Origin of the sequence: Vagococcus bubulae, assembly GCF_003950315.1 — a bacterium.
Classification (GTDB): domain Bacteria; phylum Bacillota; class Bacilli; order Lactobacillales; family Vagococcaceae; genus Vagococcus; species Vagococcus bubulae.
This window is the reverse complement of the sequence record NZ_NGJT01000003.1, coordinates 1-57,671: the sequence shown is the minus strand read 5'-3', so window position 1 is coordinate 57,671 and position 57,671 is coordinate 1. Positions and strand designations below refer to the sequence as shown.

Sequence of the window (57,671 nt, the reverse complement as noted above, 5' to 3'; positions counted from 1 at the left end):
GAGAATTAAACCAGTTAACGTTAAAAAAAGTGTTACTAGTCTGTGACCCTTACATGGTTCAAAGTGGGAAATCTGATGGCTTAGTACAACGATTAGCTGAGAGTGGAATTGAATGCACTATTTTTTCTGATATTACACCTGATCCAACCATTGAGATTGTAACGAAAGGTCTTGTCTCTGCTTTATCAGTTGAACCAGATGGTATTATCGCTCTTGGTGGTGGATCAGCAATAGATGCGGCAAAAGCTATTCGCTATATTTATCAAATTGTCCATCAAGATATGGCTATCTCTCTTATTTGCATTCCAACAACTAGCGGGACAGGTAGTGAAGTAACATCATTTTCAGTTATTTCAGATCCAACATCTGATAGTAAATACGCACTAGTTGATAAGAAAATGATTCCAGATATTGCCATATTAGATCCACAATTGGTTTTAACTGTGCCTAAACATATTACGGCAGACACAGGGATAGATGTTTTCACACATTGTATTGAGGCATTAGTTTCAACAAAAGCCAATGATTTTACAGATGCTAATAGTGAAAAAGCCATCACCATTATTTGGAATAATTTAGTAACAGCTTATAATGATGGCGACAACTTAGCTATTAGAGAGAGTATTCATAATGCGTCTTGTTTAGCTGGCATCGCTTTTAATGAGGCATCGTTAGGAATTTGTCATAGTTTATCACATGCGCTAGGTGGACGTTTCCATTTACCTCATGGAAGAGTCAATGCGATGTTACTACCTCATGTTATCTCTTATAATGCAGAATTAGAAAATGATAGAGAAACAGATAATTTAGAAAAATATTGCCGTATTGCAGGTGTCTTGGGTATCCAATCAGGTACAGCTAAATCAACCGTTTATGCCTTTATTTCTAAATTAAAACGTTTGATGAAGCAATTAGAGTTACCTCAATCGATTGAGGAATTTGGAATAAACCAACAAGATTTTCTTGAAGCCATACCAGAAATGGCTGAAAAAGCAATGCAAGATAAATGTACGTTGACCAATCCTCGAAAACCTCAGCAAGCAGACTTAGAAATGATTTATCGTAAGTTGTTGAGAGGTGGGTATTAAATGTATTTTTTTACAGAAAAAGAATTAAGAATGATGTATAAAAAAAAAGCATTTAATCAGTTTGTGTTGGAGAAAAATCAAAAACTAACACCAGAAGCAAGACAATTTTTATTAGATAGAAAAATTGAAGTAACAACATGTAAATATAAGAAAACACAAGAAAAGACAATACAAAAGGAAATGCAGTCAACTGAATGGATGGGATATACAGAGATGGTGTCATCAGAAATATTGGAAGCCTATTTTTTAAGTGAAACGATTAAACATCGCGTCTCTAAGCGAATTCTTTTATTGGAATCACTTATGAGAGACACCCTGGAACAACCAAAAGAACTTAATGATGATAATTTTCCAATATTTGTAGATATCTATCCATATGTGACTGATTTAGAAGGGCCACTACTAGTAAAATTACAAAAAGTCTATGGTTTGCTTTGTTTAATGACTCATCAATTTCCTGAATTTAATCATGGGTTTAGGAAGGTAACAATGGAGTTAATAGGCATTGTGGAAACGATAGTTGGAGGTATAGATGACAAACGAGATGACGTTACACTGTAATAAGTTTATTCAAACATTTGAAACGGTTATTAAAACACCTAAAAAAAGTAAGTCTGACGTGTTTTATACAGGAGTTGATTTAGGAACAGCTTGTATTGTTTTAGTTGTTTTAGATAGCGATTATCAACCTGTTGCAGGTGCTTATCAATACGCCAATGTTGTCAGAGATGGAATGGTAGTTGACTATGTAGGGGCCGTTGATATTGTAAGAGAACTAAAAGAAGAATTAGAAAAAAAATTAGGTACCACACTTGTTTATGCAGCAGCCTCTTTACCACCAGGAACAGATGACTTGGATGGTGGGGCTATAAAAAATGTTGTACAAAGTGCAGGGTTTGAGTTGACCAATGTGTTAGATGAACCAACAGCAGCCAATCAGTTATTAGGATTAACTGATGGCGCTGTGGTTGATATTGGTGGAGGAACAACCGGAATTGCTATCTTAGAAAATGGAAAAGTAGTAAAAGTTGCAGATGAAGCAACAGGTGGAACGCACTTATCATTGGTTATTGCCGGAAATTATAAATTTAATTTTGAACAAGCAGAAAAATATAAACGCAATGAAACACATCATGATGAATTACTACTCGTTGTTAAACCAGTGATTCAAAAAATATCTTCTATTATTTCTAATCAAGTTAAAGGATATAAGGTAAATGATATTTATCTTGTTGGTGGGACAGCTTGTTTAAAAGGGATTGAAAAAATTATTGAAAAAGAAACAGGCATTAAAACAATAAAACCCATCAATCCGATGTTTGTGACACCGATAGGAATTGCTTTAAGTTGTACAGATCAAGTCATGTGAGGAGGCTAAAAAAATGGATTGTCGAATTATTAAATCACCCGGTGAAAATACGATGGCTATTTTAAACAGAAGAAAAAGTTCGAAAGAAAAATTAGATAAACCAGATGCGATTGGCTTAGTTCAAGGGAAATTAATAGAGATGATTTGTGCCACAGATGTTGCAGAAAAAGCTGTTGGTGTGACAATCGAAGACATTCGAGGGAGTTGTCCACAAAATATGATTTTACTAGCAATTTTTGGGGATACAGCCTCTGTTGTTGCAGCGATTGAAGAAATCAAACGAAGAGAGAAGAATAACGAATGGTAACTGCGACGTTAATAGATAATATTTGGGCAACACGAAAATCTGATAAATTGAATGGGTTGAAGTTAATGCTTGCCAAAATTAATGGTGGTACAAAAGATGGTGAGATTATGGTTGTCTGTGATGTGATTGGTGCAGGTATTGGTGATCGGGTCATTATTGCCACAGGTAGCGCAGCAAGACGAATGTTAGAAGATGATCTCATTCCGGTTGATGCTGCTGTAATAGGTATTATTGATGAAAGCTGTGAGTCAGTGTAAAGAGAGAGTGACAAAATGAAAAAATTAATTTGTGCTAGTGATGTGGAATCACTCCATGAAGAGAATAAACGAGTCATTTCTATCACAGAAAACACAATTATAACCCCTTCAGCAAAAGATTTAGCTGAAGAATATGATATGACGTTTAAAGTTGAAAGACCTAGGTTTGATGTGTCAGAAATGATGACACAGGATTGGAGTAAAGAGTCTTTAGTGTCGTTACTAAGAAGTTTAATAACAGATGATGCGTTATCACCTTTTATTCTTGAAAGAGATTCGAGTGGCGTGGAAATAATAAAACATCACACGATAAAGTTAAAAGATTTTCCAGAAAAAGAACACGGTGTTTTTGTTCAAGAATTAATGCATTCATCTGGTGGAGAATGTTGTTTAGAGTGTTTATCGATCAATCCAATGCATTTTATTGAACAGCAAGTCGATGATTCTTTCTTTTATATCATTGAGGGAGAATTAAAAGCAACATTAAAAGATAGTACAACCTATTTAGAAGATGGGGATATCATTCATGTTCCTCAAAATGAAGTCATTGATTGGGATGTAACCAAGCAAACAACAGTACTTAAAATCAAAATGAAAGGTGTGTTAGTTGATGAATGAATCTTTAGGAATGATTGAAACAAAAGGACTCCTTGCAACAATTGTTGCTTCAGATACTATGTTAAAGTCAGCTGACGTACACTTACTTGGCGTTACTAAAATTGGTGGTGGCTTAACATCTATTTTAATTACAGGAGATGTTTCGGCAGTAACCACAGCTGTGAGTGCTGCTGAATCAAATCTTTCATATTTATCACTTGATTCATTGGTTTCATCCCATGTGATAGCAAGACCAGAAGTTGACTCCAGTCTTTTTATAGACAAAACAGATTCTACGGAAAAGAGTAGCGACGTAATAGAAAATGTTGAGATTGAAGAAACAGTTGTTTTAGAAGAAGAGTTGATGATGCCCATAGTGGTCGAAGATGCAATAAAAATATTAGATTTACAAATGTTAGAACGAGAAAGTTTAACCTATCATGATAAAGAAGAATTGATGCAACACTTGACTCAAATGAAAGTAGTGGATTTGAGAAAAATAGCCAAACATCAAACAGGTTTTAGTATTGCTAGAAAAGACATTTATAAAACAAGTAAAGAAAAATTAGTAGAAATGTTAAGTGAGTTTTTAATAAACAATGAATAGAGGAGTTTGAATGGAAATATTTGATAAAGATTTAAAATCCATACAAGAGGCAAGAGACTTAGCTCGTAAAGGAAAAATAGCGGCTAATGAGATAGCGACTTTTTCAGAGGAGCAAATAGATCAAATCTTGAAAAAAATGGTACAAGTGATCAGTCAACAATCATCTAACTTGGCACAAAGAGCTGTTGAAGAAACAGGATTTGGAAAAGTAATGGATAAAATGTATAAGAACCATGCTGCATCAACTCTTTTATACGATGAAATAAAGAATGAAAAAACAATAGGCATTGTCTCAGAAGATGAATTAAAAGGAACATTTGATGTGGCAGAACCAGTGGGATTAGTACTAGGGATTATTCCATCAACTAACCCAACTTCTACTGTGATTTTTAAAGCAATGATTGCTATTAAATCAAGAAATGCTATTGTCTTTTCACCACATCCATCAGCTCTAGATTGTACGAAAAAAACAGCGGAAATGTTAAATCGTGCAGCCGTATCAGCAGGAGCACCTGAGGGCATTATCAGTTGTTCAACTATCCCAACTATGGCAGGAACAAACGAATTATTACATGCACCTGAAGTGAGTTTAATTATTGCAACAGGTGGACCTGGAATGGTAAAAGCAGCATATAGTTCTGGAAAACCAGCATTAGGTGTTGGGGCTGGAAATTCACCAGCTTATATTGAAAAAACAGCTGATGTTAAAACAGCAGTGGAAAAAATTATTGCGTCTAAAACATTTGATAATGGAACTATTTGTGCTTCTGAGCAATCAATTATTTGTGAAAAAGGTAATGAAGCAGAGGTTGTTCGTGAATTTAAAGCGCAAGGTGGTTATTTCATGACACCAGATGAAACGGAAAAAGTGTGTGCTTTATTATTTAAAAATGGTTATGTCATGAATGCAGGGTTTGTTGGACGAGAAGCAACAGTGATTGCGGAAGCGGCCGGAATCACGGTGCCAAGTGATACGAAAGTATTGATTGGTCGACAAGAAGGTGTTGGAAAAGGCTACCCATTATCATTTGAGAAATTAACCACTGTATTAGGTTTTTATGTGGTAAATGATTGGGAAGAGGCATGTCATTTAAGTATTGAGTTATTACAAAATGGAATTGGTCATACTATGAGCATCCATACTAATGACAAAGACATGGTAATGAAGTTTGCGGCTAAACCAGCTTCAAGAATTTTAGTTAATACTGGAGGAAGCCAAGGTGGAACAGGTATCTCAACAGGGTTACCAATTTCATTTACATTAGGCTGTGGAACATTTGGTGGAAGTTCAGTTTCTGAAAATGTTGGACCAAAACATTTATTAAACATTAAAAAAGTAGCGTATGGATTGAAAGATGTTCGAACACTGGTAAAAGATGATAAAACATTCCATCCAGATGGTGAGACTTTCTGTATTGAAGAAGAAAGAGTTTGCCAATCGAGTGAGGTATCTAAAAACGTAACGGATGTATCAGAAAATGACTTAGAGACACTAACGAAAGTTGTTCGTCAGATATTATCTACGATGAATTAATCAAGAGATGAGTTGATAGAATGGAAAATTATGAAGACCTTTTAATAGAGATATTAAAAAAAATCGCGCAAGAGTCCAAACAAACAGATCTGAGTATTCCGGTGGGGATATCAAATCGACACATTCATTTATCCAGAGAAGACGTAGACTGTTTATTTGGTAAAAATTATGAGTTAACTAAATTAAAAGATTTATCTCAACCAGGTCAATATGCTTGTAAAGAAACAGTCATGGTTTGTGGGCCTAAAGGGATGATAGAAAATGTTCGAATTTTAGGTCCTGAAAGAAATCAAACACAAGTAGAAGTATTAAAAAGTGATTGTTTTAAATTAGGTATTAAAGCACCATTACGGTTATCTGGAGAATTACAAGATTCAGGATCTGTGACACTGATTGGGCCAAAAAGCTCTAAAATGATAGCTAGCGGAGTGATTGTTGCTAAACGACATATTCATATGCCGTCAAAAGATGCGACAACATTTGATGTGATAGATGGTGAGAATGTCTCAATTGCTTTTGGTGGAGACAGAGGTGGCATACTAAATGAAGTCATCGTTCGGGTGGACGATCATGCAGGTTTAGAGTGTCATATTGACGTGGAAGAAGCCAATGCACTAGGAGTAAGTTCTAATACAAATATTGTGATTCAAAAAAATTAATATAAAGAAAATCTAGGAGGAAATTATAATGAAATCTGATGCTTTAGGAATGATCGAAACAAAAGGACTAATTGGTTCAATAGAGGCAGCTGATGCAATGGTTAAAGCGGCTAATGTATCTTTAGTAGGAAAAGAATTGGTTGGTGGCGGTATTGTCACTGTCATGGTACGTGGTGATGTTGGAGCCGTTAAGGCAGCGACAGATGCTGGAGCAGCAGCAGCTCAACGTGTGGGAGAATTATTGTCTGTTCATGTTATTCCAAGACCACACTCAGAAGTAGAAAATATTTTACCAACAGAAATCTAATCAATTAATGATGAAATAACCTATAAAGCGGTGCAAATTGTCCTTTTAAAGAGATGAGATGTTCCGCTTTTTATATTAAAGGAGAAAGCGATGAAAAAAACAGTCATTATAGGCTCTAATCATGCAGGAATAGCTGCTGCTAATGTTCTATTAAATCATTATCATCATCATGAGGTGGTGATTATAGAAAAGAATGCAGAGTTTAGTTATTTAGGTTGCGGAACAGCACTTTGGGTTGGACAACAAATTGATTCATATGAAGGATTATTTTATTTAAATGAGTCGGATTTCAAGAAGAATGGTGCTAAAATTTATACAAGCACAGAAGTTACACATGTTGATTTTCGTAAAAAAATCGTTACTTGTACGAATTTAAATCATGAAACATTTACTGAAGAATATGATGACTTAATATTAGCGACAGGTTCTAAACCTATTTTATTAAATGTTCCTGGCAAAGAATTGGATCATATTTTTTGTTTAAAAACATTTAATGACGGAAAAAAGGTCAATGAATTTACTGAAAAGGAAACCATTCAACGAGTGGCGGTAATTGGAGCAGGTTATATTGGAGTTGAAATAGCTGAAGCGTTAAAAAGAAGAGGGAAAAAAGTATTGCTTTTTGATGGAGAAAATCGTTCGCTATCGGGTTATTATGACCAGGAATTTTCAAGTAAAATGGATGAAACATTGTCCAATAATGGCATAGAGCTTCACTTTGGAGAAAAAGTGACGGAATATCAAGGCAAAGAATCAGTAGAGCGACTTATAACAGATAAGGGAAACTATGCAGTTGATATGATTATCAATGCTGTTGGTTTTTTACCAAACAATGATTTAGGCAAACAAGAGTTAGAATTGTTTCGTAATGGTGCCTATGTTGTGGATGAACACCAACAAACAAGTAACCCTTCAGTTTATGCAGTGGGAGATTGCGCGACCATATTTTCTAACGCTTTACAAAAAATGGATTACATAGCATTAGCTACAAATGCTGTTAGAAGTGGAATAGTTGCTGGTCATAGTATAGGTGGTGGAGAAGTGGCTTCTTTAGGAGTGCAAGGCTCTAATGCTATTTCAATATTTGGATTTAATATGTCATCAACTGGTTTATCTTTTGAATCAGCTACTAAAAGAGGATTAGCAGTATCTTATACGGATTATGAAGATTTACAAAAACCAGCATTTATGGCTGATAATTATAACGTTAAACTTCGTATTGTGTATGAAACTAAATCAAGACGAATTGTAGGGGCACAAATATGTTCTGAAAAAGATGTATCCATGCTGACTCACCTATTTTCTCTTGCGATTCATAAAAAATTGACAATAGATGAATTACAATTATTGGATTTATTCTTTTTACCACATTTTAATCAGCCGTATAATTATATTACAATGGCAGCTTTAAATGCCAAATAAATAAAAACCAATGCGATTTTCTATTTCAGAAAAGGCATTGGTTTTTTTATGTTTACTATTTATTCATGATTGCTTGACCAGCAGTAATGATTGATAATTTGTAAACATCTTCTTCATTACATCCACGAGACAAGTCAGAGATTGGTTTGTTTAAACCTTGTAAGATAGGTCCAATCGCTTGGAATCCACCTAAACGTTGAGCAATTTTGTAGCCAATGTTTCCAGATTGAATTTCTGGGAAGATAAACACATTCGCCTGACCAGCTACATCTGAATCTGGTGCTTTTTGTTTCGCAACAGAAGGAACGTAAGAAGCGTCAAACTGTAATTCACCATCAATAGCCATTTCAGGAGCTAATTCTTTAGCGATACGAGTTGCTTCAGCGACTTTTGTTACTTCTTCAGATTTTGCAGATCCTTTTGTTGAGAAGCTTAATAAAGCAACTTTAGGATCAATATCAAATAATTCAGCTGTTTTAGCACTTTCAACAGCGATTTCTGCTAATGCTTGAGCATCAGGATTGATGTTAATAGCGCAATCAGAGAAAATATATTTTTCTGAGTCACGGTTACCTAACATTAAGAACGCACCACTTGTACGGCTAACACCTGGTTTAGTTTTAACGATTTGTAAAGCAGGGCGAATTGTGTCACCAGTAGAGTGAACAGCACCACTTACTAAACCGTCAGCTAAGTCCATATAAACTAACATTGTTCCAAAGTAGTTTTCATCTTTTAAAATAGTACGAGCTTGCTCTTCTGTTGCTTTACCTTTACGGCGTTCAATGAAAGCAGCAACCATTTCGTCAAATTTTTCATAAGTGTCAGGATTGATAATTTCTAAGCTATCAACGCTTAAACCACGTGAAGTAGCTAAGTCCTTAATATCTTCAGGATTACCAATTAAGACAGGCTCAATTAAGTTGTCTGATTTTAAACGAACAGCCGCACCTAAAACGCGTTCATCTGTTGGCTCAGGAAAAACCATGCGTATATTTTTGTTAACAATTTTATGTTTAAGTTGGTCAAATAATTCCACGAAAACATCCTCCAATTTTCTTATACTTTTTTCACATGTCTATCATATCATGTTTATGAACAAAAAGAACAGTATTTTGTTCTGTTTTTTCGAAAAAACTTAGGTAAAACATAATACTTATAAATATTGTTTGATAAAAATAAAACAGATTTTTTATTTTATTAGTACAGACTAAGATAACAGCCAATTTATCTGTTGTTGATTTGTTTCTTTTAAGCTGTTATTTATTTTAGAAAAAGGTTTTGAGCCAAAGAATCCTCTATATGCCGATAGTGGACTAGGGTGTGGCGCTTCGATAATGATGTGTTTTGTTTGATCAATTAATTGTTTTTTTTGTTGAGCAGGCTTGCCCCAGAGAACAAAAATGATAGGGTTTTCTTTTTTGTTCAACGATTTTATTATACAGTTTGTGAAGTTTTCCCATCCCTTGTTTTTATGTGAATGAGCTTTTCCTTTTTCTACAGTTAAGACTGTATTAAGTAATAAAACACCTTGTTTTGCCCAAGGAACTAAATAACCACTACTGGGAATATCGAGTTTACAATCATCAGCTAATTCTTTAAAAATATTAATCAAAGAAGGTGGTATCTTGGTTCCTGGTAGTACAGAAAAACTAAGTCCGTGAGCTTGATTATCTCCGTGATAGGGATCTTGTCCTAAAATAACGACTTTTGTTTCACTAAATGGAGTGTAATTTAAAGCACTAAAAATATTTTTTTTATCAGGAAAAATGGTTTTTGATTGGTATTCTTTTTCTAAAAAAAGTTCTAAATTTTTCACATAGTCGGTTTGTAACTCATCATGCAATATGTCTTGCCAGTCTGTTTGAATTAAGTCATTTAACATTTTTTCACCTCTATTGTTTAGTTTATCATAATTTTTTTATTATAAATGTATCTTTCAAAAAAAAATGGTACACTAATAGTAATAAAAGAACTAGGAGGAACGTTATGATTAAATTGATCGCATCTGATATGGATGGCACGCTTTTATCATCCCATCTAGATATTTCAGAATTAAATAAACAAGCTATTAAAACAGCTGCAGAAAATGGTGTTGAGTTTATGGTAGCAACAGGCAGAGGGTACTCTGAAGCTCGACCTGTTTTGAATGAAGCGGGCATTCACTGTGCCATGATTACTGGTAATGGCGCGCAAATCTTTGATGAATTTGATAATGTCTTACATACTGTGAGTTTAGAAAAAGCGACAGTTAAAGAAGCTATGAGAATTTTAGAAGAAGAAGACCTATATTATGAGTTAATGACAACAGAAGGTGTGTATTCAAATAATGAAGCACAACGAATTGAAAAATTTGCGATTCTTTTATCTGAAAACATTCCTCATTTGACGTTTAAAATGGCGATTGCCATGGCTTCAACACAATTAAAAATGTTACCTGTTAAATATACCGAGCATTATGATATTTTAGTTGATGATCCTGAAGTCGAGATTTTAAAAGTGATTGCGTTTAATGAAGAAGGTGCTAAACGATTTGAGCCAGCTTTAGAAAAACTCCATAAATTAATGAATGTTCATGTGACATCATCTGGTGTGAATAACTTAGAAATTAATCACGTGGATGCAACAAAAGGAAATGCTGTAAAATATATCGCTGAAAAACGTGGCATTTCTATGGATGAAGTCTTTACAATTGGTGATAATTTTAACGATTTACCTATGTTGGAAGTTGCTGGTGTGAGCTTTGCCATGGGAAATGCTGAAGAAAAAGTCAAAGAAGTTGCTAAGTATCAAACAGATACAAATATTGAAGACGGTGTAGGTAAAGCAATACTACGAGCAATTGAAGAAAATCTTTAGAGCGACGATTTTGATTAAAGGAAGTTGATAGCAATGGAGACATACTATATTAAAGAACATGTCCTTTCAGCTAATGTTCGTACAGTCATTAAGGATACTCAGGATAAACCTGTGTATATTTTAGTTGGGCGTTGGGGTGTGAAGGGGGATGTGTTATCAGTATATAGCATGGAAGGGGATGTTTTAGCAACAGTGAAACAAACCACATATGCCTTTCCGTCTCATTTTGATTTGTATGATAAACGACAAAAAGTTGGTTCTCTAGGTCGATTATTTTCATTTAATCGTGATATGTATCTAGTAAAACAATTGAATTGGTTAGTCTTAGCGAATGTTGGAAAACAGTCATATCGAATTTATTCTTTAAAAGAACGAATGATGTTGATGAATAAGCATACATCATTTCAGGGAGATTACTACAAGCTATCAATTATCAATAAAGACGTTTCGCCAATTTGTATTTGTATAGGAGCAGTGATGGATTATTGGGCAAAGAATAATGAAAAAAATTGGCAAACAGTTAATACTTTTCTTAATCCAAAACCATCTTACCAATCAATTGAATTAATTAGAAAAGATTAAAAAGCACTTTAGGAAATGTTTCCTAAAGTGCTTTTTTGTTATAGTAAGTTTATTTTTCCACGACAGGCTTCAATCGTTTCATCATCCCATAATGATACTTGAACTTCACCAATGTGTGCTTTTTCAAGTAATAACATACATAGACGACTTTGCCCAATCCCTCCACCAATTGTTAAAGGTAATTCTTTTGCGAGAATTTGTTGATGATAAGGATATTGTAGTCGATCTGTTGCGTTAGCTTTTTCTAGCTGTTCTTTTAAAGAGGTCTCATCTACCCGAATTCCCATACTAGATATTTCCACAGCTGTTTGTAGTGGCTCATGCCAAAACAGCAAGTCCCCATTTAATTGCCAGTCATCATAGTCAGGTGATCTGCCATCATGAGGTTTACCACTCAATAGTTTATCTCCAATCTGCATGATAAAGGTTGTAGGATGTTCTTTAACATAAGCTTGTTCACGTTCTTTATCATTGAAGTCAGGGTATAAGTTTTCTAATTCTTGTGTTGTGATAAATGATACGTTGCTATCAAGTTCAATAGATAAAGCAGGGTATTTAGTGTGCAAACGACTAGATGTTTCAATAATGGCATTCACAATTTGTTGAACAGTTTGTTTTAAATAATCCAAATTACGTTGATCTCTAGAGATGACTCTCTCCCAATCCCATTGATCTACATAAATAGAGTGTAAATTATCTAACTCTTCATCACGTCTAATCGCATTCATGTCAGTATAGATTCCATTTCCTACATGAAAATCATACTGTTTTAACGCTGTTCGTTTCCATTTAGCTAGTGAATGAACCACTTCAGCAGGTGTCTCTAAAGCAGGAACGTCAAATTGTACCGGTCGTTCGATACCATTTAAATTATCATTTAACCCAGATGTTGCATCCACAAATAATGGTGCAGAGACTCTTTTTAATTTTAAACTTCCAGTTAACGCTTCTTCAAACCAGTGTTTTGTTAGCCCAATCGCTTTTTGTGTGTCATAAACAGACAATGAGGATTGGTAGTCTTTTGGTACAATCGTTTTTTCCTTCATATAGTTCACTTCCTAATCAATGATTTCTCACTATTTTATCATACTTGTTTAATAATTGAAAAACATAATTTAAAATTTCAGAATAATTATCAATTTCTTTAATCAATAATAGTTTTTTTAGTTAGCAGAATATAAAAACTATTAAATGAACGATATGTTCAGTAAATATTTAACCTTGGAATCAAAAGAGGACTTCATTAAATTATTGATAAAAAATCTAATGAATATAATAAGAAATTATTTACCATTCAGTTAGGTAATCAGATAGATTGTAATGTTTTAGAAATAAGGATGTCAGATGATTTAAAATTTAATGAAGAACTATTAATGAAGGAAGTTGGGTCAGAAGAGGTTGATTTTAATGAAATAGATATTAGAGATAATTTAATATTTTTTGTAATATGAAGGTATATCTTTCTAACAAGTATAGAAGACTATAATTATTGTTTATTTTTTTACAAAAAATTCATAAAAAATATATGTTATCCGGTTGACATGAAAGCGGATTTAAATTATACTCTAAAATATAGAAAGCGCTTTTTAAAAAATGTTAACCGATTGCTATAATCGGAAGAATATAAAATCATCGGGGGAAACTGATATGTCAAAATTTAAAGACTCATTTAAAAATCCATCTTATCTACAAAGTTCATTAACCTTACTACTATTCTTTGCTTCATGGGGAGTATGGTGGTCATTCTTCCAATTATGGTTGACTTCTGAGTCTAATGGTTTGGGACTAAGTGGTAGCGCTGTCGGGACAATTTTTTCAGCCAATTCATTAGTAACGTTAATTTTTATGTTTATCTACGGTACGCTGCAAGATAAATTGTACATCAAACGAACACTATTAATATTTTCAGCATGTATAGCAACGCTTGTAGGACCATTTTTCATATGGGTTTATGGACCATTATTAAAGAGTAATTTTAATTTAGGAATACTTGTTGGAGCAGTTGTTTTATCTGCTGGTTTTCTATCATCAGTTGGGATTTTTGAAGCAGTGACTGAAAGATTTAGTCGTTTATTTGATTTTGAGTATGGTCAAGCTAGAGCATGGGGATCATTTGGATATGCTGTTGTAGCATTATTAGCAGGATTTCTTTTTGTGAAAAATCCTAGTTTAAATTTCTGGGCAGGCTCATTTTTTGGTTTATTATTATTACTTAATTTACTATTGTGGAAACCCAAAGCTGAAAAAATAGCCAGTAAAGAATTTGAAGACAAACAAGCAGAATCTAGTAGTGTTCCGTCTTTGAAAGAGATGTTTGGATTACTTAAATTACCACAACTATGGGCAATTATTATTTTCATTGTGTTTACATGGACCTTTTATAATGTATTTGATCAACAAATGTTTCCAGGTTTTTACACTAGTTTGTTTTCGACATCAGCAGCAGGAGAAAAAATGTATGGAACATTGAATGCGATTCAGGTTTTTTGTGAAGCGATTATGTTAGGTGTTGTTCCGATTATCATGAAAAAAATTGGAGTACGTAATACCTTGTTATGTGGTGTTACTATCATGTGTGTACGAATAGGATTGTGTGGATTTGCTTCATCTCCAATAGTAGTATCTTGTATCAAAATGTTGCATGCTTTAGAAGTGCCAATGTTTATTCTACCAATGTTTCGTTATTTTACTTTGCATTTTGATACTAAATTATCAGCCACTCTTTATATGATTGGGTTCCAAATTGCAGCACAAGTAGGTCAAGTTATTTTATCTACGCCATTAGGGATATTAAGAGATAAAGTTGGTTACCAGTCAACATTTAGAATTATTTCAATGATTGTTTTAGTGGCAGGGGTTTATGCCTTCTTTATTCTTAAAAAAGATGACCAAGATGTGCAAGGAGACCCATTTATTAGAGGTTAATAAATCATTAATGACTATAAATAAAAACGAGAAAGTAGGAGATTTATTATGACAAAAAAAGAAACGATTGAATTAACTAACACACGCTACCGATTAGGCTATCATGTATCTGCACCATCAGGATGGATTAATGATCCAAATGGTTTTTGTTATTTTGATGGTTATTATCATGTGTTTTTCCAACACCATCCACATAGTGCTGAATGGGGACCAATGCATTGGGGACATGCTCGAAGTAAAGATTTAGTTCATTGGGAATCATTGCCAATTGCGTTAACTCCTGGAGATAAAGAAGATGAAGATGGCTGTTTCTCTGGTAGTGCAATTGAAAAGGATGGGGTACTCTATCTATTCTATACTGGACATCATTATTATGGAGATGGTGATAAAGAACATTTTTGGCAAAATCAAAATATGGCTTACAGTACAGATGGCATTCATTTTACAAAATATGAAAACAATCCTGTTATTGCTAAAGAGCCTGGAGATAATACGCATCACTTTAGAGATCCAAAAGTTTGGGAAAAAGATGGTGTTTACTATATGATTTTAGGTAGTCAAGGTGAAGACGGGTTAGGTCGAGCGATTGTTTATTCTTCTGAAGACTTACTTGAGTGGGACTATGTTGGCCCAATTTCAAAAGCAACTGGATTAAAAACAGAAGGATTTATGTGGGAATGTCCTGACTTTTTCAACTTAGATGGAAAAGATATCTTATTATTATCACCACAGGGAATGCATGCTCAAGGTAAAGATTATTTAAACCTATTTCAAACAGGATATTTTATTGGAAATCATGATTATACAACTGCAGAATTCACTCGTGGAGAATTCCATGAATTGGATAAAGGACATGATTTTTATGCGACACAAACAACATTAGCACCAGATGGTAGAAGAATTGTGATTGCTTGGATGGATATGTGGGAAAGCCCAATGCCTGAGCAAGAAGATGGCTGGGCAGGAGCTTTAACTATTCCACGTGAATTACGTTTAAAAAATAATCATTTATATATGACACCCGTTAAAGAATTAGAAACTTTACGCGTAGAAGAATTAAATCATGATACAACAACTGTAACTAAAGAATTATGTTTAGTCAAAGAAGCATTATCTAATGAATTATTAATAGATGTTCCTCTAAAACATTCAGAAGAACAAGAACTTATTATTTCATTAAAAACATCTGAAAATGATTTGGTTTTATTAACATATTCTAATAAAACGAATGAATTTATTTTAAAACGTAATGACAAAGATGACTTAAGATATGGTACAATTCAATCATGTGATGAACTGTCATTACGAGTGTTTATTGATACAAGTTCAATTGAAATTTTTATTAATGACGGAGAGCTTGTGTTCACTGAGCGTTTTTATACTGAAGAAAAACCTGAAGTATGTCTATCAGTAAGTGAAGAACAAACAATCTCTTATACAGTTTATCGTCTTGAAAACGATGCAGTTTCTTATAACTAAGGAGGTTTTATTGTGTTAATTGGTAGTATTGAAGCAGGTGGAACAAAATTTGTTTGTGCTGTAGGAGATGAGGATTACCGCATAAAAGATCAAATCACTTTTCCAACCACTACACCAGAAGAGACATTAAAAAAAGCAGTGGATTATTTTAAACAATTTGAGATTGATGCATTAGGTGTGGCATCTTTTGGACCAATTGAAATTAGAAAACATTCGCCAAAATCTGGTTATATTACAACCACACCAAAGCCAGGATGGAAAAATGTCAATGTCTTAGGGTATCTACAAGAAGAGTTAAATGTCCCAATGTCTTGGACAACGGACGTTAATGGTTCTGCTTACGGTGAATACATTATGTCTACTTTATCAAATGAAAAAATAGATTCATTGGTTTATTATACTGTTGGAACAGGTGTTGGTGGTGGAGCTGTTATTAAGGGTGAATTACTAGGCGAAGCAGGACATCCTGAAATGGGCCATACTTATGTTAAACGTCACCCAGATGATTTAGAATTTGAAGGGATTTGCCCATACCATGGTGATTGCTTGGAAGGATTAGTTGCTGGTCCAACTTTTGAAGCTCGTTTAGGCAAAAAAGGTGAAACAGTTCCTTTAACTGATCCGGTTTGGGATATTATGGCTTATTATTTAGCACAAGCCGTTATCCAAACAACTCTTATTATTCGTCCAGACAAAATTGTTTTTGGTGGAAGTGTGGCAAACGAAACATTACTTGAAAAAGTCCGTCAAAATGTTGAAGAATTATTAGATGACTATGTAGAATTACCACCTCTAGATAAATATATTACGCGTCCATTAATTAAAAATAATGGTTCAGCCACTCTAGGGAACTTTGCTTTAGGATTAAACCAATTACAAGAATAACAGTGCAAGGCTTTTATAATGAATTGTTATAAAAGCCTTTTTTATGCTATTCTATACGTATAAAAAATAAGAGGGGAAGGCATATGAGACCAAAGTTAGAAGATGTTGCCAAACATGCCAATGTATCAAAAACAACCGTGTCGCGGGTATTAAATAATCGAGGATACTTAAGCCAAAAAACGATTGATAAGGTTAACCAGGCGATTGAGGAGCTCAACTACCAACCAAACGTGGTGGCGAGGCAACTTTACAATAAAAAAACTAATATTATTGGCTTGCTATTTCCGACTGTAGCAAACCCTTTTTTTGGTGAGTTGGCTGAAGCACTAGAAAAAAAATTATATGAAAAAGGTTATAAAGTATTAATTGGTAATTCCATGAATGATTCAAAAAAAGAATCAGATTATTTAAATCAATTATTATCGGAACAGGTAGATGGTTTGATTGTTGGAACACATAATCAAGGGATACAAGAGTATAAGTATGAAAATCTGCCAATTGTGGCGATTGATCGTGTGATGAATGAAGATATTCCAGTTATTGAGTCAGATAATTATCAAGGTGGTAAATTGGCTACTAAAGTATTGATTGACCACGGAGCAAAAAATATCATTCATACGAATGGACCAATTGAACTAGAAACACCTGCAAAACGTCGTCGGTTAGCTTATGAAGAAACAATGAAAGCACATGATTTGATACCTAATACGGTAACATTAGATTTTAATATTTCTTATCAAGAAAAGAAAAAGATATTTTATGATTTATTTGAATCATATCCTGGGATAGATGGGATATTTGCATCAAATGATATGGATGCAGCCTTAATTTTACAAGTTGCAAAAGAAAAAAATATACGCGTTCCAGAAGATTTATTACTCGTAGGATACGATGGGACGCTCATGACACGGAGTATTTTGCCAGATTTGACTACTATTATTCAACCGATAGACGAGATGGCAGAGATGGCCATTACTATTTTGATGAAACGAATGGACAAAAAAGAAACTGAAAAAGAATACATTTTACCAGTAACGCTCTGGCAAGGAAATACGTCAAAAAAGACACCCGCGAATTAATTCCGGCTGTCTTTTATTTTTCATTTAAAAATCTTAGAGCTGCGTAAAGGGCAGTTGAAATAATGAAAATAGGAAGTATAAACACAACGATGAGCGGAGGATGTATTAAAGACGACGCAATATCAATTGTGGTGGAGATAAGATAAAACATAGAACCAAGCACAATAAATAGCCATGCTTCTGAGCGCAATAAAAAATTTTTTGAACGTTCGATTTTTTTAATGTCTTTAGAAGATTGACTAGTTTGTAATACTTTTTTTAATTCTTTTTTCTCTAAATAAAGTTTATAAGGAAATAACAACCACCAATGACCATCAATCATAAGACGCTTATCATGTAGATTTTCAACGTCATTTAATTCTTTTTTATAAGAACGTAATTCCATAATCGCTTGCACAGTGGTGAAAGTTAATAGCAACCAATCTGCCCCAATTGTTTAAAAAAGATATCTCAAAAGATTTTTTAGGTGAAGTTCAACGGGAGGATTCTTCACGAGTTTCTAGGATGGATTTAGTGTTAGACTATATTGAGAAACATCGTTATCAAGAAGCATTTTTTCTGATTAACGAGTTGAAATTTAAAATGAGTTATTATGATTTTCAACAAGTAACAGACTGGTTTGTTAAGCTATTAAGAACACAGGAAAAGAAGTATCCAAATAAATTAACAAGTGACATGATAGAAAACTATAAAACAAGATTGAATGCTCTTTTATAATCTAATAAATTATGTCATGATAGACAAAGTGACAGTTAGACCATAAAGGAGATTGACGATAATATGAGAAACATAAAAATGACGATTGAATATGATGGGAAAAGATATCAAGGATGGCAACGGTTAGGAGATTCTGATAAAACCATTCAAGGCAAGATAGAAAATATTATTCATCAAATGACTGGTGAAAAAATAGAAATTATAGGTTCAGGCAGAACAGATGCAGGAACTCATGCAAAAGGACAAGTAGCTAATTTTAAAACAGAATCAACTATGTCTTTAGATGAGATGTTAGACTTTTTTCATCAATACTTACCACAAGATATTGTAGTGAAACAACTTGATGATATGCCAGAACGATTTCATGCTAGATATAATGCAAAGGGAAAACAATATAGCTATAATGTCTGGAATCATCGTATTCCATCAGCTTTTTATAAAAATTATAGCATGTATGTCCCAGAGTACTTAAATATAGAAAAAATGGAAGAGGCGTGTGAAAAATTAAAAGGAACGCATGATTTTCGAGGCTTTTCTGCATTGAAAAAAACGAAAAAATCAACTACTCGAACTATATCAGATATAGCCATTCAACGTCATGGTGACATTTTGCAATTTACCTTTGTAGGAGATGGTTTTTTACATAAAATGGTTCGCATTATGATGGGAACATTACTTGATATTGGTGTAGGACGTTTATCTGTAGAAGACATCGATGGTATTTTTGAGACTGGTATTAGAAGTCAAGCAGGTGATACAGTACCATCACAAGGATTATTTTTAGATGAGGTGTTTTATAAGTAACGAAAAAGGAAGAAACGTGTTGCGACACATTTCTTCCTTTTTTTAATCTTTTTTGAAGAATCTGATACCTGTTAAAATTGTGGCAATTAAGCAAATAACAAATGAAGTGATATAAACAGCATGCATCCCATAAATGAAAACATCTGGACGTCCTGTTATGTAAGTTGTAACCTTTTGTCCATAATGATGACTCATTGCTGCATACAAGACCGTTGTTGATAGAGAAATTCCTACCACCATTCCTAAATTTCGTGCAAGAGAATTTAAACTACCTGCTACACCTAAATCCTTTTTCTCAACATTGCTCATAACTAGAGTGTTATTTGGTGCTTGAAATAAGGCATTTCCAAGGCCGACAAAAATAGAAGCAAATACAAAAAAGATAAGAGATGTTTGTTCACCTAAAGTTAAGTAGAGTAATTGAGAAATAGTGATTAAAATCAATCCTACAAAAGTTAATAATTTTGCACCAACTTTATCCGTGATATACCCACTAACAGGAGAGCCGATTATCATAGTAAAAGGAACAACCATCATTAAGATACCTGCAAAACTAGCAGAATACCCTCTTGTATTTTGTAAATAAAAAGGAATCACAACATTTGTGAAAAAATTTGTGACAAAAATCATAGAAGCTGTTAACAAACTTAACGTAAATACTTTATTTTTAAATAAAGAAAATTGAATGAGTGGATTGTTCTTTTTTGTCTCAATTCGGTAAAAAATCACCATTGTTATCAATGCAATAATAATTAATAAAACAGGCGATGTGTGTGTATAACCTAATTCTTGACCGATAAAGATGCCACCAAATAAAGTTAAAATAATTGTGGCAAATAACATAAATCCGATAAAATCAATCTTAGCACCAGATTTTGTTGAATCTTTTGGTAAAACTTTTTGTCCAAGTAAGATAGTTAATATGCCAATAGGTACATTGATTAAAAAAATATATTCCCAAGAAAATTGGGCAAGAATGACACCGCCAAGTCCAGGACCCATAATTGATCCCAGTGACACGAAAGCGCCAATCATCCCTAATGCTCGGCCACGTTCACTTAACGGAAAAACTTCTGTGATAATTCCTGTGTTTGTTGACATAGTCATACTAGCACCAATCGCCTGGATGACACGAGAAAGTAGGATGAGTTCAAATGTATGAAAGACACCACATAATAACGAACCTAAGACAAATGTTATTGTTCCGATGCGAAAAATTTTAATCTTTCCAATGCTATCACCAATTTTACCGAAAAGTGGTAAACAAGCACAAACGGTCATTAAATAAATTGATACGATCCATTCTGTTTGATTCATTGGAATATGCATGTCTTTTGACATTACTGGTAAGGCGATATTAACAATACTTCCATCTAGTGTAGACATGAAAGTAAATAATCCAATCGCAACTAAGACAAGCCATCTATTTTTGCTAGGTGATTGATTTGTTGTTTCCATTAATTTTTCCTCCATTAATCTATTGATATAGCGTTTGACATTATTCATTGGAACAAATAAGTGAAATGAATAACCAATAATAAATAAACTACTTTATCATCTTACTACAAAGTTTCATTTTTAGGGGAAATTTTTTACAGGAAACAGATGGATACAATTTGTGATAAACTAGTTTGAAAGAACAAATTAGGAGGACAAGTTGTTTATGATAGAAAACAATGAAAAAGACGTTGTTCATCAGTTAGGTGGCTATATTAGAAAAATAAGAAAAGAATCCGGATTAACAATGGAGCAATTGTCAAAAAAATCAGGTGTTAGTGTTTTATCAATTGGTAATATTGAAAATGGTCGAACCAATCCAACGATTAATATTTTATGGAAGTTATCTCAAGCATTAAATATGACACTATCTCAATTAATTGGTTATTCTAATTCATCGAATACTGTATCAAAAGTTACCACTACCTATTTTATGAGTGATTTAACAAAAGGTTGGTTAGTTCAACCAGTTTTTCAAGAAGACAATATTGAGGTGTTTCGAGTGTGTTTAAAAGCTCACTCAGTCAATACAGCAGAACATCAGCCGAAAGATTCTGTCGAAGTGTTAACAGTCATGAAAGGGAAAGTAGATATAAAAGTTGAAGGAAAAACTTATCATTTAGAGGCGTATGATACGATAAATTTTCGTTCTGGTACCATTCATGAATACATAAATGAAACAGATGATGATGCGTTATTAAGTGTTGTTGTTAAATACTGAAAAGTATATTATAATATATTTTTATATATTATAATATACTTTTTAAATTTAAGGAGATTAATATGGAAAAGAAAATAAATAGTGTGTTGTTATTAGGTATTATTTTTGTGGCGATGAATTTACGATCGCCCATTACAGCTGTGGGGCCATTAATTGGGATTATTTCAGATGATTTAATGCTTTCAGGAGGACAAGCCGGATTGATTACTACCATTCCGTTGATGTCATTTGCTATTATTTCTCCGATTGCACCGAAATTAGCCAATAAATGGACAATTGAGAAAACAATTTTTGGTGCTCTAATTGTCTTAATACTAGGCATGTTTTTACGAGCTATCCCACAACTAACTTTTTTGTTTTTAGGAACAACGTTGTTAGGTGCAGCTATTGCGATTTGTAATGTTCTTATCCCAGGACTTGTAAAAAAAGAATTTCCTTACAAAAGTGGATTGGTAACGGGTATTTATTCTGTTAGCATGAACTTAACAGGCGCTATTGCATCTGGAATTAGTATTCCTTTAGTACGAAAAATTGGATTAGATTGGAATGTTGCTTTAGGACTATGGTCTATTTTAGCACTAACAGCATTTGTTTGTTGGTTACCTCAGTTGAAACGTCAAGATAAAGAGGTTCAAGAGATGACGCCACAAGAAAATTCATCTATTTGGACGTCAACACTTGCTTGGTCAGTCACTTTATTTATGGGGATTCAGTCCTTTATTTTTTATGTATTAGTTGCGTGGTTACCAGAAATGTTGGTGGACAAAGGGCTATCGACAACACAAGCAGGCGGTATGTTGTCATTACTGCAAATGACGTTGTTGCCTATCACATTTATTGTGCCAATTATTGCTGAAAAACGACCAAATCAAAAAAGTTTTGTTTGGGTTTCTTTTTTATTATTTGCTTTTGGTATCTTAGGATTGATGGGAAATAATATGAAAATCGTGACTTTGTCGATTATGGGGATAGGTGTCGCTGGTGGGATTGCTTTTAGTTTATCGATGATGTTCTTTAATTTACGAACAACGAGTGCCAAACAAGCCGCTGAATTATCGGGAATGGCTCAATCTGTTGGGTATTTACTTGCAGCAACAGGTCCTTTTTTATTTGGTTTTTTACATGATATAACAAAAAATTGGCAGTCATCTTTGATTATTTTATTAGTGATGACAAGTATTTTATTAATCGTTGGTCTTAACTCAGCGAAAAAACGTGTTATCTAAAATTAACAAGAGGCTGACCCAAAAGTAATTTTTTAAATAAAAATCACTCAACTAACAAAATAGAAAAACTCCCATGAAATCAACGTTCTAATTAACGGATTTCATGGGAGTTTTTCTATTTTAGGACTTTTTAGTCAGCCTCTTGTTAATTTTTATTTATAGATGGAAAAGTTTAAAAAAGATAGTGATACGAGTAAATATGTGGTAAAATGAGAAAAAAATGAGAAAGATTAGAAGAAAGGAAGTGTTTTAATGACATTAGATTGGAATAATTTAGGGTTTGATTATATAAAAACACCTTATCGATACATTGTGAGCTATAAAGATGGGAAGTGGTCAGAAGGAAGGTTAACAGAGGATAATACATTACATATTAGTGAAGGATCTATGGCACTTCATTATGGTCAACAGTGTTTTGAGGGATTAAAAGCATATCGATGCAAAGATAACTCCATTAACTTATTTAGAGTGGATGAAAATGCTAAGCGAATGCAAGTTAGTGCAAAGCGTTTAATGATGCCTGAAGTACCGGTGGATATGTTTGTTGATGCTGTTAAACAAGTGGTTAAAGCAAATGAAGATTTTTGTCCACCTTATGATAGTGGAGCAACACTTTATTTAAGACCGTTACTAATTGGAGTTGGAGATGCTATTGGAGTTGGCCCTGCACCAGAATATTTATTTACAGTATTTTGTATGCCAGTAGGTCCATATTTCAAAGGAGGATTAAAACCAACTAATTTTATCGTATCTGAATATGATAGAGCGGCACCACAGGGAACAGGGGCAGTTAAAGTTGGGGGTAATTACGCTGCAAGTCTTTATCCTGGAAAAATAGCAAAAGAAAAACATTTTTCAGATTGTATCTATCTTGACCCGGCAACTCATACGAAAATCGAAGAAGTAGGATCAGCTAACTTTTTTGGTATTACAAAAGATGATGCGTTTGTCACACCATACTCTCCATCCATCTTACCAAGTATTACAAAGTATTCTTTATTGTATCTTGCAAAAGAAAGATTAGGTTTAAAGACGTGTGAGGGAGATGTTTATTTAAAAGATTTGGATGAGTTTAAAGAGGCTGGCGCATGTGGAACAGCAGCGGTTATTTCTCCAATCGGGGGTATCCAAGTAGGCGATGATTTCCATGTATTTTACTCGGAAACAGAAGTAGGGCCAGTAACTAAAAAATTATACAATGAACTAGTAGGAATTCAATTTGGTGATATTGAAGCGCCAGAGGGATGGATTACAAAAGTAGACTAATAATTAAATAAAGATTAAAAAAATGTTGACATGATGAGAGAAATCATGTAAATTATTGATAACATATAAATACAGTTCTGTTTGATTAGGAAAGTAGACTTTGATGCTTTTTAGAGAGACTCTGGTTGGTGAAAAGAGTTAAAGTGATGATAAGTTGAAAATGGCCTAAAAGGAAAGAATATCGATAGGTAGGTATTCTCGGATGATGTTTCACCGTTAAAAGAAACACCAATATTTTGATTATTGGGTATGAGGGAAGAAGAAATTCTTCTAAAAAAAGGTGGTAACACGATAAGTCGTCCTTTTACATAGTTCGCTATGTAAAAGGGCTTTTTTATTTTTATAGACATACATTGACATGGTAAGTAGATTGACTTTATTTTTTACAGAGAACCTCGTGAAGCTGAGAAGAGGAAAGGTAAACCAATTGAAAATGGCCATTGAGTAATTTATATTCGAGCATTTTGATGTAAGAGTATAACGAGAGCAACCGTTAACTTGCAAGGGTATGATAGTACCTGACAAGGACTAATTTGTGAAAATTAGTTAAACTAGAGGTGGTAACACGCATTAGCGTCCTCAAGAAGACAACTGACGAAGTTTGTTTTCTTGGGGGCGTTTTTTTATTATTTATTACTTAAAACGGAGGAATAATATGATTGAGTTAAAAGATATATCAGTAACATTTCATCAACCAGATCATGAGGTTCATGCAGTAAGAGATGTTAATTTGACGATTGAACAAGGAGATATTTATGGCATAGTTGGTTTTTCTGGAGCAGGTAAAAGTACATTAGTCAGAGTCATTAATTTATTACAGCGACCAACAACAGGAGATGTCATTATAAAAGGGGAAAATATTACACAGCTAAAAGGGAAAGAACTGAGACATAAAAGACAGTCTATCGGAATGATTTTTCAACATTTTAATTTGATGGCTAGTCGGACTATTTTTGATAATGTTGATTTTTCATTGAAATATTCAGGGAAATCCAAACAAGAGCGAAAAGAAAAAGTAACAGAATTATTAAATTTAGTTGGACTGTCTGATAAACATGATGCTTATCCTAGCCAGTTATCAGGAGGTCAAAAGCAACGTGTCGCAATCGCTAGAGCTTTAGCAAATGATCCAGAAATACTTTTATGTGACGAAGCAACCAGTGCTTTAGATCCTAAGACGACGCTACAAATTTTATCTTTATTAAAAGAGTTAAATAAACGTCTAAATTTAACGATTGTATTGATTACCCATGAAATGCAAGTAGTCAAAGAAATTTGTAATAAGGTGGCTGTAATGGAAAATGGTGAGATTGTAGAAAAAGGGGATAGCGTGACACTATTTAGTCAAGCAGAACAAGAGTTAACACAAACCTTTATTCGAACAGCTTCACATATCGATCAAGCATTAGAAACGATTTTATCAAGTCAATCGTTTATTGATTCATCAGAAGATGTTTGGTTAATTGAATTATCTTATATTGGAAGTCAAACAAATGAAGCATTAATCTCACAGTTATATAGTCGATTCCAAGTATCTGCTAACATTTTATATGGGAATGTTGAAATCATACAGGATGTGCCACTAGGTAGTTTAGTTGTTAGTTTGACTGGTGAATTAGATAAGCGTAAAGAAGCCATCCAATATTTAATCTCTGAAGGAGTCAACATTACAATTATTCAGGCAAATGAAACAATCGATGTAGAAGGAGTGAGTCATTATGCAAGAAATTATTGAAAAATATTTGCCGAACGCTAGTCAAATTCCTGATGAATTTAAACAGGCAACCATTGAAACATTATACATGTCATTTTGGACAGCTATTATTGCCGGCATATTTGGTTTGATATTTGGGATTATATTGGTTGTAACAAGACCAGGAGGATTATTGGAACAAAAATATGTGTATCAGATTTTAGATAAAATTGTGAATGTGGTCAGATCTATTCCATTTATTATTTTATTAGCTTTATTAAATGTTGTAACACGTGTAATTGCTGGAACAACAATTGGAGCGACTGCAGCACTTGTTCCACTTGTAGCAGGAGTTGTCCCATTTTTTGCTAGACAAATTGAAGTAGCTTTACTTGAAGTTGATTCAGGAGTGATTGAGGCAGCAGAGGCTATGGGAACCAGTCCTTTAGGAATTATTTTTAGAGTGTATTTAAAAGAAGGACTACCTGGTATTGTGAGAGTTTCAGCTTTAACGATTATTAACGTGATTGGTTTAACGGCCATGGCAGGAGCAGTTGGTGCAGGAGGACTAGGTAATTTAGCCATATCAAGAGGCCATAATAGGTTTCAAAGTGATGTCACTTGGGTAGCGTTAATTATTATTTTATTGATAGTCTTTATTTGTCAGGGAATTAGTAACTTTATTATAAAAAAAATTAGTCATTAAAAAGGAGAATGGAAAATGAAAAAATTAGGTGGATATATTGTAGCATTAGTAGCAGTTTTAGTATTGGTAGTAGGGTGTGGATCTGGAAGTAAAGAATCAACAAAAGAATCATCTAGTGGTAAAAATACTACAGTAAAACTTGGTGTCGTAGGGTCAGACACGGATGTATGGGATGATGTACAAAAACGATTAAAAGATGAAGGCATTGACTTAGAATATGTTAAATTTACAGATTATAGTCAACCAAACGTTGCTTTAGACAGTGGTGACATTGATTTAAATTCATTCCAACATCAAATCTTTTTAGATAATTTCAACAAAGAACATGGAACAGACTTAGTTTCTATTGGGAATACAGTGAATGCTCCTTTGGGAATTTATTCTGAAAAAATTAAAGACGTTAAAGAATTAAAAGATGGTGATACGATTTCTATTCCAAATGATGTGACAAATGGTGGTAGAGCATTATTATTACTTCAAACAGCAGGTTTAATTAAAGTTGATCCAGCAAAAAAACAATCGCCAACAGTCAGTGATATTACTGAAAATAAATTGAATTTAAAAATAGAAGAATTAGATGCGGCTCAAACACCTCGTTCACTTCAAGATGTGACAGCAGCTATTATTAACAGTGGAGTTGCCGTAGATGCCGGATACAATCCAACAAAAGATGCGATATTTTTAGAACCGGTAGATGAAACATCTAAACCTTATGTCAATATCATTGTTGCTAGAAAAGAAGATGAGAACAATGAAACTTATGCAAAAATTGTCGAAGCATATCAAACAGAAGAAACTAAAAAAGTGATAGAAGAAACATCTAAAGGGGCAAGTATTCCAGCATGGGAGACTTTTGGAAAAAAATAAATTTAATCAAAAGGAGTAACACATATGACAAGAGCAGAGCAATCAGCAATCATAACAGATTATATCGAAAAACAATTACCAGTCTACAAAGAACTAGCATTAGATATTCATAATCACCCAGAAGTAAGTAATTATGAAGTGTACTCTTCCGACGTATTAATTAATCAACTAAAAAAAGAAGGGTTTGACGTTAAGAAAAATGTTGCCGGTCACCATACGGGGTTTGATGCACGATATAAATCTGGCAAGCCTGGACCAACGTTAGCATTTTTAGCAGAATACGATGCCTTACCAGGAATCGGACACGCATGTGGGCATAACTTGTTTGGAAATTATTCTGCTTTAGCAGCAAGTTCTTTAAAACAAGTGATAGATGAAGTTGGTGGTGAAATTCGTGTTTATGGAACGCCTGGTGAAGAAGGTGGAGAAAATGGATCTGCAAAAGGAAGCTTTGTAAGAGAAGGTTTATTTGATGATGTGGATGCAGCACTGTGTGTCCATCCAGCCCATAAATACGGAAAAACATCATTAGGATTAGCGAATGATCCAGTAGACATTGAATTTTTTGGCGTGGCATCTCATGCAGCAGCAGCACCTGAAAAAGGAGTTAATGCCTTAGATGCATTAATACAAGTGTTTAATGGGATTAACGGATTACGACTACACTTGCCAAAAGATGTGAATATTCATGGCATCATTACTAATGGAGGAGTCGCAGCGAATGTTGTTCCTGAATATGCTTCAGGAAGATTTTATTTAAGAGCTGCCAATAGAAAAACATTGGATGAAGTCTATCAAAAAGTTGAAAATATTGTTAAAGGGGCGTCACTAGCCACAGGGGCAGATTATAAATTTGGTTTATTTCAAAATGGTGTGGATGATATTATTGTGACCCCAGCTTTTGATGAGGTATTTGTGGGACATCTGGAAAAATTAAACATACCTGAACAAGAAATTTATAATGGTGAACGCCAAAATTTAGGCTCATCAGATGTTGGGAATGTTAGTCAAGTTATACCAACCATTCAACCAACAGTATCTATCTCTGATGAATATATTGCAGGTCATTCAGAAGAATTTAAAGCAGCAGCTAAAAGTGACAAGGGACTAAATTCAATTGGTATTGCTGCCCAATTATTAGCAGAAACAGCTTTAGATTTATTGTTAGATGAAGAATTACTAAATAAAATAAAAGAAGAACATAAAAAACAAAAAATACAGGGGAATTAATTGAGGAAATAAAAAATATTAAGTAGTATTTTTTATAACTCTAATTTATTACATAAGACGTTAACAAGATAATAATTGTTAATGTCTTATTTTTTTATGTCGATGGTGAAAATTACGATAATTTTACATTAACCATACTTTAAATTTTACATTGAAGGGATATACTCCTCTTGTATTTAAAATATGGGGGTTAAATTTAAAATGAAAAAGAAATTATTATACGGACTTACGATATTAACATCTATTGGTTTGTTAGCAGCATGTGGTTCAGGAGCATCTGAAACAAAAAAAGAAGATGGTATGCCAGATAAAATAACAATCGTTACGATGCCAGATGAAAATAATCCAGAAGCTGGTGGTAAAAACGAAAAATTCCAAAAGGCTTTAAGCGAAGCAATCGATCTTCCTGTTGAGATAATGGAAGGAGCAGATTATGCTGTTGGGATTGAAGCGATGAAAAATAAGAAACTTGATGTGTTGCTAGTTTCACCAATGAGTTATTTCCAAGCAAAACAACGAGTAGAAATTGATCCTTTAGTAACAACTTCTTCTCCAGGTAGTGAAGCTTACCGTACAGTGTTTATTACTAAAAAAGATAATGACAAAATTAATTCATTAGAAGATTTAAAAGGGACAAACTTTGCTTTTGTTGATCCAGCTTCTTCATCAGGGTATCTGTATCCAAAGTATGAATTAGTAACAAAATTGAAGTTAGAACAAGCCAAATTAGAAGAACCTGATTATTTCTTTAAAACAGTGGCTTATTCTGGAAAACATGATTCAAGCGTTATGGGTGTATCAAAAGGTGACTATGATGCAGCAGCCGTTGCAGGACAAGTGTTACAAACAATGGATGATGCTGGTTTAGTTAAAAAAGATGATTTAAAAATAATTGATGAAACACAAGAAATTCCAAATGCTGCTTATGTTATTAGATCAGAATTACCAGAAGAATTAAAGAAAAAAATTAAAGATTTTTATTTAAACTATGATGACAAAGAATATTTTAAGGCATTTTATAAAGATGATACAGTAAGGTTTGTTGAAGCGAAAGATGATGATTATGAAGGCGTGAAAGATATTATCAAAGTATTAGGCATAGAAGGGGAGTAAAAAAATGACTTTATTAGAAATTAAACATGTTAATAAAGAATATAAAACAGGTCAAAAAGCATTAAACGATGTGTCTTTGTCTATTGATGAAGGAGAGTTTGTGGTCATTATTGGACCTTCTGGTGCAGGTAAATCAACGTTAATTCGTATTATCAATCAATTAGTAGCACCAACTTCAGGTGATGTGTTATTTGAAAATCAATCAATATCTAAAGCTAAAGGAAAAGAACTACGACAATTACGTTCACACATTGGAATGATTTTCCAACATTACAATTTGATTGAACGAACAAATGTATTAAAAAATGTTCTTCATGGAAAATTAGGACAAGTTTCTTTCTTTACGAGTGCCTTTGGTCGTTATTCTCAAGAAGACCGTAAAACAGCAATGGACTTATTAAAACAAGTTGGTTTAGAGGATCAAGCATATAAAAGAGCGGATGAATTATCTGGTGGACAGATGCAGCGTGTTGGAATTTGCCGCGCATTAATGCAAAATCCAGCTTTGATTTTAGCAGATGAGCCGATTGCATCATTAGACCCTAAATCATCAGATGTTGTGATGACTCAATTGAAGGACATCACTGAATCAAAAGGTGTAACAACAATCGTTAACTTACACCAGGTTGATGTGGCGAAAAAATTTGCTACACGAATTATTGGTGTAAGAAAAGGAGAAATTGTTTTTGATGGTAAGCCATCAGAATTGACTAATGATATGATTGAAACAATATACAATAATGACTTGCCTCAATCTGAAAAAATAACAAGTATACCAGTTGTACCAATGCCACAGGAGGGTCAGGTATATGGATAGTTTAGCCACCATCTCATTAAGTCAACAAAAAAGCATAAAAAAAAGAATAACGGCAGTGTTATTATTTGTTGTCATTGCTTATTCTTTCGTTTATTTACAAGTAAATCCTTTGACACCTTTTGTGACAATACCTAGTGTATTTAAATTTTTTGGTGAAAACTTCTTTCCACCAAATTTTACCGGATTTTCAAGTTATGTGTCATTGATTGTTGAAACATTATTATTCGCTGTAGTGGGAACCTATATTTCAGCAATCATCTCATTTGTCTTTGGGTTATTAATGGCAGAATCAATTAATCCATTTGCGCCAGTGCGTTTGATTGTACGATTTATTGTCTCGTTCATTCGTAATATTCCTGTTTTAGTATGGGCATCTTTGCTTGTGTATATTTTTGGGATAGGGAATATGGTAGGGTTATTGGCATTAATTATTGCGACATTTGGTTTTCTAACTAGATCTTATGCCGAAGAGATGAACAATATTGCCGATAGCAAACTTGAAGCACTAAAGGCAACAGGCGCTTCACCAATCCAACTGTTAGTTCATGGTATTATTCCAGCATTTTTCCCATCTTGGATTAACTGGACATTCTTCTCTTTTGAAATTAATATTCGTGCTTCGGCTATTCTAGGAATGGTTGGTGCTGGAGGGATTGGTATCATGATCCAAACCAATATTCGATTATTTAAATATAAGGAAGCTATGGCGTTGATTTTGATATTAGTAGCATTAGTTTTATTAACAGAATTTGTGGTTAATAAACTAAGAAAATGGATTTTATAGGAGGAATAATATTTTGAAAGATATTCCCTTAACACAAAAAAAAGATCGAATTAGGACAATAGTGATTACTATTGCTGCTATTGTTTTATTTGTCGTAAGTGTTAATTTATTAAATTTAGATATGGTAACATTTATTTCAAGATTTGAACAATCTGGAGAAGTAGTGAAACATTTTTTAGCATTAGATACTTCTGATGTTGGAGAAGTTTTTGCTCAATTATTGCTGTCTTTATCAATGGCAATCGCCTCACTTTTTCTTGGTGCGATTATTTCATTTATCTTAGCCTGTTTAGGTGCAGATAATATTTCTCCACTGCCTTTTTTATCAGCAGTCATTAAAGGGGTTATGTCAGTGATTCGTGCTATCCCATCGTTAGTTTGGATTTTAATGATTGTAGCTAGTCTTGGATTTGGGTCAATGGCTGGAATTATTGGGATGATGTTTCCGACAGTTGGTTATTTAACAAAGTCATTTATTAGCAGTATTGAGGAAGTTCCTATTCAAGTGATTGAAACAATGAAATCGACTGGGGCAAATTGGTTTCAATTAATTCAAGAAGGGATTTTGCCTAATGTTTCAAAATCATTTTTAAACTGGTTGGCGATTCGAGTAGAAGGAAATGTCGCAGAATCTATTTCTCTAGGAATGGTTGGTGCTGGAGGAATCGGAACATTATTAACTCGAGCAATCAGTAGTTACAATTATGGAAGAATCACATTTATCGTGTTAACGATTTTTTGTACGATGTTTGCAGTTGAAATGTTAGTGACACGAGCGAAAAAAGCAATTTAAAGGAGATAAGAAATGTATTATCAACGTTTACCATTAGAAACAACTTATAACACAAGAGATTTGGGTGGCATTCCAACAAAGAGCAGAAATATGGTTGCTTGGAAAAAACTTTTTAGAAGTGACGATGTTTGTCGCTTAACAGAAAATGATGTTGCTTTTTTGGAAGATTATGGTGTAGGAGCTGTCATTGATTTAAGAACAGAAAAAGAAAGACAAGATTCAGATTATCCTTTGGAAAGAAGTTCAATGGTTAAGAATTATCATATTCCATTTGTGGTAGATGAAAATATACAAGATATCTCACAATCAACAGTAGAGATGACTTTGTATGATTTTTACGAGCAAATGATTTTAGAGCAACAGTCGATTATTAAAGAGTTGTTTATGGCTATTTACGAATCAAAGGATACTGGGTTAATTTTCCACTGTGCAGCAGGAAAAGATAGAACAGGCGTGTTAGCACTATTATTATTAGGCTTATTAGAAGTTGATGAAAAAGATATTATTGCTAACTATGAAACATCGTATACTTATCTTTCAGCTAATGAAGATTTGATTTCTCCTGAAGGATATGAGCATTTAATGTATTCTGATAGAGAAAATATGGAAAGACTGCTCCCTTTGATTAATGAACGTTATGGTACAGTCTTTGACTACTTAAAAGAATGTGGCTTATCTGAAGAAATGTTATTAGAAATCAAAAAAGCATATACTCAAGAAGTATAAAATAGTATTATTTACAAATATTTTACCGAGTATAAATTAATAGTTTACACTAACATTGTATAGTAAATGATGTAGTCATCATGAAATTATGAAAGCTACAACCAACTTATAATTGTTATGTTAATAGTGAGACTTGTAAAGAAATAGTGATAACCTGACTATATTAATAGAAAACACTATCCCCCTAGTTGTTTTTTGTTAAAGTTTCTTCTAATCAACAAGTCGAAAAATAAACTGGATGGTGATGGCCATTCAGTTTTTTGAGTTCCTTAAGAGAAGTCTGTATAATTAAATTATCAAATAAATTAGGAGGAAAAAGCATGAAACTTAGTTATCATGGTCACTCAGTTGTCAGTATTGAAACAAATGATCAGACTCGTATTTTAATTGATCCATTTATTACAGGAAACAAGTTAACTGATCTTAAATTAGAAGATGTTAAAGCAGATTATATTTTTATTACACATGGTCATGCAGATCATGTGGGAGATATGGTTTATTTAGCAAAAAAAACAAATGCTCAAGTAGTTGCTATTCCAGAAATTTGTCATTTCGCTACAAGTCAAGGAGTTGAGAATGTTCATCATATGAATATAGGTGGAAAGTTCGATTTTCCATTTGGGCAAGTCAAAATGATTTTTGCTCAACATAGTTCAGGATATGAGTTAGATGGTCAGATGATTTATATGGGAGAACCTGCAGGATTTATATTTACTATTGATAATCAATCAATTTACCATGCAGGTGATACAGCATTTTACAGTGATTTATCCTTATTAGCTGAAGAGTTTGATTTAGATGTCGCATTTTTACCAATTGGTGATAATTTTACGATGGGAATAAAAGATGCAGTGAAAGCTTCTAAAGCCGTTCAGGCAACTTTAACGATTCCAATTCATTACAATACGTTTCCAGTTATAGAACAAAATCCAGATGAATTGATTGATTTATTACCAGAAGGAGCAGGGAAAGTGTTAAAACCAGGAGACTCAATAAACTTGTAAAAACATTGATAGAACAGTTTGAAATAAGCTGTTCTCTTTTTATATAAAAAAAGATTAGTCAAAATGATAAAATAACAAAACCTTTCTATTGCATTGTGGACAAAAAAAGTCTATAATAGCCGAATGTAAGAAATGAGAGGAAGTGATATGGCTTGAAGCTAACCAATGCAACGGAACAAGCTTTGGCAATTATGGCATTATTATCAACTCAGGAAAAGGATGTTCCTGTGTCATCAATCGCAATTTATCAAAAATTATCCGTTTCTTCGTCTTATATTAGAAAATTGCTAAGAAAATTAGTCGTTTCAAATATTATTGAAGGGGTATCTGGCAATAATGGTGGATTCTATATAAAAAAAGATTTATCTGACATCACACTATTACATATTGTTGAAGCCATAGAAGAGCCGTTTCATTCGTTTCCAAAAGTGGGTGTTTTAGAAAGAGCTTTTAGTGATTTTACTAAAATTGCTCAAACAGGTGATGAGCAAATTGCCGAGTGCTTTGCACGAGCTGATAAAAAATGGAACGAAGAACTAGAAAGAATCACGGTAAAAGATATACTATCTGATGTCTTTCGTGAGTATGGTGAGATACCACATAGAAATTGGAATGATTTTATAGAGGATGAGAGGTCAATTCAATGTTAAATAGAATAAAAAATGTATGGGATTTATTTGTACTAGATTGGAAAAGGATTTTTCACAACAAGCTCACGTTTGTTTTGATGATTGCATTAATGATTATCCCATCGTTGTATGCGTGGTTTAACATTGCAGCATTATGGGATCCTTATTCTAATACTGGTGGTATTAAGATTGGAATTTATTCTGATGATCAAACGGTTGATTTAAAAGGAAAAAAAATCAATATCGGTGACGAAATAGTAGAGAATTTAAAAGATAATAAAACCATTGGATGGCAGTTTGTATCATCTAAAGAAGAATTAGATGATAAAGTAAAAACCGGAAAATATTATGCTGGATTATATCTACCAAAAAACTTTACCGAAAATTTGTTAAGTTTTACGAAAGGTGAAATTGATTATCCTGAAATTGAATATCAAGTGAACCAAAAAATTAATGCGATTGCTCCTAAAATATCAGATAAAGGAGCTGGAACTATTCAAGATACTATCTCGACAGAATTTATAGAGACTGCTAGTAAAACATTACTAGAGGTATTTAATGAAATCGGGTTTAATCTGGATGCTAATTTGCCGTCCATTAAGAAAATTACATCAAAAATTGTTACCGTAGATGAAAATATTGATGAAATCGATGGTTACACAAAAGAAGTATTAGAATTACAAGCTAAAATGCCAGAATTTAAGAAAAAACTAGATATGGCAAATGAATTTGTGGATTATATTCCTGAACTAAATAAAACAACGGATAAAGTAGTGGCGTTGAATGGCAAATTACCTGAGATAGCACAGTATGGACAAGTTGTTTATGACGTACAGGGGAATATTCCAAAAATTAAAAATGCCGGAACACAATTAAATAAAGCTGATAAAGACATGGATAAGATTGTTAAGATGATGGATGAGGCAATTAATGAAGCAACAAAAGGCTTGGAAGTTATTGCTTCAGCACAAAAAGTCTTACCTGATGTGACTAAGTTAATTAATAAAGCAGATGAGACGATTCCTGAGTTACAACAGCAATTGAAAGATATTGCCGAAGTTTTACCAACTGTGACAGAAGGATTGACTCAAGGTTTAGAAGTGCTGGATACTTTATCTAAAGTTTCTGCAAAATTAGCAGCAGATATAGCGGCTCTTGATACTGAAACACATACAGCGCAAATTCATGCTCAACTTGAAAAATTAAATAATCAGTTAACAACGCAATTACAAATGATTCAATCATTAAAAGAAACCTTAACGCAATTAGCCAGTTTGCCAAATGCACCTGATTTTTCAAATGCTTTATCTCAATTAGATGCAATGGAAACACATGTTAGTCAAGCACAAGGAAATGTTCAATCAATATTAGATAACTGGGAAGACTATGCATCTGCACCAGGAAAATTACAAGCAAAGTTAATTGAAATAAGTAACACGTTAAATCAAATCGTTGTCTCCATTAATCCAAAAGAAATTGAAGCGCAAGTAGCTCAAACGCTAAAAAATGTTCAAGAGATGCTGACTTCAGCAGGAAACATTACAGGGACAATTATTGATGATAATACAATGAGTACTCTTGATAGTTTATTGAAGAATACAACTAATATTATCAATGAAGCAATCGGATTTTTGAAAGACTACCAAAAAGAAATGCCAGCGATTCAAGATGAGATTCATACAGCAAATGTGATGTTAAATGGCAACATGGATTTAATTATTAATGGTATTAATCAAGGGGCAGATTTCTTTAGAAATGATTTTCCTGTTGTTCAAAGTAAAATGAATAAAGCAACGTTATTTATCAAAAATGATTTACCAGGAATTGAAGATGATGTAAAAGACGCGATGACTAAGGTAAATGAAAAAGCACCTAAATTAGAGACAGCATTGAATGCAGCTGAAGTCATGATTAAAGAAGATTGGCCCAATATCAAAGAAGGCATTCAAAAGGCAGCAAATGCTATTAGAAAAGGCGAACAAGATATTGATTTAGACGAAGCTGTGAAGTATCTAAAAGGCGATGCTAATGCTGAAAGTAAGTTTATTTCAAGTCCAGTGAAACTTAAAACAAAAGATGTGTACCCTGTACCAAATTATGGTTCAGCAAGCACACCATTCTATACAGCTCTTTGTTTATGGGTTGGAGCAGTCTTGTTTTCAAGCATTGCCTCAACTAAATTCCATTTAGAAGGTGAACAAATTGGACGTTTCTCAAAACGTCAACAATTCTTAGCACGTATGGGAACATTCTTAGTAGTTGGATTCTTCCAAGCGTTGATTGTAACAGTTGGAAATCAATTACTTCTAGGAACATACACAAAAAATCCAGTATGGAATGTTATTTTTGCTTTAATTATCGACTTAGCCTTTATGATGATGGTATATGTTTTAGTGGCATTGTTTGATAATCTTGGTAAAGGAATTGCCATTATTATCTTGGTTCTATCTATTTCAGCAGGTGGAGGTAACTTCCCAATTGAAATGTCAGGACCATTCTTTAGAGCCATTAACCCTTATATTCCATTCACCTATGCTGTAAACTTACTAAGAGAATCTGTTGGTGGAATTTATTGGCCATCAGCTCTGAAGGCAATCGTTATTTTAGTAAGTATTACTATTGGATTTTTCATAGCAGGGTATATCTTATATCCAAAAGCTGAAAGAATCTTTAAAAAAGTAGGAGACAACTTAAAAGAAGGACGTATTCTACACTAATACAAAAAGGAATCTAGAAAAAATTTCTAGGTTCTTTTTTGTATCTATGTTTAAACGAAAAAAGTATGATTTTGAAATAAAAAACAAAAAAACTAAATGGTATTTTAAAGTATTTGTTCGCTAAAACACGAATATGAATAATAAAGATAATGAATTTTAAAAAATAATATAAAATAACGGATACGGGTATTATAAATAACATTTTTAGAATAGCGTAAATATTGTTTGTTTTATTGTTTTGTCACATAAAAAGTGGTGTTAATAGTAAAAATAAATAACAGTTTAAATTTGTTTTGCAACTGAAGTTTCCTAGCAGTATACTGAACAAGAAAAAATTTAGATTGTTGATTGCCTTAACAGACAACCAGCTAAAGGAGACAGAACTATGAGTAAAGTTGCGGTAGTTACGGGTGCAGGTCAAGGTATTGGATTTGCCATTGCAAAACGATTATACGACGATGGATTCAAAGTAGGAGTGATTGATTACAATGAAGAAATCGCACAAAAAGCAGTTGAACAATTAGGAGAGAATGCTTTTGCTGCAACAGCTGATGTTTCTGATAGAGAGCAATTAGCTTCAGCTATTCAAGCGATAGTTGAAACATTTGGTGATTTACATGTTATGGTAAATAATGCTGGGATTGCCCCAACAACACCAATTGAAACCATTACACCAGAACTTTTCAAAAAAGTTTATGACATTAACGTTGGTGGTGTGTTATGGGGAACACAATTAGCAACAGAAATGTTCCGTAAATTTGGTCATGGTGGTAAAGTGATTAATGCAACATCTCAAGCAGGTGTTGTCGGAAATCCTAACTTGATGCTTTACAGCTCATCAAAATTTGCTGTTCGTGGGATGACACAAATTGCTGCGCGTGATTTAGCAGAAGAAGGCATTACAGTAAATGCTTATGCACCTGGTATTGTAAAAACACCAATGATGTATGACATCGCTCATCAAGTTGGTAAAAATGCAGGCAAGGATGACGAATGGGGAATGCAAACTTTTGCAAAAGATATTGCGATGAAACGTTTATCTGAACCAGAAGATGTAGCAAATGTGGTTGGCTTCTTAGCAGGTCCTGATTCAAATTATATAACTGGTCAAACAATCATTGTAGATGGTGGAATGCAGTTCCATTAATCTTAAATACGTTAAAAGTTCTCAGAAAAATATCTGAGGGCTTTTTTTATTGGAAATTTAGACAATGAAAAAGAGTGCTTCTTTTATATCAAAAGAAAGGCACTCTTAAGTAATTAATCTTCTATTTTATGAATATCAATAATCGAACCTGTATGAGCATCAGCCATAAATTCATATTGCACTAATTGCCCTTCTTCAATGCGTGAAATACCACCAGTATAAACATCTGTTTTAATAGCAAATTTATCTAAAGGTTCTTTTTTAAAGTGGATCCAAGATCCTTCAATCGGCCCATCTTGTAAAAAGGCAGATTTTACTTGCTCTAAAATATCGTCTGCAGATAAAACTTTATTATCTTTGTACCATTTTGTTGCCAATACGCCAACAAGAGTACCTACTGTTAACCCTATACCTAAACCAGTCGTTAAGCCATGATGATAAACTTCTTTTGTTTTTTGTTTTTTATGAAACATGTCGTTACCTCCTATGGTAATACTGATGTTCTTATTGTAGCATAAATGACTAAAATGGAAAGAAAAAAGAAGTCAAAATTCGGGACATTGGTTTTTGACTCGCCTGTCATTATGTTATAATTAGGTGGAGAAGAAAGAGAGGTGAACTACTAATTATATAATTAGTAGATAATCATGGAAGATAAATTATTTAACCGTATCAAGACACTAACTGAAATACAAAGTGTCAGTGGACTAGAAGATAATATGAGACGTGTCATGGCAAAAGAAATGACACCGTTTGTTGATAAAATAGAATATGACGGACTAGGTGGCGTGTTTGGTATTCGTAAAAATAAATCAAACGAAGCACCTCGCATTATGTTAGCTTCTCACATGGATGAAGTAGGCTTTATGGTGAGTCAAATTTTAGAAAATGGTTTGTTTAGAGTCGTTCCTTTAGGCGGATGGAATCCTTATACTGTATCTGCACAACGTTTTACGTTACAAACCAAAAAAGGTGATTACCCAATTATTTCAACCTCTGTGCCACCACATTTATTAAGAGGTGCAAATAAACAACAAGGCATTGATGTGGCAGATATTTTATTTGACGCTGGATTTGTTTCAAAAGAAGAAGCAGAAGAATTTGGTGTTCGTCCTGGTGATGGGATTGTGCCTCAATCTGAAACAGTAAAAACCGCAAATGGAAAACGTATTATTTCAAAAGCTTGGGATAATCGCTATGGTTGTACCCTTGTTTTAGATGTGTTAGAAGAATTATACGGACAAGAATTACCGAATACGCTAATTGCGGGAGCAAATGTTCAAGAAGAAGTAGGACTACGAGGAGCTAAAGTATCCACTCATAAATTTAAACCAGATTTATTCTTTGCCGTCGATTGTTCACCTGCTGATGATATGTCAGGTAAAAAAGATGCAAACGGTCAATTAGATGAAGGATTCTTATTAAGAATTTTTGATCCTGGTATGATTATGTTAGGACGTATGCGTGAGTATATTTTACAATTAGCAGAAGACAATCATATTCCATATCAATACTTTGTTTCAAAAGGTGGAACAGACGCTGGAGCTGCTCATTTAGCCAATGACGGGGTTCCTAGTGCGGTAATTGGTGTGCCAGGTCGCTATATTCATACTCATCAAACCATGTTTAGTATTAAAGACTATGAAGCAGCTAGAGAGATGGTCTTAAAATTAATCACAACTTTGGATAAAACAGAAGTGAACACAATAATATACGGAAAGTAGTGAAAGAATGTTAATCCCAACAACGTATGAAGAATTAGCAAAACCACTTGAAGAAGGAAAGACCATGCTCTTTTTTACAGCTGATTGGTGTGGTGATTGTGTTTTTATCAAACCAGACATGCCAGAAATTGAAGCAAGTTTTCCTGAATACACGTTTGTTCAAGTGGATAGAGATGTTTTTATTGATATTTGTCAAAAATGGGGAATATTAGGAATTCCAAGCTTTGTGGCAATAGAAGATGGAAAAGAATTGGGACGATTTGTCAGCAAAGATAGAAAAACAAAAAAAGAAATTATGACGTTTATTAGTGAACTGTAAAAGGAGGAGATAGGATGTTAGAATCACAAGAATATCGTTCAATTTTAGTTGGAACAGATGGTAGTGAACAGGCACAACAAGCATTTGAAAAAGCTGTCGCTGTAGCAAAACGTAATAATGCAGATATCGTTGTAGCACATATCATTGAAAATAAGTTATATGGTGGGACTATGGCATTTTCTACTTTTTCTCCAGATATTGTTCAAGAAGAAACAAATCAAGCAAAAGAATTGCTTGAGAGTTATATCCAGATAGCAAAAGATTTAGGTTATGATCGAGTAAAAGCAACCTTAGAATTTGGTTCTCCTAAAGTGATGATGGCAACAGAGCTGCCAGAAAAATACAATACCGATTTAATTATGGTTGGTCAGTCAGGATTAAATGCGGTAGAACGATTAGTTATGGGAAGCGTGAGTGATCATATTATACGAACAGCTCCATGTGATGTATTGGTTGTTCGACCAGAATAAAACAAAAGAATGGTGAGGAAAAAATTAATGATTGTTAGTTATAATTTAGAAGCAGTTGGAGATACATTATTAATTGTTGTAGCACAAGGAAAAAGTAAAGAAGTGTCTGTTATCAAACAAGGTAATGTAGCTTGTATTGTAGAAAAAGATACAGATCAAATCCTTGGTTGGAATATTTTTGATGCGTCACATCATATCACTAATTTAAATGGAAATGGTGAAATCAAACTATCTCCATCACAAATCACGGAATTAAATTTAGCTGTAAAAGAAGCAGGATTTGCCCATGAGTTTGAGGTTGATGATGCCCCTAAATTTGTAGTAGGGTATGTTCATACATCAACACCCCATCAAGATTCAGATCATTTAACAGTGAATGATATAGAAGTGGATAATGGCGAGCATTTACAAATTGTTTGTGGAGCGCCAAATATAAAAGCAGGATTGAAGGTTGTTGTGGCAAAAGTTGGAGCCATGATGCCTGATGGCTTAATTATATGGCCAGGTGAATTACGTGGTGTGGCAAGTTTTGGGATGGTGTGTTCTGCAAAAGAATTACATTTACCAAATGCACCAAAAGAAAAAGGAATTTTAGAGCTAGATGATAGCTATGAAGTGGGAAGTCGCTTCAATTTACCAAAATAATTAATACTTTGTAAAATTTTGAGTTAATAATTGTTGTTTCAAACACTATGAGTTAAAATAACATAGAGACATATTAAAGGGGGGAATTGCAATGAGTTTTATTGATGAAACAGTCCAATTTGATTTTGGTGATGCCAATAAACGTGAAGTAAGTGAAACATTAGCGATTGTTTACATGGCGTTAAAAGAAAAAGGCTATAATCCAATTAATCAAATTGTTGGTTACTTATTATCAGGAGACCCAGCCTATATTCCACGTTATCAAGATGCTCGTAATTTAATTCGTCGCCATGAAAGAGACGAAATTATGGAAGAATTGGTAAAAAACTATTTAGTGCATAATGGTATCGATCTATTATGAGAAAAATGGGATTAGATGTAGGATCTAGAACTGTTGGTGTTGCCGTAAGTGATTTACTTGGTTGGACAGCCCAAGGGTTAGAAATTATAAAAATTAATGAAGATGAAGGCGAGTTCGGTATTGAACGTGTAGCAGAATTAGTCAAGCAATATGACGTGACTGAATTTGTTGTTGGATTACCAAAAAACATGAATAATACGATTGGGCCTAGAGCTGAAGCGGCGATAGCCTATGGTGATTTATTGAAAGAAACTTTCAATTTACCAGTTGTTTATCAAGATGAGCGATTATCGACTGTCGCAGCAGAAAGAATGTTAGTTGAACAAGCTAATACATCTCGAGCGAAGCGAAAAAAAGTGATTGATAAGTTAGCAGCTGTGATGATTCTTCAAAATTATTTGGATAAAAAGGTTTAATAGCCTTTTTATCTTTTTTTTTGTATAATGAAGGAGAAGCAAAGATGAACAGAAAAGAGGAATAAATGATGACAGATAAACATGTCCATACAGAAGACTGTAACCACGATCATGAACATGAAGCAGATGATTTAATTACGTTAATTGATGATGAAGGAAATGAGGTATTATTCCGTATTCATTTAACAATTGATGGAAAAGAAGAATTTGGTAAAGATTATGTCTTACTATATGATGCAAGCACACCAGAAGGCGAAGAAGTTGAATTATTAGCTTATGCTTATGAGCAAGCAGATAATGAAGCAGAAGGCCGTTTAATGGAAATTGAAACAGAAGCTGAATGGGATATGATTGAAGAAGTTTTCAATGCATTCGAGTCAGAAGAAGACTAAAAATTTGAAATACTAGCTAGACTCTTATTAATAGAGTTTAGCTTTTTTTGTAGGTGTTGGAAAATAAAGGTGGATAAATTTATGAAAAAGAATGAAGACGGATACACTGTTTTGTTGTTAAGTTTATTAATCGGGATTGTTTTTGGGAGTGTTTTAAAAGATATGGCACTGGGAGTATTAATAGGAATTCTATTTTATCCTATTTTAACAGTAATGAAAAAATATTAGGCAGGAATGATAAGATGATTACTAAATTAGAGGTTTTACCGGAAAATCAATTAAAAGACATTATGTCAATTTGGCTTGATACTAATAAAAAAGCTCATTCTTTTATAGCCAATTCGTATTGGGAAGATAATATAGAGTTTGTAGAAAAAGAGCTACCTAAAGCAGATATCTATATAGCAACAGATGAAAATGGAAAAATTATTGGCTTTTTAGGTATTTTAGAAAGCTATATAGCAGGTTTATTTGTATCGTCTGATTATCAAAGGCAAGGTATCGGAAATAAACTAATAAAACGAGCAAAAGCAGATTTTGAAGAATTATCCTTAACTGTTTATGAAAAAAATAAACAGGCAATCCATTTTTATACTAAAGAAGGATTTAAAATTAGTGAAACTCAAATTGATGAGGACACAAAAGAAATTGAATTAGTTATGGTATACAAAAACTGACAGTGAATAAATCAACTGTCAGTTTTATGTTTAGTGTTTTTTCTTTTTCATATACACTAAAATAGCTGCTAAACCAATGATTAGAATTCCTATGAATGGTAGATATTTTTGGATAACCTCTCCTGTTTTAGGAAGATGAGATAAAGAGTTTAGTTCTTGATTATTTTTGTTTATTTTTTTATTTTTAGAAACTGTTTTCTGAGATTTAGTGTCTGTCTGGCTACTTGTTTCACTAGTCTCTGAATTAGCTGATTGACTTGATTGTTTACTAGAACTTATTTCTGTACTATCAGTTGTTTCAGAAGCAGGAGCGACTAAAATATTATCATCTTCAGTTATTAGGGTAGAAGAGGATGACGTAGAACTTGATTCTTGTTGACTACTACTTACTGTTGCATCTGTTGTCTCAGAAGTACTAGTGGTTGAAATACTTGATTCTTTATTTGTTGTTTGAATAATAGAGTCACTACTACTTTCTGAAGGTATTGTATCTGTTACGCTAGTTGTTTCTTGTGTCGACTCATTTTCAGATTGACTGATAGTGTCATTTGTCTGACTTGTTTCACTTTCGCTACTTAAAGAAGAACTAGAATCAGTTTCTGTTGTTGATTCAGTAGAGGACGTCATTGTATCGCTTGTTTCAGGAACGACTACATCTTTTTTAGTGTGCAATTGTTTAAATTGATTATTTTCTTCAAATAATTTTCCGATTTCTAGTAAAAGTCTATCTTGATTCGTCGCAGCATTAAATTGTATCCCTAAAGGTAAATTATCTTTGCTGACATAAGTTGGTAAACTAATAGCAGGTTGGCCAGTTAAGTTTGCTAACTGAGTGAACGGTGTGTATGCTAAAGAGTTTAGCCACTGATCATAGACAACTTTCATTCGTTCATCTTTTGTTTTCAGCTCATCAATATGTTTGATTTGTTCAGCGTATTCTGGTGTTAGTAAAGATTCAGTTAGTCCTGGAGCAGTTGAAGCCGTAGTTGGCGTTAAGATTAATGGATAGTCTTTATACAAAGCTTCCATTGTTTCCTTAACCTCATCGTTATAAGCGTTGACTTTTTCTAAGTCTTCTTTATGGACAAATCCACTCGCTTGGTAAAGAGCCCAAGTAACTGGATCAACATCTTCTATATGTAAACTTCTTTTTAATGTTTGCTGGGCTAAAAAGTTTGCTAAACTACCTGAAGCAGTGGCCATCTCATAATAACCATGCATTAGTTTAACCCCATCAACAGGTACAGTGATTTCTTCAGTGATAAATCCTTTTGAATTTAAAAAGTTAACAGCGTTCATAACAGCTTGTTTCGCGTCATCACTGACAGGTGTTCCAACAGGTGAAGTAGTGGTGTAACCTACTTTTATACCAGTAAGATTAGCCGGTGTAGGATTAATATCAGTTGTTAATAGATTTTCAAATAAAGCTGTCGTGTCTTCCATATTTTTAGCAAGTGGGAAATTAACAACTTGTCCAGTTTTTGCATTTCCCGAAATGATTCCTCTAGAGGGTTTTAATCCGACAAGGCCATTCCATGATGCTGGAATTCTGATAGAGCCACCAGCATCACTACCAGATGCAACAGGAACAACACCAGATGCCACGGCAGCACCAGAGCCACCAGAAGACCCACCGGCTTGAAAATTAGGATTCCAGGGACTTCCAGTAGGGCCATAAAGAGTTGAATCAGTCACGTTTTTCAGTCCTAATTGTGGGTAGTTACTTTGACCAATGATAACAAAGCCTAAATCTTGTAATGATTTGGCAATTCGTCCGTTAAATTTTGTTGTGATATGTTTGTTAAAATCTAACCCATTGGAGTTACTTCCACCAACGATACTATGACCTAATCCTTTCATTACGATTGGAACACCAAAAAATGGTTGACCGTTATCAACCATCTCGCTTGCTTCTTTTAAAGCAAGTTCTTTTCTTGTTGTAATCAATGCATTTGTTCGCGGATTTTCTATTTCATTGACTTTAAAAGCCAAATCAATTAATTCTTCGATTGTGACTTTTTTCTCTCTTACTAGCTTAGCTAAATCAGTAGCGCTCATAGAAATGTACTGATCAGTTGTTAGATTCGTGTGTTGTGGTGTATCAGCAACAACGGTTGAACTACTAGTGGTAGTGACAGGAACCTCTACTGCATGAGTCTGTATACCAACAGATAATAGTGCTGTGGCAAGTAATAATTTTATATGATTTTTTATCGACATGTTTTTTCTCCTTTTGACAAACTTCTTCAAGTGTAATCAAAAACAATAAAAAAAAGAACCACGTAATTTTTTACGTTGTTCTTTTATTGACAAAAAAGTCAAAAATGTGTAAATTTTTTATAAAAGTTTACTGCTAGAAGACAGGTTTTGAAATAAGCAAAACAATTTTGTATTTAACGATTAATTAAATTGTAGGCTTTTTGTGTATTGGCAAAATGAACTTTTGCATATTGTTCTAAAAGGGGCATGCCCCCTTTTTTGATGATTTTAGCTGCCGCAATATCAGATTTTTGTCCAGCACCAGAGGGCACATTAAATCCTAATTCTTTACTAGCTGTTTCTAAACTTGTTAAAAATTCTGCTCGGCAAATGATGGACGCCGCTGCGACTGATAGATGATATTGCTCACCTTTTGTCGTAAAGTAAAGAGGTTTAGTCACCTGATTTTTTTCTTTTGACAAGTATTTTCGATAGTTTGATTCAGGGGTAAATTGATCAATCAATATACCTTTAGGGGTAATTGGACTGATGTCTTGCATTAAAAGATAGATGGCTTGATTATGTAAGGCGACTTTCATGCGATTGACATTGTATTCGGGTTGGATTTCATTATATTTTTTTGGTGTTAATATTAGTTTTCGGTAAGGCATGACATGGATGATTTCTTTGGCAATCCGTTTGATGTCTGTATCAGTTAACATTTTTGAGTCTTTTACACCTAATTCTTTTAGTATGGGCATATGAGTTTCATCAACATAAGTGGCACATACCACAACAGGACCTAAGTAGCTACCATTTCCAACTTCATCACTACCGATAACATTCCATGAAGCGAAGTCTTTTGGTAAAGCAGAAGACGCGCTTTTTTCTTTTGTTTGCTTTGAATTTGTTGCGCCACGTTTTTCCCACATAGCAGCTTCTATTTCAGCTTTTTCTCCTTGAAAGACGACTTTTTTTGATTGATAAGCGGTGATAACCACTCCAGGGATTTTTGCTTGAAATACTGCATAAGGAGGTGTTTTCTTGAAGAATGGCTCATAAGCACTTGATAGTTCTTGTAATAATGTTTCTGTAGCTAGTAATGTGACTGTTTGGGGCATATTCAACTTCCTTTTTAAAAAATTTAAGTTAAGTATAACATGTTTTTATCTTGAATGATTCTTAAGATACTGTTTGCTTAATTGTCAATTAAAAGAAAGTCATATATAATTAAGTTGCTTCTTTTAGTGAAGGATTTATGGGAGGATTTTAAATGGCTCTTGAAGAGAACAAACGATATAAAGCAACCATTGCTGGTAATACATATACAATCATAGGAAAAGAAAGTCATTATCATATGGATATTGTTAATCAGTTGGCAAACGAGCAACTTGAAACAATTATGAAAAATGCTCCTAAGTTATCAACAGAACAGGCAGCTATCTTACTAGCGATTAATACACTATCTGTTCAAATAAAACAACAAGAAACAATTCTAGACTTAAAAAAAGATATTAGTGATTTAGAAGATGAATTAGAAAAAATGATGGCGTTAGAAGAACGTCTTGATAAAATTGAAGCAAGAGAAAAAGAAACACGAAAAAAAGTGATACAAGAAAACCGAGAATTAACAGATGAAGAGATGTTGAATCAGATTGAAATTCAAAAAATTGTGAATGAACAAGCAAAAGAAAAAATTAAACGCAACAATCATCAAAAGAAAGAACAACAGTCAAACAAATAAAAAATAAGTAGGTTTTTCAATGGTTATAACAATAATTAGTATTTTAGTATTATTGACAGGATTTTATGCAGGCTATCGACGAGGTTTTGCTTTACAGTTGGTTTACTTTGTTGGCTATTCGTTGAGCTTTTTTATGGCAAAAAGTATGTACCAATCTGTAGGAAAAAAAATTGAATTATTAATTCCTTATCCTGCACCAACACAGACAACGAAACTAGCTATTTTTGATAATCAGCTGATATTTGATTTAGATAAAGCTTTTTATGCAGCGTTTGGCTTTTTAATTATTTTAGTTGTAGGGTATTTGATAACAAAATTTGTTGGCATGTTGTGTTACAGATTAACTTTTATCCCACTACTTCATAAAAGTAATCAGTTAGTTGGAGGATTAATTAACCTTGCTTTAACCTATATTGGGTTAGTCATTGTGTTAACGATAATAAGCATGATACCTCTAGCCTTTATTCAAAATGCTTTTGCTGGATCTGGTATTGCTAGAGCGATGATTGAACATACCCCAATACTGTCATCTAGTTTATATCAGTGGTGGATTAAACAAATTATTTTATAAAAGAAGAGCCTAGTAAAATGGGCTCTTTATTTACATAAGTCGTATTTTAGGAAGTGAAATAAAATGAAAAAGAAAATAGAAGATATTTTAGAATTTGATAAAGTGAAGCAATTATTATCACAGCATATTGTGACAAAATCAGGATTAGATCATGTGAGTGAGTTAAAGGCTTCTCATTCATATGATGAGATAGAAGAAGCATTAATGGAAACGGAAGATGGGATGACAGTTCTACGTTTGCGTGGTGGGATTCCTATGCCGATTTTAGAAAATATTAAACCACATATGAAACGGATTGAAATAGGTGCCATGCTTAATGGAGTTGAGCTAGCGCAAGTTGGACGTGTGCTAAGAACAGTGTTAGAGATTCAATCCTTTTTTGATGATTTAAACGATGCTGATGTTGAGTTACATCGATTATATGATTGGTCAGAAAAAATGATTGCGTTACCTGATTTATCAAAAGTGATTCGATTATCAATTGATGAAGATGGTCATGTAACAGATGAAGCATCGACTGAATTAAAACAAATTAGACAAAGTATTAGACGGTCTGAGCAAGCAGTTAGAGAACAGCTTGATGGCATACTTCGTGGAAAAAATTCAAATTATTTAAGTGATACCATTGTTACAATGAGAAATGACCGCTATGTTATTCCGGTAAAAAGTGAGTATCGTAGTCATTTTGGTGGTGTGGTACATGATCAAAGTGCATCAGGTCAAACAGTCTTTGTTGAGCCAAGGCAAGTAGTGGAGTTAAATAATCGGTTAAGACAACATCAAATCGCTGAAAGAAAAGAAATTGAGCGTATTTTAGCTGAACTATCTAACGAGTTAGCTCCTTATAGACACGATATTTTACAAAATGCTTATGTCTTAGGTAAACTAGATTTTATTAACAGTAAAGCATTATTCGGTAAGCAATTAAAAGCTGTTGTTCCTAGATTGAGTGAAGATAAAGAGGTTCATCTGAAACAAGCAAGACATCCTTTAATTGATGAAAATGTTGTGGTACCAAATGATATTGTGATTGGTAAAGAGTATCAAGCAGTCGTTATTACCGGACCGAATACTGGTGGTAAAACCATTACGCTAAAAACATTAGGCCTTCTTCAATTAATGGGGCAATCAGGGTTACCAATTCCTGTTGGAGAAGAAAGTAGTATTGGGATTTTTTCAAATATTTATGCAGATATTGGGGACGAGCAGTCAATTGAACAGAATTTATCAACGTTCTCTTCACATATGACAAACATTGTGTCAATTTTAGATAATCTTGATTCAGATAGTTTGGTATTATTTGATGAGTTAGGAGCGGGTACTGATCCACAAGAAGGAGCAGCACTGGCTATTTCTATTCTAGATAAAGTGGGAGAAATTGGTGCTTATGTCATGGCAACAACTCACTATCCAGAATTAAAAGTTTATGGTTATAATCGACCTAATACTATTAATGCTAGTATGGAATTTGATGTGGATACACTCAGTCCAACTTATCGTTTATTGATTGGGATACCTGGTCGAAGTAATGCGTTTGAAATATCAAAACGTTTAGGATTATCACCTGAGATTATTGAGCAATCAAAACAAATTATTGATGGTGAAAGCCAGGATTTAAATGATATGATTTCTGATTTAGAGAACCAACGCAAAATGACCGAAACAGAATATTTGGAAATGCGTCACTATGCTGATGAAGCTGAAACGCTTTATCACGATTTAAAAGAGGCTTATGAACTGTTCTTTACTGAACGTGAAAAAGAGATGAATAAAGCGAAACAAAAAGCAAATGACGTCATCAGTAAAGCACAAGAAGAATCAGAAAAAATGATTAAAGATATTCGACAAATGCAACTTAGAACTGGCAATAATCAAGCGGTCAAAGAACATGAATTGATTGAGGTTAAATCAAATTTAGAAAGCTTAAAACATGATGAAACACACTTGAAGAAAAATAAAGTCTTGAAAAAAGCGAAAGAGAAAAAGTCATTTAAAGCAGGAGACGATGTATTAGTTGAAGCGTTTGGTCAACGTGGAACATTAATAGAAAAAGTCGGAACTAACGAGTGGCAAGTGCAGTTAGGTATTTTAAAAATGAATGTGTCTGAAGATGGTATGACGCGAATTGCACCAGAAAAAGAACCTAAAATGCGGGTAACAGCGGTCAAAAGTGATGGTGGTGGGAGTCGTCAGTCTGTTTCAACGCAACTTGATTTGCGAGGGAAACGTTATGAAGATGCGATTGCAGAAGTCGATCAATACATTGATGCAGCGTTACTTGCAGGATATCCTCAAGTGACGATTGTCCATGGACGTGGAACAGGTGCTTTGAAACAAGGGGTTCAAGAGTATTTAAAAAACAATCGCCGTGTTAAAAAATATAATTTTGCCCCTAGTAATCAAGGTGGAGACGGTGCGACCATTGTTAGTTTTTAAAATATGAGCAGATTGTTAGTGGTTTACTACCCCCGATGGTATAATCAATTCATAAAGTAAAAGATTATTTAGGAGATGAATGAATATGGTAGAAAATATTACAGATGCAAATTTTGCAGCAGAAACAAGTGAAGGATTAGTATTAGTTGATTTTTGGGCACCTTGGTGTGGGCCATGTCGTATGCAAGGACCTATCCTAGATGGTATTGCAACAGAATATCAAGATAAAGTAAAAATCGTTAAAGTAAACGTTGACGAAAATCCTCAAACAAGCCAAGCACATGGCATTATGAGTATTCCAACATTATTACTTAAAAAAGATGGTCAAGTAGTCGAACAAATGATTGGTGTTCAACAAAAACCACAATTAGAGCAAGTATTTAATAAATATCTTTAAAAGATTAAATCATTCTATGGTGACTAGTCACTGTAGAATGATTTTTTTTTCAACAAATTGTATACTTGATAAAGAGTAAGAACAAGGAGATTGAAAGATTGAATGAACGAATAAAAAATAAATTAGCTTTGTTGCCTGATCAACCAGGGTGTTATTTGATGAAGGATAAACATAATACCATTATCTATGTCGGAAAAGCTAAAGTGTTAAAAAATAGAGTGCGTTCTTATTTTACAGGGACGCATGATGAAAAAACTCAGCGATTAGTGAGTGAAATTGTGGATTTTGAAACGATTATTACAGAGTCAAACACAGAAGCCTTGCTTTTAGAAATTAATTTGATTCAAAAAAACATGCCGAAATATAACATCATGTTAAAAGATGATAAAAGCTATCCCTTTATTAAAATTACGAATGAAAAAGCACCAAGATTACTTATTACCAGAAAAGTATTGAAAGATAATGCCATTTACTTTGGACCATATCCTGATGTCAAAGCAGCCAATGAAACCAAGCGACTACTAGATAAAATCTATCCTCTTAGAAAATGTAAAAATCTACCAAATGAAGTGTGTTTGTATTATCATATGGGACAATGTTTAGGACCATGTGTCAATCCTGTGGTAGAAGCGAAATACAAAGAGATGGTAGAAGAAATTAAAAAGTTTTTAAATGGTGGCTATACTGAGATTCAAAAAGAAATTGAAGAAAAAATGATAAAAGCCTCTGAGGATATGGAGTTTGAAAAAGCGGCCGAATATCGTGATCAAATTCAATCCATTCAAAGCGTGATGACAAAACAAAAAATGACGAATGCGGATTTTGTCGATCGTGATGTTTTTGGTTATTATGCAGATAAAGGATGGATGGTTGTTCAAGTCTTTTTTGTTAGACAAGGTAAACTTATTGAAAGAAATGTTTTTGATTTCCCTTTTTATAATGAACCAGAAGAAGATATGCTGACATTTATCGGCCAGTTTTATCAAGAAAATCATCATTTTATTCCGAAAGAAATTTTACTACCAAAAGAATTGGATAAGACGCTTGTAGAAGCAATGATTCCAACTAAAATATTACAACCTCAACGTGGTGAAAAAAAAGATTTAGTCGAATTAGCTAATAAAAATGCCAAAATTTATTTGGAAGAACAGTTTAATTTGATTGAACGAAAAGAAGATAGAACGATTGGGGCGGTAGAAAAGCTAGGACAAGCAATGAATATTCCAATACCTAATAGAATTGAAGCATTTGATAACTCGAATATTATGGGAGTGGATCCTGTTTCTGCTATGGTGGTTTATATTGACGGAAAACCATCAAAAAAAGACTATCGTAAATTTAAAATTAAAACAGTTGAAGGTCCAGATGATTATGCCTCAATGAAAGAAGTGATTTATCGAAGATATTCGCGAGTGATAAAGGACAATTTACCAATGCCAGATTTGATTATAATTGATGGAGGTAAAGGTCAAGTACATGCTGCTCAAGATGTGTTAGATAATCAATTAGGCTTAGATATACCAATTGCAGGATTAGCAAAAAATGATCAACATAAAACAAGTGAGTTATTATTTGGACCAGATTTGGAAGTCATTCCATTAAAGCGTCATTCATCTGAATTCTTTTTACTTCAACGTATACAAGATGAAGTCCATCGCTTTGCCATTACATTTCATCGATCAACTCGTAGCAAAACAAGTTTTGCTTCTAAACTAGATGGGATAGAGGGTCTTGGTCCTAAGCGTAAAAAACAATTATTGACTAAATTTAAATCGATGAAAAAAATTGAAGAAGCAAGTGTCAAAGAGTTGATTGAATCAGGGTTACCACAAAACGTTGCGACTAATGTATACCAACATTTTCAATCAATAAAAAAATAGTCAAATGAATAAAAAAATGTTACAATTTAAAGCATGTTTTTTTAATTCGATAATAGAGGAGTCTTAACTATGAGTTTAATCATACAAATCGTTACATTACTTATCATTTTTGTCAGTATGTTTATTTATTATCGTCAAGTAAATCAAGCAAAAAAAAGTCAGTTAGGTTTAGAAGTATTGGCTAGATCGTCTCAATTAACGATGAGTGCTTTTATTTTAGGGTTAGGTGTTATTTTAATTGAGTTAAATTCATTTGGATTATCAAGAAGTGAGTTTGTGAATCATTTATTGATGTATGGTGCATTTGTTGGGTTAGTGACAATTATTAGTATTTGGTACTACTCTCGAACACTAAAAAAATAGAAAAAGTTTGTTTAAAAAGTCACAGTCAAAAACTTTGACTTTTTTGTGAAAAAATCATATAGTGTCGATGGACTAAAAGTTGGAGGGAATAAAAAATGAGCAGACCAAGAGTCGTTATTTTGGGGGCTGGCTACGCAGGCCTAAAAACAGCTAAAGAATTATGCAAGAAAAACGTTGATGCAGACATCGTTTTGGTAAACAAAAATGATTACCATTATGAATCAACACAATTACATGAAGTGGCTGCTGGAACAGAACCAGCAAGTAAAATAACTTTTAACATTGTGGATGTTATCGATACAAAAAAAGTTGAATTCATCAAAGACACTGTCATTAAAGTTGAAAAAGATGATAAAAAAGTGTTATTAGAAAACAATGGTGAGCTAACATATGATTATTTAGTAATGGCATTAGGATTTGAATCAGAAACATTTGGTATTCCAGGTGTAGACGAATTTTCTTTACCATTAGTAAATATTAAAACAGCAGAAGCAGCACAAGCACACTTAGATAAAATGTTATCTAACTATCAACAATCTAAAAATGAATTAGATTTATCAATAGTAGTATGTGGTGCTGGATTTACAAGTATTGAATATTTAGGTGAGATTACAAACCGTATTCCGAAATTGGCGAAAACAATGAATTTCCCAATGGATAAAGTGAAAATTACTTGTATTGAGGCAATGCCAACCTTATTACCAATGTTCTCAGAAAAACTTGGTCAATTTGGTATTGATGTATTGAAAAAACGTGGTGTGACATTTAAAGTTGGTACGCCAATTAAAGAAATTAAAGAAAATACAGTTGTTTATGAAGAAAATGGGGACTTAAAAGAAGTTCATGCTCATACAATTATTTGGACAACAGGGGTTAAAGGAAGCCATGTTGTTGGAGAATCTGGATTTGCAGAACGTCGTGGACGCGTGATGGTAGAAAAAGATTTACGCGTTGAAGGCTATCCTGATATCTTTATGATCGGTGATGTGAGTGCGGTAATGGATGAAGAATCTGGTCGACCATTTCCAACGACAGCTCAAATCGCGATTAAACAAGGTGAAGCAGCTGCAAACAACTTAGCTCGCTTATTGAACAACCAACCTACTGAAGCATTTACGTTTAAATCTTTAGGGACAGTAGCTTCAATCGGTAACAATGTTGGGATGGGTCAAATCCTTGGTGGAAAAGAAGTTAAAGGATATATGGGCTCAATTGTTAAGAAAAGTATTATCAATAAATCTCTTCTTGATGTTGGGACTGCAGGAACTCTTCTTAAAAAAGGCCGTTTTGATTATTATCATTAAAATATTGTGTATTAAAGTACTCTTATGCTTACGTGGCATAAGGGTATTTTTTTTTATCTTTAAAGAAAAAGGCTATTTTGTGAATATTAATAATAAATTAGTGGAAAAGATAAAATTCATTCATTTTTACTTTACAAACTTATTGTACATTAAAACTATTCTTATATGATAAAGCTATTTTGATTGTATAGGAACAAAAAAATAAGAGGGAAGTGGAAGTATTGACTAAGAAAAAAGTCATGGTAAAAAAAAGTAACAATAATAATATCATAGTAAGTATGGTGTTGGTGATATTAATCATTGTTATGGCTGTCATGTTTGTAGTAAGAGGAAAAGGGCAGTCTGTTTTAGCAACAAATAAATCATCAGATAATAAAATTGAAGTGAAAAGTAATGCAGTATCGACAGGTATTGTTAAAGAAAAAAAATAGAGTAGTGAAAAAAGTTTGAATTAGGGTAGGTGGTATAGAAGAAATAGTCAGGAGGAATTCTATAACGTATTTTATAGAAACTAAATATGAAAAAAAAAATAGTGACATTGACGGGGATTATTCTACTACTATTAAATACTGTGAGCGGCCCTATCTCTGTATTTGCCGAAACATCAGATGATGTGACTCGTAATCATAGTGTATCTGATGCTCAAGATGATGCAGATGATTTAACCGCAATTCCTAATACAGAAAGAACATACGCAGAACAATTAGATATCACGTCAAAAGATGGAAAAGAAGACGTCTCGACTAGGACAGATGATGTCAGTGAAAAACAAGATTATTCTTCTTTTATGAAACTATCCAATGAACAGCAACAGAAGATAGCAAGTTATTTTAATTGGAATAATTGGCAAAATAGTCCTAATTTTGAAGTGAACTCAACTAATCAAGATGATGGTAGCGACGGAACAACTTTTAAAAGAGAGGGAGTCACTAATATGACTGTCTCAACAGGTGATACAATTGGTGAACTTAGATTGTCTAATACATCTTTTTCATTACAAATCACTAGTATTCCTGGATTTACAACCACGGAAAATCAATTTTTATTTGCTAATCCAACTAAATATCGATTGGCTGGTAAGAATTTAGATAAAAGTGTCGAAAATAAATTATCATTTTTCTCAGGAAATGTTTATCGCTGGGAAACATACACCAATATAAAAGATAACGGCATCGGAGCATCTGGTATTGGACCAAATGAACGTTATGGAGATTTCAGATATTATAGTCAGCTAGATAGCGATTTTTATCCTGAAGCAACACCTATAACACCTAAAATAACCATTTTATCAAATCAAAATGGTTTTTATGAATTAACTAGTCGGTATAATGCGACAACTGAAACACCAATAACGAGTACATATAATCATTATGCATTTTATAATATTTATAGCATTTTAATTCCGCAAGTGATTAAAGTTCAATATAGAGATATAGATACTGGGAAAGAGATAGCACCAGAAAAAATATATGGTAAAGGAAAGCGGCTAAATGATTCTGTTAATATTACTGCACCTAATATTGGTGAGTATGAATTTGCCAATAAATGGGAGTCTCTTAGTGAGTATGCGGATTATAGTCAAATTAGTGGATCAGATAGTGGAACAAAATCTGCTATTAATACAAAATTAACCACAAATGAACGTGGTATTGTATTTTATTATCGTATGGCTCGTCCTACAGGTACAAGTATAACCAAAACAGCTGACTATAATACCGAAGATAAGTTAGCACAAATCGGAGATACTGTTAAATATAAAGTGAATTTATCAACTGAATCATTAAATGGTGAAGGTGTTAAAAATGTAACAGTTAGTGATGTATTACCTAGTGGGATGTCTGAACCCCGAAATATTGCGATAGATGGAACAAAAATTTTATCATCATCACAAACTTCAGAACTTCCAAATTATGAATGGGATAAAAGTAATCATACTATGATCATTCATCTTAATAATTTTTCAGGAAATCAAAAAAGTTTATTAACGTATCAGTCAAAAGTACTAACAGGAACTGATGGAGAAATAAAAACGAATAACATAGTATTTAGTAGTACAGACATTAACACAGGGGATAAATATTCTCCAAAAAGTTCGTGGGAATTTAAAATCAAACAGCTAAATCCTAAAATTTCGATTCAAAAAAATGTTAAAAACTTATCAAATACTACTAGTGACCATTATGTGATTGGCGATAAATTACAGTATAAAATTACTATGACAAATCCTGAAAAAGATTCAATTTTGTCAGATGGAAAGATTATAGATGATTTGCCAAAAGGGTTATCTAAGCCGAGTGATATTATACTAACTAGACCAGATGGACAAACAACTAAATTAAGTATAGAAGATATCTATAATGAAAAAACACAACAATTAGTTATACCAATAGGCAATTTAAAAGGTGGAGAAAGTGTTACATTAACTTATGAAACGTCTATAGAGGATGGTACAGCAGGTAAAGAATTAATAAATACTGCTAAAGGAACAGGTAAGACACCAGAAAATAAAGTTATTGAAGAAAGTAGTTCTCAAAAAGTAATACCTGTTAATAATCCAAGCATAAAAGTAGAGAAAAGTCTGACCGATTTAACGAGCAAAGAAGCCACCGTGGGTGATACGTTATCGTATACGATTAAAATGAGTAACCCAACCGCTGATTCCGAGTTAAGTAACGGTGTGATACGAGATGTGTTGCCAGCAGGGTTAAGTGCGCCAACGCACATCCAGTTAACCAATGCGAGTGGCGAGACGAGTGACTTATCAGCGAGTGACGTGTATGATGCGAGTACGCGTACCTTAACGATTCCTGTGGGATCCTTACAAGGTGGTCAAGTGGTAAAAGTGAGCTTTGAGAGTGAGATAGAAGCGAGCGCGGTTGGTCAAAACTTAGTGAACGTTGCGGTTGGAGAAGGTCAACGCCCAGATGGGAAACCAATGGAGGGAAGTGACAGCCAACCCGTTACACCAAGTAATAATCCAAGCATAAAAGTAGAGAAAAGTCTGACCGATTTAACGAGCAAAGAAGCCACCGTGGGTGATACGTTATCGTATACGATTAAAATGAGTAACCCAACCGCTGATTCCGAGTTAAGTAACGGTGTGATACGAGATGTGTTGCCAGCAGGGTTAAGTGCGCCAACGCACATCCAGTTAACCAATGCGAGTGGCGAGACGAGTGACTTATCAGCGAGTGACGTGTATGATGCGAGTACGCGTACCTTAACGATTCCTGTGGGATCCTTACAAGGTGGTCAAGTGGTAAAAGTGAGCTTTGAGAGTGAGATAGAAGCGAGCGCGGTTGGTCAAAACTTAGTGAACGTTGCGGTTGGAGAAGGTCAACGCCCAGATGGGAAACCAAT

The 57,671-nt window shown here is 33.6% G+C and carries 61 protein-coding genes and 2 other annotated features (1 of these 63 running past the window's edge); of the genes, 53 read left to right on the top strand and 8 right to left on the bottom strand.

The window, feature by feature from the left end; translation table 11 throughout:
* The 11 genes from CBF36_RS02505 to nox all read left to right on the top strand — a co-directional run.
* A protein-coding gene (locus tag CBF36_RS02505) for a 1-propanol dehydrogenase PduQ (RefSeq protein WP_243637957.1) crosses the window boundary here: on the top strand, window positions 1-1,088 show its 3' portion. Its footprint begins 55 nt before the window's first position; only the last 1,088 of its 1,143 coding nucleotides appear in the window; its start codon lies beyond the left edge, outside the window; its stop codon occupies window positions 1,086-1,088.
* Window positions 1,089-1,649, top strand: coding sequence for a hypothetical protein (locus tag CBF36_RS02500; protein WP_125956334.1), 561 nt, complete (start codon window positions 1,089-1,091; stop codon window positions 1,647-1,649).
* A complete protein-coding gene (eutJ, locus tag CBF36_RS02495) occupies window positions 1,621-2,457 on the top strand; it encodes an ethanolamine utilization protein EutJ (protein ID WP_125956332.1) in 837 nt (278 codons plus the stop codon). Before CBF36_RS02500 ends, eutJ begins: the two co-directional genes overlap by 29 nt.
* A 13-nt stretch (window positions 2,458-2,470) precedes the next feature.
* A complete protein-coding gene (locus tag CBF36_RS02490) occupies window positions 2,471-2,764 on the top strand; it encodes a BMC domain-containing protein (protein WP_125956330.1) in 294 nt (97 codons plus the stop codon).
* Window positions 2,758-3,021, top strand: a complete 264-nt coding sequence (locus CBF36_RS02485) for a EutN/CcmL family microcompartment protein (protein WP_125956329.1) — start codon at window positions 2,758-2,760, stop codon at window positions 3,019-3,021. The genes CBF36_RS02490 and CBF36_RS02485 overlap by 7 nt, the downstream gene beginning before the upstream one ends.
* Before the next feature lie 15 nt (window positions 3,022-3,036).
* Window positions 3,037-3,639: a cupin domain-containing protein gene (locus tag CBF36_RS02480; protein ID WP_125956327.1), complete on the top strand. Its 603-nt coding sequence runs from the start codon at window positions 3,037-3,039 to the stop codon at window positions 3,637-3,639.
* Window positions 3,632-4,225, top strand: coding sequence for a BMC domain-containing protein (locus CBF36_RS02475; protein WP_125956326.1), 594 nt, complete (start codon window positions 3,632-3,634; stop codon window positions 4,223-4,225). The genes CBF36_RS02480 and CBF36_RS02475 overlap by 8 nt, the downstream gene beginning before the upstream one ends.
* Before the next feature lie 10 nt (window positions 4,226-4,235).
* A complete protein-coding gene (locus CBF36_RS02470; RefSeq protein WP_125956324.1) occupies window positions 4,236-5,759 on the top strand; it encodes an acetaldehyde dehydrogenase (acetylating) in 1,524 nt (507 codons plus the stop codon).
* 20 nt (window positions 5,760-5,779) lie between these two features.
* Complete coding sequence (locus CBF36_RS02465) at window positions 5,780-6,418, top strand: phosphate propanoyltransferase (RefSeq protein WP_125956322.1); 639 nt, start codon at window positions 5,780-5,782, stop codon at window positions 6,416-6,418.
* A gap of 28 nt (window positions 6,419-6,446) precedes the next feature.
* Window positions 6,447-6,725, top strand: coding sequence for an ethanolamine utilization microcompartment protein EutM (gene eutM / locus CBF36_RS02460; RefSeq protein WP_117972452.1), 279 nt, complete (start codon window positions 6,447-6,449; stop codon window positions 6,723-6,725).
* 90 nt (window positions 6,726-6,815) lie between these two features.
* Entirely contained in the window at window positions 6,816-8,147 is a 1,332-nt protein-coding gene (gene nox / locus CBF36_RS02455) for a H2O-forming NADH oxidase (protein WP_125956320.1), read from the top strand.
* A 55-nt stretch (window positions 8,148-8,202) separates the two neighbouring features.
* On the opposite strand, the gene pta is transcribed toward nox, so the two are convergent.
* Both pta and CBF36_RS02445 read right to left on the bottom strand, forming a co-directional pair.
* The gene (gene pta, locus CBF36_RS02450; RefSeq protein ID WP_125956318.1) at window positions 8,203-9,186 is read right to left on the bottom strand and encodes a phosphate acetyltransferase; all 984 of its coding nucleotides are present in this window, start codon (window positions 9,184-9,186) and stop codon (window positions 8,203-8,205) included.
* 171 nt (window positions 9,187-9,357) lie between these two features.
* Window positions 9,358-10,032, bottom strand: coding sequence for a uracil-DNA glycosylase (locus CBF36_RS02445; RefSeq protein WP_125956317.1), 675 nt, complete (start codon window positions 10,030-10,032; stop codon window positions 9,358-9,360).
* Between the two features lie 104 nt (window positions 10,033-10,136).
* Between CBF36_RS02445 and CBF36_RS02440 the strand changes: the two genes are divergently transcribed.
* Window positions 10,137-11,006 (top strand): Cof-type HAD-IIB family hydrolase, encoded by an 870-nt coding sequence (locus CBF36_RS02440; RefSeq protein ID WP_125956315.1) that lies wholly within the window; start codon window positions 10,137-10,139, stop codon window positions 11,004-11,006.
* A 33-nt stretch (window positions 11,007-11,039) separates the two neighbouring features.
* Entirely contained in the window at window positions 11,040-11,588 is a 549-nt protein-coding gene (locus CBF36_RS02435; RefSeq protein WP_125956314.1) for an LURP-one-related/scramblase family protein, read from the top strand.
* 38 nt (window positions 11,589-11,626) lie between these two features.
* Here CBF36_RS02435 and asnA read toward each other — a convergent pair whose 3' ends face one another.
* Window positions 11,627-12,634: an aspartate--ammonia ligase gene (gene asnA, locus CBF36_RS02430; protein WP_125956312.1), complete on the bottom strand. Its 1,008-nt coding sequence runs from the start codon at window positions 12,632-12,634 to the stop codon at window positions 11,627-11,629.
* Between the two features lie 601 nt (window positions 12,635-13,235).
* Here asnA and CBF36_RS02425 point away from each other — a divergent pair.
* From CBF36_RS02425 to CBF36_RS02410, 4 genes are all read left to right on the top strand, one after another.
* Complete coding sequence (locus tag CBF36_RS02425) at window positions 13,236-14,513, top strand: MFS transporter (protein WP_125956310.1); 1,278 nt, start codon at window positions 13,236-13,238, stop codon at window positions 14,511-14,513.
* 48 nt (window positions 14,514-14,561) lie between these two features.
* On the top strand, window positions 14,562-15,992 hold the full coding sequence (locus tag CBF36_RS02420; RefSeq protein ID WP_125956308.1) for a glycoside hydrolase family 32 protein: 1,431 nt from the start codon (window positions 14,562-14,564) through the stop codon (window positions 15,990-15,992).
* A gap of 12 nt (window positions 15,993-16,004) precedes the next feature.
* On the top strand, window positions 16,005-16,877 hold the full coding sequence (scrK, locus tag CBF36_RS02415; RefSeq protein ID WP_125956306.1) for a fructokinase ScrK: 873 nt from the start codon (window positions 16,005-16,007) through the stop codon (window positions 16,875-16,877).
* Window positions 16,878-16,960: 83 nt separating this feature from the next.
* Window positions 16,961-17,956: a LacI family DNA-binding transcriptional regulator gene (locus CBF36_RS02410; RefSeq protein ID WP_125956304.1), complete on the top strand. Its 996-nt coding sequence runs from the start codon at window positions 16,961-16,963 to the stop codon at window positions 17,954-17,956.
* Between the two features lie 13 nt (window positions 17,957-17,969).
* Here CBF36_RS02410 and CBF36_RS02405 read toward each other — a convergent pair whose 3' ends face one another.
* Complete coding sequence (locus CBF36_RS02405) at window positions 17,970-18,374, bottom strand: hypothetical protein (RefSeq protein ID WP_125956302.1); 405 nt, start codon at window positions 18,372-18,374, stop codon at window positions 17,970-17,972.
* A 95-nt stretch (window positions 18,375-18,469) separates the two neighbouring features.
* On the opposite strand from CBF36_RS02405, the gene CBF36_RS02400 reads away from it, so the two are divergent.
* On the top strand, window positions 18,470-18,673 hold the full coding sequence (locus CBF36_RS02400; RefSeq protein WP_125956301.1) for a hypothetical protein: 204 nt from the start codon (window positions 18,470-18,472) through the stop codon (window positions 18,671-18,673).
* 63 nt (window positions 18,674-18,736) lie between these two features.
* The gene (gene truA / locus CBF36_RS02395) at window positions 18,737-19,477 is read left to right on the top strand and encodes a tRNA pseudouridine(38-40) synthase TruA (protein WP_125956299.1); all 741 of its coding nucleotides are present in this window, start codon (window positions 18,737-18,739) and stop codon (window positions 19,475-19,477) included.
* 42 nt (window positions 19,478-19,519) lie between these two features.
* On the opposite strand, the gene CBF36_RS02390 is transcribed toward truA, so the two are convergent.
* Complete coding sequence (locus CBF36_RS02390) at window positions 19,520-20,935, bottom strand: MFS transporter (RefSeq protein ID WP_125956297.1); 1,416 nt, start codon at window positions 20,933-20,935, stop codon at window positions 19,520-19,522.
* 205 nt (window positions 20,936-21,140) lie between these two features.
* On the opposite strand from CBF36_RS02390, the gene CBF36_RS02385 reads away from it, so the two are divergent.
* The 16 genes from CBF36_RS02385 (at window position 21,141) to CBF36_RS02310 (ending at window position 38,413) form a co-directional block, all read left to right on the top strand.
* Window positions 21,141-21,695 (top strand): helix-turn-helix domain-containing protein, encoded by a 555-nt coding sequence (locus tag CBF36_RS02385; protein WP_125956296.1) that lies wholly within the window; start codon window positions 21,141-21,143, stop codon window positions 21,693-21,695.
* A gap of 62 nt (window positions 21,696-21,757) precedes the next feature.
* Window positions 21,758-22,921: a CynX/NimT family MFS transporter gene (locus CBF36_RS02380; RefSeq protein WP_125956294.1), complete on the top strand. Its 1,164-nt coding sequence runs from the start codon at window positions 21,758-21,760 to the stop codon at window positions 22,919-22,921.
* 252 nt (window positions 22,922-23,173) lie between these two features.
* The gene (locus CBF36_RS02375) at window positions 23,174-24,187 is read left to right on the top strand and encodes a branched-chain amino acid aminotransferase (RefSeq protein WP_125956293.1); all 1,014 of its coding nucleotides are present in this window, start codon (window positions 23,174-23,176) and stop codon (window positions 24,185-24,187) included.
* Window positions 24,188-24,257: 70 nt separating this feature from the next.
* Window positions 24,258-24,494, top strand: a binding site (T-box leader).
* 37 nt (window positions 24,495-24,531) lie between these two features.
* Window positions 24,532-24,771, top strand: a binding site (T-box leader).
* Between the two features lie 71 nt (window positions 24,772-24,842).
* Window positions 24,843-25,922 carry a methionine ABC transporter ATP-binding protein gene (locus CBF36_RS02370; RefSeq protein ID WP_125956291.1) on the top strand — a complete coding sequence of 360 codons (1,080 nt, stop codon included), beginning with the start codon at window positions 24,843-24,845 and terminating at the stop codon, window positions 25,920-25,922.
* Window positions 25,906-26,586, top strand: a complete 681-nt coding sequence (locus CBF36_RS02365; RefSeq protein ID WP_125956289.1) for a methionine ABC transporter permease — start codon at window positions 25,906-25,908, stop codon at window positions 26,584-26,586. Before CBF36_RS02370 ends, CBF36_RS02365 begins: the two co-directional genes overlap by 17 nt.
* Before the next feature lie 15 nt (window positions 26,587-26,601).
* On the top strand, window positions 26,602-27,453 hold the full coding sequence (locus CBF36_RS02360) for a MetQ/NlpA family ABC transporter substrate-binding protein (protein WP_125956287.1): 852 nt from the start codon (window positions 26,602-26,604) through the stop codon (window positions 27,451-27,453).
* Window positions 27,454-27,477: 24 nt separating this feature from the next.
* Window positions 27,478-28,683, top strand: coding sequence for a M20 family metallopeptidase (locus tag CBF36_RS02355; RefSeq protein ID WP_125956286.1), 1,206 nt, complete (start codon window positions 27,478-27,480; stop codon window positions 28,681-28,683).
* 201 nt (window positions 28,684-28,884) lie between these two features.
* A complete protein-coding gene (locus tag CBF36_RS02350; protein WP_125956284.1) occupies window positions 28,885-29,796 on the top strand; it encodes a phosphate/phosphite/phosphonate ABC transporter substrate-binding protein in 912 nt (303 codons plus the stop codon).
* 4 nt (window positions 29,797-29,800) lie between these two features.
* On the top strand, window positions 29,801-30,613 hold the full coding sequence (phnC, locus tag CBF36_RS02345) for a phosphonate ABC transporter ATP-binding protein (protein WP_125956282.1): 813 nt from the start codon (window positions 29,801-29,803) through the stop codon (window positions 30,611-30,613).
* Window positions 30,606-31,397, top strand: coding sequence for a phosphonate ABC transporter, permease protein PhnE (phnE, locus tag CBF36_RS02340; protein WP_125956280.1), 792 nt, complete (start codon window positions 30,606-30,608; stop codon window positions 31,395-31,397). Before phnC ends, phnE begins: the two co-directional genes overlap by 8 nt.
* 13 nt (window positions 31,398-31,410) lie before the next feature.
* Complete coding sequence (locus tag CBF36_RS02335; protein ID WP_243637956.1) at window positions 31,411-32,190, top strand: PhnE/PtxC family ABC transporter permease; 780 nt, start codon at window positions 31,411-31,413, stop codon at window positions 32,188-32,190.
* 12 nt (window positions 32,191-32,202) lie between these two features.
* Window positions 32,203-32,916 carry a tyrosine-protein phosphatase gene (locus CBF36_RS02330; RefSeq protein ID WP_125956276.1) on the top strand — a complete coding sequence of 238 codons (714 nt, stop codon included), beginning with the start codon at window positions 32,203-32,205 and terminating at the stop codon, window positions 32,914-32,916.
* 320 nt (window positions 32,917-33,236) lie between these two features.
* Entirely contained in the window at window positions 33,237-33,920 is a 684-nt protein-coding gene (locus CBF36_RS02325; protein WP_125956274.1) for a metal-dependent hydrolase, read from the top strand.
* A gap of 152 nt (window positions 33,921-34,072) precedes the next feature.
* The gene (locus CBF36_RS02320; RefSeq protein WP_125956273.1) at window positions 34,073-34,570 is read left to right on the top strand and encodes an RrF2 family transcriptional regulator; all 498 of its coding nucleotides are present in this window, start codon (window positions 34,073-34,075) and stop codon (window positions 34,568-34,570) included.
* Window positions 34,564-37,266, top strand: coding sequence for a YhgE/Pip domain-containing protein (locus tag CBF36_RS02315; RefSeq protein ID WP_125956271.1), 2,703 nt, complete (start codon window positions 34,564-34,566; stop codon window positions 37,264-37,266). The genes CBF36_RS02320 and CBF36_RS02315 overlap by 7 nt, the downstream gene beginning before the upstream one ends.
* 385 nt (window positions 37,267-37,651) lie before the next feature.
* Complete coding sequence (locus CBF36_RS02310; RefSeq protein WP_125956269.1) at window positions 37,652-38,413, top strand: (S)-acetoin forming diacetyl reductase; 762 nt, start codon at window positions 37,652-37,654, stop codon at window positions 38,411-38,413.
* A gap of 113 nt (window positions 38,414-38,526) precedes the next feature.
* Here CBF36_RS02310 and CBF36_RS02305 read toward each other — a convergent pair whose 3' ends face one another.
* Window positions 38,527-38,886: a PepSY domain-containing protein gene (locus tag CBF36_RS02305; protein WP_125956267.1), complete on the bottom strand. Its 360-nt coding sequence runs from the start codon at window positions 38,884-38,886 to the stop codon at window positions 38,527-38,529.
* A 174-nt stretch (window positions 38,887-39,060) separates the two neighbouring features.
* On the opposite strand from CBF36_RS02305, the gene pepA reads away from it, so the two are divergent.
* From pepA to CBF36_RS02265, 9 genes are all read left to right on the top strand, one after another.
* Window positions 39,061-40,137 carry a glutamyl aminopeptidase gene (pepA, locus tag CBF36_RS02300; RefSeq protein ID WP_125956266.1) on the top strand — a complete coding sequence of 359 codons (1,077 nt, stop codon included), beginning with the start codon at window positions 39,061-39,063 and terminating at the stop codon, window positions 40,135-40,137.
* Window positions 40,138-40,144: 7 nt separating this feature from the next.
* On the top strand, window positions 40,145-40,456 hold the full coding sequence (locus CBF36_RS02295; protein WP_125956264.1) for a thioredoxin family protein: 312 nt from the start codon (window positions 40,145-40,147) through the stop codon (window positions 40,454-40,456).
* A 14-nt stretch (window positions 40,457-40,470) separates the two neighbouring features.
* Window positions 40,471-40,926, top strand: coding sequence for a universal stress protein (locus CBF36_RS02290; RefSeq protein ID WP_125956262.1), 456 nt, complete (start codon window positions 40,471-40,473; stop codon window positions 40,924-40,926).
* A 27-nt stretch (window positions 40,927-40,953) separates the two neighbouring features.
* The gene (gene ytpR, locus CBF36_RS02285; RefSeq protein ID WP_125956260.1) at window positions 40,954-41,571 is read left to right on the top strand and encodes a YtpR family tRNA-binding protein; all 618 of its coding nucleotides are present in this window, start codon (window positions 40,954-40,956) and stop codon (window positions 41,569-41,571) included.
* 91 nt (window positions 41,572-41,662) lie between these two features.
* Complete coding sequence (locus CBF36_RS02280) at window positions 41,663-41,932, top strand: IreB family regulatory phosphoprotein (protein WP_125956258.1); 270 nt, start codon at window positions 41,663-41,665, stop codon at window positions 41,930-41,932.
* Entirely contained in the window at window positions 41,929-42,348 is a 420-nt protein-coding gene (gene ruvX, locus CBF36_RS02275) for a Holliday junction resolvase RuvX (protein WP_125956257.1), read from the top strand. Before CBF36_RS02280 ends, ruvX begins: the two co-directional genes overlap by 4 nt.
* Window positions 42,349-42,416: 68 nt before the next feature.
* Window positions 42,417-42,740 carry a DUF1292 domain-containing protein gene (locus tag CBF36_RS02270; protein WP_125956255.1) on the top strand — a complete coding sequence of 108 codons (324 nt, stop codon included), beginning with the start codon at window positions 42,417-42,419 and terminating at the stop codon, window positions 42,738-42,740.
* Window positions 42,741-42,821: 81 nt separating this feature from the next.
* Window positions 42,822-42,968: a hypothetical protein gene (locus CBF36_RS12235; RefSeq protein WP_165865357.1), complete on the top strand. Its 147-nt coding sequence runs from the start codon at window positions 42,822-42,824 to the stop codon at window positions 42,966-42,968.
* 14 nt (window positions 42,969-42,982) lie between these two features.
* Entirely contained in the window at window positions 42,983-43,417 is a 435-nt protein-coding gene (locus tag CBF36_RS02265) for a GNAT family N-acetyltransferase (protein ID WP_125956253.1), read from the top strand.
* A 30-nt stretch (window positions 43,418-43,447) separates the two neighbouring features.
* On the opposite strand, the gene CBF36_RS02260 is transcribed toward CBF36_RS02265, so the two are convergent.
* Window positions 43,448-45,637 (bottom strand): amidase family protein, encoded by a 2,190-nt coding sequence (locus CBF36_RS02260; protein ID WP_125956252.1) that lies wholly within the window; start codon window positions 45,635-45,637, stop codon window positions 43,448-43,450.
* A 173-nt stretch (window positions 45,638-45,810) separates the two neighbouring features.
* The gene (gene rnhC / locus CBF36_RS02255) at window positions 45,811-46,737 is read right to left on the bottom strand and encodes a ribonuclease HIII (protein ID WP_125956250.1); all 927 of its coding nucleotides are present in this window, start codon (window positions 46,735-46,737) and stop codon (window positions 45,811-45,813) included.
* 152 nt (window positions 46,738-46,889) lie between these two features.
* Here rnhC and zapA point away from each other — a divergent pair, with 152 nt between their 5' ends.
* The 9 genes from zapA to CBF36_RS02210 form a co-directional block, all read left to right on the top strand.
* Window positions 46,890-47,360, top strand: a complete 471-nt coding sequence (gene zapA, locus CBF36_RS02250) for a cell division protein ZapA (RefSeq protein WP_125956248.1) — start codon at window positions 46,890-46,892, stop codon at window positions 47,358-47,360.
* Window positions 47,361-47,379: 19 nt separating this feature from the next.
* The gene (locus tag CBF36_RS02245; RefSeq protein ID WP_125956247.1) at window positions 47,380-47,931 is read left to right on the top strand and encodes a CvpA family protein; all 552 of its coding nucleotides are present in this window, start codon (window positions 47,380-47,382) and stop codon (window positions 47,929-47,931) included.
* Window positions 47,932-47,994: 63 nt separating this feature from the next.
* Complete coding sequence (locus CBF36_RS02240; protein WP_125956245.1) at window positions 47,995-50,367, top strand: endonuclease MutS2; 2,373 nt, start codon at window positions 47,995-47,997, stop codon at window positions 50,365-50,367.
* 85 nt (window positions 50,368-50,452) lie between these two features.
* Complete coding sequence (gene trxA / locus CBF36_RS02235) at window positions 50,453-50,764, top strand: thioredoxin (protein WP_125956243.1); 312 nt, start codon at window positions 50,453-50,455, stop codon at window positions 50,762-50,764.
* A 98-nt stretch (window positions 50,765-50,862) separates the two neighbouring features.
* Entirely contained in the window at window positions 50,863-52,644 is a 1,782-nt protein-coding gene (gene uvrC / locus CBF36_RS02230; RefSeq protein WP_243637955.1) for an excinuclease ABC subunit UvrC, read from the top strand.
* Window positions 52,645-52,713: 69 nt separating this feature from the next.
* On the top strand, window positions 52,714-53,007 hold the full coding sequence (locus CBF36_RS02225; RefSeq protein ID WP_125956241.1) for a hypothetical protein: 294 nt from the start codon (window positions 52,714-52,716) through the stop codon (window positions 53,005-53,007).
* 95 nt (window positions 53,008-53,102) lie between these two features.
* Window positions 53,103-54,311, top strand: coding sequence for an NAD(P)/FAD-dependent oxidoreductase (locus tag CBF36_RS02220; RefSeq protein WP_125956239.1), 1,209 nt, complete (start codon window positions 53,103-53,105; stop codon window positions 54,309-54,311).
* A gap of 221 nt (window positions 54,312-54,532) precedes the next feature.
* Complete coding sequence (locus CBF36_RS02215; RefSeq protein ID WP_125956237.1) at window positions 54,533-54,742, top strand: hypothetical protein; 210 nt, start codon at window positions 54,533-54,535, stop codon at window positions 54,740-54,742.
* 86 nt (window positions 54,743-54,828) lie between these two features.
* The coding region (locus CBF36_RS02210) for an isopeptide-forming domain-containing fimbrial protein (protein ID WP_133306811.1) at window positions 54,829-57,671 on the top strand (2,843 nt) is incomplete at its 3' end.

Coding starts and splice junctions, on each gene's coding strand:
- CBF36_RS02500 (WP_125956334.1), top strand. CDS start 1,089: ATGTATTTTTTTACAGAAAAAGAATTAAGAATGATGTATAAAAAAAAA.
- eutJ (WP_125956332.1), top strand. CDS start 1,621: ATGACAAACGAGATGACGTTACACTGTAATAAGTTTATTCAAACATTT.
- CBF36_RS02490 (WP_125956330.1), top strand. CDS start 2,471: ATGGATTGTCGAATTATTAAATCACCCGGTGAAAATACGATGGCTATT.
- CBF36_RS02485 (WP_125956329.1), top strand. CDS start 2,758: ATGGTAACTGCGACGTTAATAGATAATATTTGGGCAACACGAAAATCT.
- CBF36_RS02480 (WP_125956327.1), top strand. CDS start 3,037: ATGAAAAAATTAATTTGTGCTAGTGATGTGGAATCACTCCATGAAGAG.
- CBF36_RS02475 (WP_125956326.1), top strand. CDS start 3,632: ATGAATGAATCTTTAGGAATGATTGAAACAAAAGGACTCCTTGCAACA.
- CBF36_RS02470 (WP_125956324.1), top strand. CDS start 4,236: ATGGAAATATTTGATAAAGATTTAAAATCCATACAAGAGGCAAGAGAC.
- CBF36_RS02465 (WP_125956322.1), top strand. CDS start 5,780: ATGGAAAATTATGAAGACCTTTTAATAGAGATATTAAAAAAAATCGCG.
- eutM (WP_117972452.1), top strand. CDS start 6,447: ATGAAATCTGATGCTTTAGGAATGATCGAAACAAAAGGACTAATTGGT.
- nox (WP_125956320.1), top strand. CDS start 6,816: ATGAAAAAAACAGTCATTATAGGCTCTAATCATGCAGGAATAGCTGCT.
- CBF36_RS02445 (WP_125956317.1), bottom strand. CDS start 10,032: ATGTTAAATGACTTAATTCAAACAGACTGGCAAGACATATTGCATGAT.
- CBF36_RS02440 (WP_125956315.1), top strand. CDS start 10,137: ATGATTAAATTGATCGCATCTGATATGGATGGCACGCTTTTATCATCC.
- CBF36_RS02435 (WP_125956314.1), top strand. CDS start 11,040: ATGGAGACATACTATATTAAAGAACATGTCCTTTCAGCTAATGTTCGT.
- asnA (WP_125956312.1), bottom strand. CDS start 12,634: ATGAAGGAAAAAACGATTGTACCAAAAGACTACCAATCCTCATTGTCT.
- CBF36_RS02425 (WP_125956310.1), top strand. CDS start 13,236: ATGTCAAAATTTAAAGACTCATTTAAAAATCCATCTTATCTACAAAGT.
- CBF36_RS02420 (WP_125956308.1), top strand. CDS start 14,562: ATGACAAAAAAAGAAACGATTGAATTAACTAACACACGCTACCGATTA.
- CBF36_RS02410 (WP_125956304.1), top strand. CDS start 16,961: ATGAGACCAAAGTTAGAAGATGTTGCCAAACATGCCAATGTATCAAAA.
- truA (WP_125956299.1), top strand. CDS start 18,737: ATGAGAAACATAAAAATGACGATTGAATATGATGGGAAAAGATATCAA.
- CBF36_RS02390 (WP_125956297.1), bottom strand. CDS start 20,935: ATGGAAACAACAAATCAATCACCTAGCAAAAATAGATGGCTTGTCTTA.
- CBF36_RS02385 (WP_125956296.1), top strand. CDS start 21,141: ATGATAGAAAACAATGAAAAAGACGTTGTTCATCAGTTAGGTGGCTAT.
- CBF36_RS02380 (WP_125956294.1), top strand. CDS start 21,758: ATGGAAAAGAAAATAAATAGTGTGTTGTTATTAGGTATTATTTTTGTG.
- CBF36_RS02375 (WP_125956293.1), top strand. CDS start 23,174: ATGACATTAGATTGGAATAATTTAGGGTTTGATTATATAAAAACACCT.
- CBF36_RS02370 (WP_125956291.1), top strand. CDS start 24,843: ATGATTGAGTTAAAAGATATATCAGTAACATTTCATCAACCAGATCAT.
- CBF36_RS02365 (WP_125956289.1), top strand. CDS start 25,906: ATGCAAGAAATTATTGAAAAATATTTGCCGAACGCTAGTCAAATTCCT.
- CBF36_RS02360 (WP_125956287.1), top strand. CDS start 26,602: ATGAAAAAATTAGGTGGATATATTGTAGCATTAGTAGCAGTTTTAGTA.
- CBF36_RS02355 (WP_125956286.1), top strand. CDS start 27,478: ATGACAAGAGCAGAGCAATCAGCAATCATAACAGATTATATCGAAAAA.
- CBF36_RS02350 (WP_125956284.1), top strand. CDS start 28,885: ATGAAAAAGAAATTATTATACGGACTTACGATATTAACATCTATTGGT.
- phnC (WP_125956282.1), top strand. CDS start 29,801: ATGACTTTATTAGAAATTAAACATGTTAATAAAGAATATAAAACAGGT.
- phnE (WP_125956280.1), top strand. CDS start 30,606: ATGGATAGTTTAGCCACCATCTCATTAAGTCAACAAAAAAGCATAAAA.
- CBF36_RS02330 (WP_125956276.1), top strand. CDS start 32,203: ATGTATTATCAACGTTTACCATTAGAAACAACTTATAACACAAGAGAT.
- CBF36_RS02325 (WP_125956274.1), top strand. CDS start 33,237: ATGAAACTTAGTTATCATGGTCACTCAGTTGTCAGTATTGAAACAAAT.
- CBF36_RS02315 (WP_125956271.1), top strand. CDS start 34,564: ATGTTAAATAGAATAAAAAATGTATGGGATTTATTTGTACTAGATTGG.
- CBF36_RS02310 (WP_125956269.1), top strand. CDS start 37,652: ATGAGTAAAGTTGCGGTAGTTACGGGTGCAGGTCAAGGTATTGGATTT.
- CBF36_RS02305 (WP_125956267.1), bottom strand. CDS start 38,886: ATGTTTCATAAAAAACAAAAAACAAAAGAAGTTTATCATCATGGCTTA.
- pepA (WP_125956266.1), top strand. CDS start 39,061: ATGGAAGATAAATTATTTAACCGTATCAAGACACTAACTGAAATACAA.
- CBF36_RS02295 (WP_125956264.1), top strand. CDS start 40,145: ATGTTAATCCCAACAACGTATGAAGAATTAGCAAAACCACTTGAAGAA.
- CBF36_RS02290 (WP_125956262.1), top strand. CDS start 40,471: ATGTTAGAATCACAAGAATATCGTTCAATTTTAGTTGGAACAGATGGT.
- ytpR (WP_125956260.1), top strand. CDS start 40,954: ATGATTGTTAGTTATAATTTAGAAGCAGTTGGAGATACATTATTAATT.
- CBF36_RS02280 (WP_125956258.1), top strand. CDS start 41,663: ATGAGTTTTATTGATGAAACAGTCCAATTTGATTTTGGTGATGCCAAT.
- ruvX (WP_125956257.1), top strand. CDS start 41,929: ATGAGAAAAATGGGATTAGATGTAGGATCTAGAACTGTTGGTGTTGCC.
- CBF36_RS02270 (WP_125956255.1), top strand. CDS start 42,417: ATGACAGATAAACATGTCCATACAGAAGACTGTAACCACGATCATGAA.
- CBF36_RS12235 (WP_165865357.1), top strand. CDS start 42,822: ATGAAAAAGAATGAAGACGGATACACTGTTTTGTTGTTAAGTTTATTA.
- CBF36_RS02265 (WP_125956253.1), top strand. CDS start 42,983: ATGATTACTAAATTAGAGGTTTTACCGGAAAATCAATTAAAAGACATT.
- CBF36_RS02260 (WP_125956252.1), bottom strand. CDS start 45,637: ATGTCGATAAAAAATCATATAAAATTATTACTTGCCACAGCACTATTA.
- rnhC (WP_125956250.1), bottom strand. CDS start 46,737: ATGCCCCAAACAGTCACATTACTAGCTACAGAAACATTATTACAAGAA.
- zapA (WP_125956248.1), top strand. CDS start 46,890: ATGGCTCTTGAAGAGAACAAACGATATAAAGCAACCATTGCTGGTAAT.
- CBF36_RS02245 (WP_125956247.1), top strand. CDS start 47,380: ATGGTTATAACAATAATTAGTATTTTAGTATTATTGACAGGATTTTAT.
- CBF36_RS02240 (WP_125956245.1), top strand. CDS start 47,995: ATGAAAAAGAAAATAGAAGATATTTTAGAATTTGATAAAGTGAAGCAA.
- trxA (WP_125956243.1), top strand. CDS start 50,453: ATGGTAGAAAATATTACAGATGCAAATTTTGCAGCAGAAACAAGTGAA.
- CBF36_RS02225 (WP_125956241.1), top strand. CDS start 52,714: ATGAGTTTAATCATACAAATCGTTACATTACTTATCATTTTTGTCAGT.
- CBF36_RS02220 (WP_125956239.1), top strand. CDS start 53,103: ATGAGCAGACCAAGAGTCGTTATTTTGGGGGCTGGCTACGCAGGCCTA.